Here is a 55,135-nt window from a genome sequence, read left to right as displayed (position 1 = left end):
TCGGCGCGTGGTGGACTATCAGCGCCTGGTCGAGCTGGCGCGCGCCGTCGTCGCGACCGGACATGTCCTGCTGGTGGAGACCCTTGCCGAGCGCATCGCCGCCGCCGCGTTGCAGGATGCACGGGTAGAACGCGCACGCGTGACGGTTGAGAAGCCGGAGGCTTTCTCGGATGTCTCCGCGGTCGGGGTGGTGGTGGAAAGGCGCAGACAAGAGAACGACTTGGCGGGGGGGAGCGCGAATTTTCCACCGTGATGACGCGGCCGTGAGATTTGCCGGCCCCGTAGCCTCTTGCCAGGCGCGAATCCCCATGCAGCAGGGGCTCTCTGAAGTTTCTGGCCAAAGATCAATACGTTAAGAAATATGCCCAAAAATAATGCAGCACGGACTGTGCGGCGGATGACAGCCACTTCGTGGGGTTTGCAACCCTGTCGCCCACAGACTTGTCCACAGTTTCGGTGGACAACGCCTGCTCGACTGCGCCTGCCGGCCGACGCGCAGCGCCACCATATCCTGCACGCATGACTTGCGAGACTGACCCGCCGGGGCAAGCCGCCCCGGTCATGCGCGGCCTCGCCGCACTCGAGGCGGCGCTGCCCACCCTGCCGCTGACGCCGGGCGTCTACCGCATGCTCGATGCGAAGGGCGATGCGCTCTATGTCGGCAAGGCGCGCAGCCTGCGCCGCCGCGTCGCCGCCTATACCCGGGTCGGGCAGTTGCCGGAGCGGCTGCGCCGCATGGTGTATGAGACCCGCAGCCTGGAGGTCGTCACCACCGCCAGCGAGGCCGAGGCGCTGCTGCTGGAAGCCAACCTGATCAAGCGCCTGCGGCCGCGCTTCAACATCGTCCTGCGCGACGACAAATCCTATCCGTGGCTGGTCCTGCATGAGGACCACCCCTATCCGCAGATCGCCAAGCATCGCGGCGAGCGACGCAAGGGGTCGAGCTACTGGGGCCCCTTCGCCTCGGCCTGGGCGGTCAACCAGACCCTGACGGCGCTGCAGCGCGTGTTCCTGCTGCGATCCTGCCGCGACACGGTGTTCGACAGCCGGACCCGACCCTGCCTGCTGTTCCAGATCAAGCGCTGCTCCGCCCCCTGCGTGAAGCGGATCAGCGAGGCCGACTATGCCGGGCTGGTGAAGGAGGCGAAGGAGTTCCTGAACGGCGGCACGCCGAGCATCCAGAAGCGCCTCGCGGCCGAGATGGAGGCGGCGGCGGAGAAGCTGGAATTCGAGCGCGCCGCGTCCCTGCGCGACCGCATCCGCGGCCTGACGCATGTGCAGGGCCGCGACCGCGTGAACCTCGACGGCGTCGGCGATGCCGACGTGGTCGCGCTGCACCAGATGGCCGGCCAGTCCTGCGTGCAGGTCTTCTTCTTCCGGGGCGGCCGGAACAACGGCAACCGGCCGTATTTCCTGACGCATGCGAAGACCGAGCAGGCGCCGGAGGAGATCCTCGGCGCCTTCCTGGCCCAGCTCTATGACGACCTGCCGCCGCCGCCTCTGGTCCTGGTCAGCCACGACCCCAAGGACGCCGCGATCCTGGCCGATGCGCTGGCGATCAAGGCGGGGCGCAAGGTGGAGATCCACCGCCCGCAGCGCGGCGACAAGCGCGCCGCCGTGGAGCACGCCGCGACCAATGCCCGGGAGGCGATCGAGCGCCGCATGGCCGAGGGCGCGGCGCAGTCCGAGCTGCTGACCGGCGTGGCGCGGCTGTTCGACCTGCCCGACACGCCCGAGCGCATCGAGGTGTATGACAACAGCCACATCATGGGCACCAACGCCTATGGCGTGATGGTGGTGGCCGGGCCCGCGGGCTTCCTGAAGCAGCACTACCGCAAATACGGCATCCGGGAGGCGAAGCCGGGGGACGACTTCGCCATGATGCGGGAGGTCTTCGACCGCCGCTTTGGCCGCGCGCTCAAGGAAGACCCGGGGCGGGAGAGCGGCACCTGGCCCGACCTCGTGCTGATTGACGGCGGCGCCGGCCAGCTTTCCGCCGCGCGCGAGATCCTGAACGAGATGGGGCTGCACGACATCCCGCTGGTCGCCATCGCCAAGGGCCCGGACCGCGATGCCGGCCGCGAATGGTTCCACCAGACCGGCAAGCCGCCCTTCCAGCTGCCGCCGCGGGATGCCGTGCTCTACTACCTGCAACGCCTGCGGGACGAGGCGCATCGCTTCGCCATCGCCTCCCACCGGGCCGGCCGGAGCAAGGCGATCACCCGCAGCGAGCTGGACGAGATCCCGGGCGTGGGAAGCGCGCTGAAACGTAAGCTTCTCAATCATTTCGGCTCGGCGCGCGGGGTGCGGAACGCGGCGCTCCAGGACCTGGAGAAGGCGCCGGGCATCGGGCCGGCGGTGGCGCGGAAGATCCATGGGCACTTCCACCCCACGGAGGGGTGACGGGCCGAACCCCATCCCTCCCCCGCCAGCGCACCGTCCGCCTCGCTCCGGGCCTTGCCTTCTGCTAAACCCCGCTCGGCATGCCGACGGACCTTCCAAACCTGCTGACGCTTTCGCGCATCGCGGCGATCCCGGTGCTCGTCGTGCTCGTGGCGCTGCGTGACCCCTGGGGGGACTTCGCGGCCTGCGTGGTGTTCTCGGCCGCCGCGATCACCGACTATTTCGACGGCAAGCTGGCGCGGGAGCGGCAGCAGACCAGCGCCTTCGGCCGCATGCTGGACCCGATCGCCGACAAGCTGCTGGTCGGCGCGGCGCTGATGCTGCTGGCGGGCATGGACCGCCTCACCACGATCGGGCTGCTGCCGGCGATCGTGATCCTGCTGCGGGAGATCCTGGTCTCGGGCCTGCGGGAATACCTGGCGGGCCTCTCGGTCGGGCTGCCGGTGACACGGCTGGCGAAGTGGAAGACCGGATTCCAGATGGGTGCGCTCGGCACGCTGCTGGCCGGCGACACGGCGGCGAGCGTGCTGCACCTCTCCTTCCTGCCGGTCAGCCTGATCGGCGAGCTGATGCTCTGGACGGCGGCGGTGCTGACCCTCGTCACCGGCTGGGACTACCTGCAGGCCGGGCTGCGCCATGCCGGCGCCGCCGAGCCGGCACGCGCCGCGCAGCCGAGCGAACCGGCGCGCTCTTGAGGCTTCGACCCTCCGGCCGCATCTTGTTGTGAACCAAGCATCGGGATCCCCCATGCCATTTGCGATCCGCCGCAGCCGTGAGGCGCCCAAGACCTTCCGCCCCCGCGGGGCGGTCCCGGCGATCGGGCTGGTGCTGCTGCTCGGCGCCTGCGCGCGACCGGAGGTCGGCTTCGTGGAAAGCGCGTGGTCGCCCTTCACCGGCGGGCGCAACGTCGTCACGGTGGACAGCGTGACCGTGCAGCGCGTGCGCGGCGAGACGGTCGAGTTCACGCCGCTCCAGGCGGAGCCCGGCAATGTCTGGCCGGAGCAGGAGGCGCCGCGGCCGACGCTGATGAGCGGCCCGGAGGAAGCCTTCCGCAACATTCCCGACTACCGCCCGCAGTTGATCGAGCCGGTGCCACCCGCCCGCTCGCCGGTGCCGACGCCGAATGCGCGCGGCACCTCCGGCAGCGTCACGCCCCTGCCGCCGCCGCGGGAGGCGTCCCGTATTCCCGCCGCGTCGCCGCCCACGGCCGCCGCCCCGCCACCGCCGCCGAGCGCGGTCGGCCGCGCGACGATCGATCCCGCCGGCCGCCCGGCGACCGTCACGAACGAGGCCGGCCGTCTCCAGAGCACGACCCAGCCCGGCGTCGGCACCAGCGCCGTGGTGCGCGACGGCAATGTCGAGACCTGGATCGGGCCGGACGGCCAGGCCCGCACCCGCGTCGTGCCGCGCTAGAGCATGCTGCGTTCACATGCGTTCACGCATCATGCTCGAGCCTTTCTTTGGCGAGCATCTTCACGCGTTCAGATGATTCCATCTGAACGCGATCTGCTCTAGAGGGACGCGGCTTGAAGGTCCTCTATTTCGCCTGGGTGCGGCAGAAGGTCGGCGTCGCGGAGGAAGAGGTTGCGCCGCCTGCCGAAGTGCGCGACGTCGCCGGCCTGATCGCCTGGCTCGCCGGGCGCAGCGCGGGGCACGCCGCGGCCTTCGCCGACCCGCGCCAAGTCCGCGCCGCGGTGAACCAGGACTTCGCCCCGCCGGCGCATCCCGTGAAGCCGGGCGACGAGGTGGCCTTCTTCCCGCCGGTCACCGGGGGCTGAGCGCCATGCCGGCCGTCCCGCGCGTGCTGGTGCAGGCAGGGCCCTTCGACATCGGGGCGGAGGCGGCGCGGCTGCAGGCCGGGCGCACCGATGTGGGCGGACTCGCGAGCTTCCTCGGCATCTGTCGCGGCGATGGCGGCCTGGTCGCCATGGAGCTCGAGCACTATCCCGGCATGACCGAGAAGGCGCTGACGCGCATCGCCGAGGAAGCCTGCGCACGTTGGCCGCTGACCGGCTGCACCGTGATCCACCGCCATGGCAGGCTGGTGCCGGGCGATCCCATCGTGCTGGTGCTGACCGCCAGCGCGCACCGCGTCGCGGCGCTCGAAAGCTGCGCCTTCCTGATCGACTGGCTGAAGACCAAGGCCCCCTTCTGGAAGCGCGAGGAATTCGCCGGCGGCGCCGGGCGATGGGTGGAAGCGAAGGCGGAGGACGACGCGGCGGCGGATCGCTGGGCGCGCTGACTCCGTGCGCCTGCTCGCCATCCTGGCCGGGGCGCTGCTGCTCGTCTGGCCAGCCTTCCTCAACGGCTACCCGCTGCTGTTCAGCGACACCGGCGCATTCCTGCACCAGACCGCGCCGCCGCCCTCCGGCCCGCTGGTGATCTGGGACAAGCCGCATGTCTATGGCCCGCTGCTGCATGCCCTCCATTGGCGCGTGACACTGTGGGGGCCGCTGCTGGCCCAGGGAGCGATGCTGTCCTGGCTGCTGTGGCTCACGCAGCGCGCGCTGCGTGGCGCGGCGGCGCCCGGGCTGCACCTTGCCGTTTGCGCGGGTGCCGGCCTGCTCACCACGGCGCCCTTCACGATCGCGCTGCTGATGCCCGATGTCTTCGCGCCGGCGGTGCTGCTGGCGCTGCTGCTGCTGGGCTTCGCGCGCGACGCGCTGACCCGCGCGGAGGCCTGGGCGCTGACGCTGCTCGGCGTGTTCGGCATCGCGGCACATCTGTCGCACCTGCCGCTCGCGGCCGCGGTGGTGGCCATCACGCTGCTGCTCACGCGGCGTCTCCGCCCGGTGTTGCGCACGGCGCTGCCGATCCTCGGCGCCGTCCTCATCCTGCTCGGCACGAATCTGTGGGGGCATGGGCGCGCGGTGCTCTCGCCGCATGGCGCGACCTTCGCGCTGGCGCGGCTGCAGGCGGACGGGCCGGCGGCGGCGGTGATCCGGGAACGCTGCCCGGCCTCCGGCTGGTATCTCTGCGCCTTCGCCGACCGCCTGCCGATGGACAGCGACGTCTTCCTCTGGTCGCGCGAAAGCCCGGTGAACCGCGCGCCGGACGGCACGCCGCGCTTCCTTGGCGGCGCGCTGCTCTCGGCCGAAGCCGGCGCCATCGTCGGCGAGACGCTGCGCAGCCGCCCGCTGGAGGTCGCAGAGGCGATGCTGCGCAACACCCTGGCCCAGCTTGTCACCGCGACGGCCGGCGACACGCTGGTGCCGGACTATCTCGACCTTGCCGTCCGCCCGCGCATCGCGGAAGCCTTCCCGGCGCGGGAACTCGCCGCCTATGACGCGGCCCGGCAGCGGCAGGGCGCGCTGCCCGGCCTGGTCGCGCCCTTCCTGTGGCCGCATGCGCCGGTGCTGCTGCTCGGCGCCGTGCTCGCGGGCTTCGCCTGGTGGCGCGCGGCGCGGCGGCACGATCTGCGCCGGCTCGGACTTGTGGTCGGCGTGCTGGTCGGCGTCACGGCGAATGCCTTCGCCACCGGCGCGCTCTCCAAGCCGCATCTGCGCTACGAGGCGCGCATCCTGTGGCTGATGCCGGTCGTCGCCGCGCTGGCGCTGCTGCCGCGCCGGCCGCCACCGGCGCATGGCGGTCAGTAGAAGAAGCGCTCCTCGACGATCTTGCCGTCCCGCACGGTGTAGAGGCCCACCTCGCGCATCTGCACGCGCTGGCCGGTCTCCTTCGCGGTGACGTCCATGTCGAAGATCACCGCGAAGCGGTCGCCGTTGACGAAGGGGCCCTCCGCGCCGCCGCCATGCCATTCGTGGTTGGCGTACCACCAGTCGCTCTTGCCCTTGACGGCGGCCTTGCCTTCCAGCCGCGCCATCGGGCCTTCCATCGCCTCGTGGCTGACGATGTCCTCGGCGTTGAACTCGGCCGCCGCCTCCTCGTGCCGGCCGGCCTTCAGCAAGGCGCAGAAGGCCTCGGCGATCTCACGCGTGGTCATCGGGATCCTCCATCCGTGCGCGGCGGAGATCCTACCGGAGAAACGGGGCGCGACTCACCGCGGCAGACCGGCTGCCGCGATCAGCTTGCCGATATCCGGCCAGTCGCAGCGCCGCTCGATCACCGCCTGGCCGAAGCTCGCGCCGGCCTCCGGCGGACCGATCCGCGCGCCGAGGCCGCGGTAGAAGCGCAGCGCCGCGGCATTACCGACGAAGACGCGCAGATCGGCCCCGGCGCAGCCGCGCGACTGCAGCCGGGTCGCGGCCTCGGCGATCAGGGCGCGGCCGATCCCGGCACCACGCAGTCCCGGCCGCACATGCAGGTTGTCCACATGCGCCGTGGCGCCGTGCTTCCAGGCGGCGCAGAAGCCGACCGCCTCATGGCCGAGCTTCGCCAGCAGCACCACGCCCGGCAGGGGCCGCCGCGCCATCACCGCCTGCCAATGCGCCGCCATGGCGCCAGGCGCCTCCGCATCGAGGAAGGCGTCGTCCAGCATCCCGCGATAGGCGTCCCGCCAGGAGGCGAGATGCAGGGCGGCGATCGTCCCCGCATCCGCCGCACGGGCGGCCCGCAGCCGCAGCGACACGGCCGGTCCCGTCCCGCCCGGCGCCGCGGCTCAGGCGGCGAGCCGGGCCGCCACCTCTTCCGGCGGCAGGCGGACCAGGGCCTCGTAGTCCTTCAGCAGCGTCTCGGTGATCTGCGCCGGCGTGAAGGCGAGGTCGCCCACCTGGCGCACCGGCGTCACTTCCGCCGCGGTGCCGGCGAGGAAGACCTCGCTCGCCCGCGCCAGGTCGGATTGCGGGATGGTGCGCTCCACCACCTGGATCTGCCGCTTCTTCGCCAGCGCGATCACCGTGCGCCGCGTGATGCCGTCGAGGAAGTTGATCGGCGTCGGCGTGTGCAGCGCGCCGTCGATCGCGAGGAACACGTTCGCGCCCGTCGCCTCGCTGATGTCGCCCTTCCAGTCCAGCATCAGCGCGTCGTCGAAGCCCTCCGCCTCCGCGGCGTGCTTGGAGATCGTGCCGATCATGTAGAGCCCGGCGGCCTTCGACGCGGTCGGCGCCGTCTCGGGATGCGGGCGCTTCCACTTCGCCCAGGTCAGGCGCACGCCCTTCATACGGCTGTCGCCGAACAGGTTCGGCCAGGGCCATGTGGCGATGGCGAGGTGGATCTTCGTCTGCTGCGCGGAGACGGAGAGCTGCTCCGACCCGCGCCAGGCGATGGGGCGGACATAGGCGTCCGTCTGCCCGTTCTTCGCCAGCGTCGCCTGGCAGGCCGCGTCGATCTGCTCGGCGGTCCAGGGGATCTCGAAGCCGAGGATGCGGCCCGAGGCGATCAGGCGCTCGGTGTGCTCGCGCAGCTTGAAGATGTGGCCGGAATAGGCGCGCTCGCCCTCGAAGACGCCGGAGGCGTAGTGCAGGCCATGCGTCAGGACATGCAGGCGCGCATCGCGCCAGGGGACGAAGTCGCCGTCCAGCCAGATCCAGCCGTCGCGGTCGTCGAAGGGCACAAGGGCCATCGGGCATTCCTCCAGCTTCGCCAGCACCGGCGCCTTGACGAGCCTTCGCCCGGCCGCGCGCCAATCGCTACGCATCGGCACGCCCTTGCTCTATATCCGCAGCCGGGACGCCATGCGATGGGCGGAGTGTGGCGCGATGGGGAAAATGCGTCAATAATGCTGACCAAAATCTGGCCTGACAGGAGCACATGACCGGCATGCCGAAGGCCGCGCAGCAGGTGCTGGCCGCCGAGGCCGAAGGGGCCGCGCGCAGCGCACCGGCGCCGGCCGGCCGCGGCCTGCTGTTCCTGCGGGAGGAGGAGCTGCGGCTGGCGCAGGACCTGCTCTTCTTCGGCTATCGCGACTTCACCGCCGGCGCCGATGCCATGCTCGCCGATCTCGGCATGGGCCGGGCGCATCACCGCGTGCTGCATTTCGTCGGGCGCAGTCCGGGCATCACGGTGGGCGAGTTGCTCGGCATCCTCGCGATCACCAAGCAGTCGCTCGGGCGTGTGCTGACCCCGCTGGTCGAGGAGGGCTACGTCACCCAGGCGCCGGGCCGCACGGACCGGCGGCAGCGGCTGCTGTCGCTCACGGAGAAGGGCGCGGCGCTGGAGCGTCGCCTGTTCGAGCGGCAGCGGGAGACCATCATGCAGGCCTATCGCGAGGCCGGGCCGCAGGCCGTGGAAGGCTTCCGCCGCGTGATGCGCGGCCTGACGGGCCCCGATGCGCGCGCCGCGCTCGACCGGCTGGAGGCGCCAGGAACGCGGGAGGGCGGCGGATGAGCCAGCCTGCCATCGCCGACTCCCAGTCCGAGGCGCCGCACCTGCTGGTGGTGGATGACGATGCGCGGCTGCGCACCCTGCTGCAGCGCTTCCTGGCCGAGCAGGGCTTCCGCGTCACCGGCGCCGCCGATGCCGCCGCGGCGCGGCACGCGCTCGCCAACATGTTCTTCGACCTGGTCGTGCTGGACGTGATGATGCCCGGCGAGACCGGCATCGAGCTGGTCGAGAGCCTGCGGCGCAAGGGACAGGACGTGCCGATCCTGATGCTGACCGCGCGCGGCTCCCCGGATGACCGCATCGCCGGGCTCGAGGCCGGCGTGGACGACTACCTCGCCAAGCCCTTCGACCCGCGCGAGCTGGCGCTGCGCATCCGCACCATCCTGCGCCGCGCCGCGCCGCCGCCGGTCGAGACGGTGGCGGGGCCGGTGCAGCTGGGCAGCCGCTGGTTCGACCCGCAGCGCGCGGAGCTGCGCGGGCCGGAGGGCGTGGTGCGCCTGACGGGCGGCGAGCAGGCGCTGCTGGCCGCGCTGGCCGCCCGCCCGAACGAGATCCTGAGCCGCGAGGAGATCGCCGAGGCGCTCGGCACGCCCGAGGCCGGGGAGCGCGCGATCGACGTGCAGGTCACGCGGCTGCGCCGCAAGATCGAGCCCGACCCGCGGGAGCCGCGCTTCGTGCAGACCGTGCGCCACCGCGGCTACGTGCTGCGGCCGGGGCTTTAGCAGTGGCCGGCCCGAGGCGCGGGCGCACGGCCATCCGGATGGAGCGGCTGCTCCGCCTGATGATGCCGCGCGGCCTGCTCGGGCGCAGCCTGCTGATCATCCTGCTGCCGCTGCTGATCCTGCAGGGGGTGGCTTTGCAGGTCTTCTACGGCGCGCATCTCGACGTGATCTCGCGCCGGCTCGCGGGCGCCGTGGCGGGCGAGCTGAGCTTCGTGGTCGAGCTGCTGCAGCGCGACCCCTCGCCCGAGAACCGCGCCTGGGTGTTCCGCGAGGTCGCCTGGCGCTTCGACATGGCGCTGGCCTTCGAGCCCGGCGCGACCCTCGGCCCGACGCCGGATCGGCCGACCTCCCTGCCGCTGCTGCCGCTGGAGGATGATCTGGCGCGTGCCATGGCCGAACGCGTCGGCCGCCCCTTCGACGCCGACTGGGTCTCGGACGCGCGCAGCGTGATCATCCGCGTCCAGTTGCCGGGCGGCGTGCTGCATGCCGAGGCGCCGCGCAAGCGGCTGTTCAGCGGCACGCTCTACTACTTCACGATCTGGCTGCTCGGCACGGCGGCGCTGCTGTTCCTCGTCGCCGCGCTGTTCATGAAGAACCAGGTGCGCGCGATCCGCCGCCTGGCGAGCGCCGCGGAGGCCTTCGGCCTCGGCCGCGACGTCGGGCCGATGAAGCCGGAGGGTGCGACGGAGGTCCGCCAGGCGGCGCAGGCCTTCAACCACATGCAGGAGCGCATCCGCCGCTTCGTCGCGCAGCGCACCGAGATGCTCGCCGGGATCAGCCACGACCTCCGCACGCCGCTGACGCGCATGCGCCTCGGCCTCGCGATGCTGCCGCGCACCGAGGAGGAGGAGGAAGAGGTCGCGGCGCTGACGCAGGACGTGGAGGAGATGGAGCGGATGGTCGCCGCCTACCTCGCCTTCGCGCGCGGCGAGGGCGTGGAGCAGTCGCAGCCCGCCGACCTCGCGGAGATCGTGCGAGACGTCGCGCGGAAGGCGCGGCGCGACGGCGCGGAGGTGGCGGTGGAAGCGCCGGGCTCGCTGGTGCTGCCGCTGCGCCAGGATGCGCTGCGGCGGTGCCTGGCGAACCTGCTGGACAATGCGCGCAAGCATGCGCGCCGCGTCGCCGTCGCGGTGCGCGAGATCCCGCGCGAGCCGCCGGCGGGCAGCGAGCGGGCGCAAGGCGGCTGGGCGCAGGTGACGGTGGACGATGACGGGCCGGGCATCCCGGAGGCGCAGCGCGAGGAGGCCTTCCGGCCCTTCGCCACGCTCTCGGCCGGCGGCACGGGGCTCGGCCTTGCCATTGCGCGCGACATCGCCCGCGCGCATGGCGGCGACATCGTGCTGGAGGACAGCCCGCTGGGCGGGCTACGCGCGCGGGTCAGGCTGCCCGTCTAAAGGGGCCAGCCTGCAGGAACGCCAAGCCGCGACGTGACGTGGCCAGCGGCGACCGGAGGGCGCCGAGGCCGCGAATGCGGCCCGCCACCGGTGTGGCGCAGCCAAGCGGCGGAGCCGCGCCGGCGACTGAGGGCGACGTGCGTCAGCACGTCGCACACAAAAAGGCCGGGCGGGGCGTCAGCACGTCGCACACAAAAAGGCCGGGCGGGGCGTCAGCCCTGCCCGGCCTTGGCCGCCATCTGCTTGATCTCGTCCATCGCCTCGGCGAAGCGCTTGTTCAGCAGGGCCAGCGCCTCGCTGTTGGACTTCTGGATGAGGTCGGCGACCTCCTTCATGTTGCCGACGGCCCGCTCATAGCCGGCCTTGAGCAGTTCCGCCTGGCGCGCGGCGCGCTCCTGCGGGTTCTCGGTGCCGCCCATGCTGCGCATGGCCTCGGTCATCTCGCCCATGGCGGACTGCACGATCTCCATGTGGCGGCGCGCGACGGCCTGGGCGCCCTCCAGCGCCACCTTGTTGGCGGCCGACAGGGCCTCGAGGTTGCGGCGCTGCGCCTGCGCCAGGCTCTCGAGGTCGGCGAAATGCGGCAGCCGGAACTCGGCGAACATCTTCATCACGTCTTCGGGCTTGACCGGAAAGCGGTCGGACATTGCGGCAACTCCCCTTGCTTCGCGATGATCCTACCCGGCCGCGCGCTCCGGCAGAAGCGCGGCGTGGATCAGGCGGGCGTGTCCATGGCCGGTGGGGCAAGGTCGCCGCCGGCGAGGCCAAAGCTGCGCGCCGCCTGCTCCGCCCGTTCCAGCGCACGGTCGAGGGTGGCCATGGTGGGGCCGAGCTCCTCCGTCTCGTCCTTGGACCAGGCATTGACCACGCGGATCCAGACCAGCGTCAGGCCGGCCGCGCGCAGCCGCCCCTTGAGGCCGCCGCTCTCGATCTCGGCGGCGTCCAGCATGCGCTCCATGCTGCGCTGGAACAGCGGCGCGATGGCGCCGTAGAGCACGGCGTCCGTGTACATCTCCCGCATCAGCCGCGTGAGCCCTGCCCGGTAGGGCGCCAGCGCATCGAGGCCGCGCATCAGCACGTCGAACAGCCGGTCGCGCGGCGTGCCGCCCTGGCCGGGGACGGTGCCCTGCTCCACCTGCTCCATCACCACATCGGCCCAGAGCCGCAGCAGGCCGAGGCGGGACGGAAAGCGCCGCACCAGCGCCCCACCCGAAAGCCCCGATTCGGCGGAAAGCCGGCCGGGCGTCACCCCGCGCCAGCCATGCGCGGCGATCACCCGGAACAGGGCTTCAGCCAGTGCGGTGTCGGCGGGGGCGGCGGTGTCCATGGCGGAATGGTGGGGATGCGCCGGCTAGCCGGCAAGCTCGCGCGAGCGCGCCGTGGCGGCGGCGATGGCGCGGGAGATGGTGTCCGGCCAGGCCGCCGGGTCCATCATCACGGCGAGCGCCCGTTCCGTGGTGCCCTTGGGGCTGGTCACGTTCTTCCGCAGCTGCGCCGCCTCCTCGGTGCTGGCGGCGAGCAGCGCGCCGGAACCCGCGACCGTCGCGCGCGCCATGCGGCGGGCGAGCTCGGCCGGGATGCCCTGCTCGATCGCCGCCTGCTCCAGCAATTCGGCCAGCAGGAAGACATAGGCCGGGCCGCCGCCGGAGACGGCGGTGACGGGGTCGAGCAGCCCTTCCTCCTCGACCCAGGCGATCTCGCCGCTGGCGCCGAGCAGCGTGTCGGCCAGCGTGCGCTGCGCCGCCGAGACGCCCGGCCCGGCGCAGGCGACGGTGAAGCCGCGGCCGACGGCGGCCGGGGTGTTGGGCATGGCCCGCACCACCGCCGCCCCGCCGCCGAGCAGGCCGCGCATGCCCGCGATGGTCTTGCCCGCCATGACGGAGGCGAAGACGGCGCCACCGGCGAAGCGGGCATAGAGCGGCAGGGTCGCGGCCGCCTCCTGCGGCTTGATCGCGAGCACGACGGCGGCCGGGGCGAAGCCGGCGGGGATCGCGGCAGCGTCCTTCACCAGCGTCGCGCCCTGCGGCGCCTCCGCCAGGAAGGGGTCCACCACCACGGCCTGGGACAGTCCGCGCTCGCGCCAGCCGGCGAGCATGGCGCCGCCCATCTTGCCGCAGCCGACGAGGAGAAGGGGGGGAAGCGTGTCCGTCATGGCGGCAAACCTCGCCGCCCTGTCGGCGGGAGGCAAGACTCCGCCATGACGGCGCGTGGCAAGCCGTCAGGCCTCGCCGACGCAGTCCAGCATCGCGGCCTGCAGCGCCTCGGCCGGGGACTTGCCGCCCCAGAGGACGAACTGGAAGGCCGGGAAGAAGCGCTCGCACTCGGTCAGCGCGATGTCCACCATGTCTTCCAGGCTCTCGGCGGAAGCGCCCGGGGCGCCGCGCAGCAGTACGGAGTGGCGGAACACCGGCACGCCGTCGTCGCTGTCGATGCCGAAATGGCCGATCCAGAGCTTCTCGTTGGCCATGGCCAGCAGCTCGAACAGCTTCTCCCGCTTCTCAGGCGGCACCTTCAGGTCGAAGGCGCAGGAGAAGTGCATGGCGCTGATCTCATGCGACCACGAGAAGTAGAGGCCGTAGTCGCACCATTTGCCCGGCGCCTCGGCGGCCATCTCGGCGTCGTTCCGACGCTCGAAGGCCCATTCGTTGGAGGCGATGATCTGCTCGATGATGTCGAGCGGGTTGCCGGCGCGCTCATGGGTCTCATGGGCAAGATAGGCAGACATGCGGCACCTCCTTCGCCCGGGCGGATCCGCGGCGGAGGACCCGCCGCGTCTCCCGAAAGGGTTCCCGATGCCCGGGTGGGCACCGAGGTGTTGGGGCTCCCCACCCCGAATCGCCACTACAGGTAGACTACGCACCCCCCAAACTGCGCTGCAAGAGTCGGTTTTGTGTTAACAACCAGATGCTTGTGGACAACCCTTCACGGCATGTCGTCAGGAACCGACGCATCCTCTCGCGGCGCTTCCAGCGCGGCGACCCGTGCCTCCAGCTCGGAGACTCGATGGGCCAGCGCCTCCGCCTGCTCGCGGGCGCGGCGGGCGACTTCCAGCGCGGCGTCCAGATCCTCCCGCCGGACCAGGTCGAGCCGCTGCACCATGGCCTCGGTCTGGGCCTTGGCCATCGCCTCGACCTCGGTGCGCATCGCCGCCATCACCGAAAAGGCGCCGCCCGCCATGCCGGCCAGGTCGTCGAAAAGGCCGCGCTTGCCGCCGCGGCCCTCGCTGCCTTCGCTGCCATTCGCCATCGAACCCTCTCCTTCCTGTGCCGGGCCTGTGCCGGGGCCGCTGCTTGTGCGCCCGCGATGCCCAGCCCTATACCCCGCCGTGTCGGCGCATGGCGGCCTGCTTAGCTCCCCTGCGCCGCGAACGCAGCCTGCACAGGGAACGGATCGCCTGCCGATGTATCTCGTGACCGGCGGCGCCGGTTTCATCGGGTCAAATCTTGTTGCCGCCCTCGCCGCCCGGGGGGCCGAGGTGATGGTGGTGGACCGGCTGCGCGAAGGCGCGCCCGGGCGCGAGAAATGGCGCAACCTGGCCAGGCACGGCATCGCCGGCATCCTGCCGCCCGAGGAGCTCGAGGATTTCATGCACGCCGCCGGCGACATCGAGGCGGTGCTGCACATGGGCGCGATCAGCGCCACCACGGCGACCGACGGCGACCTGGTGGCGGCGACCAACATCACCCTTCCCCTCTGGCTCTGGGCCGCCTGCGCGGAGCGGCAGGTGCCCTTCATCTACGCCTCCTCCGCCGCGACCTATGGCGACGGCACGCTCGGCTTCGAGGACGACCTCTCCCCCGCCGCGCTGGCGGCGCTCAGGCCGCTCAACCTCTACGGCTGGTCGAAGCTCGCCTTCGACCGGCGCGTGGCGGACATGCTGGAGCGCGGCACGCCGAGCCCGCCGCAATGGGCGGGGCTGCGCTTCTTCAACGTCTATGGCCCGAACGAGTACCACAAGGGCCGCATGGCCTCGGTGGTGTTCCACAAGTTCAACGAGGTGCAGGGCGGCGCGCCGGCCCGGCTGTTCCGCTCCGACCGGCCGGGCATCGCCGATGGCGAGCAGATGCGCGACTTCGTGCATGTGGACGATTGCGTCGCGGTGATGCTCTGGCTGCTGGAGAACCCGGACGTCAGCGGCCTGTTCAATGTCGGCTCCGGCCGGGCGCGCAGCTTCCGCGACCTGGTGCGGGCGATGTTCGCGGCGATGGGGCGCAACGACGACATCGAGTATGTGGACATGCCCGCCGACCTGCGCGGCAAGTACCAGTATTTCACCGAGGCGCCGCTCGGCCGGCTGCGCGCCGCGGGCTATGACCGCGAGACCATCCCGCTGGAGGAAGGCGTCGGGCGCTATGTCCGCGACTTCCTGATGCAGCCCGATCCGCATCGCTGACGCGCCATGCTGCCGGTCATCGCCTTCCCCGCCATCGACCCGGTCGCGCTGGAGATCGGCCCCTTCCAGCTGCGCTGGTATGCGCTGGCCTATATCGGCGGCATCGTGCTGGGCTGGTGGCTGGCGCGGCGGCTCTGCGCGCTGCCGCCCGCGGCCGCCACGCGGGAGGAGGTGGACGACGCCGTCACCTGGATCACGCTCGGCATCATCCTCGGCGGGCGGCTGGGCTACGTGCTGTTCTACCGCCCCGGCTACTACATCACCGCGCCCTGGGAGGCGCTGTATGTCTGGCATGGCGGCATGTCCTTCCATGGCGGCATGCTGGGCGTGGTCATCGCATTGCTCTGGTTCACCCGGCGGCGCGGGTTGGACCCCTTCCTGCTGGCCGACCGGGTGGTGACGGTGGTGCCGATCGGGCTTTTCCTCGGGCGGCTGGCGAATTTCGCGAATGGCGAGCTGTGGGGGCGCGTCAGCGACGTGCCCTGGGCGATGGTCTTCCCGCATGGCGGGCCCGAGCCGCGGCATCCGAGCCAGCTCTACCAGGCCTTCCTCGAAGGCATCTGCCTGTTCACGCTGCTGATGGTGCTGGTGCGCATCCCGGCGATCCGCGCCCGGCCCGGCCTGCTCAGCGGTGTGTTCCTGGTGGGCTATGGCGTGGCGCGGCTGGTGGGCGAGATCTTCCGCCAGCCGGATGCGCATCTCGGCTTCCTCTTCGCCGGGATCACGATGGGGCAGTTGCTGTCGCTGCCGATGATCGCCGCCGGCGCCTGGCTGATCCTGCGGGCGAGGTCCCGGCCGGCACGGTCCGAAGCGGTTGGCTGAGGCAGAACGGCTCGACCGGTTCATGGCGCGGGCCGTCGCGGGGTATTACGCGCGGCAGGCACAGCCTTTCGGGCGCACGGGGGACTTCACCACCGCCCCGGAGATCTCCCAGGCCTTCGGCGAGGTGCTCGGCGCCTGGTGCGCCGTGCTGTGGGAGCGCATGGGCCGGCCCGACCCGGTGATCCTTGCCGAATGCGGCCCTGGGCGCGGGACATTGATGGGCGATGCGCTGCGCGCGGTGGGCCAGGCCGCGCCCGCCTTCCACGCCGCGGCGCAGGTGCATCTGGTGGAGCAGTCGCCGTCGCTGCGCGACGCGCAGGCGCGGCTGCTCGGCGGCGCCGTCGCCGCCTGGCATGACGACATCGCCACCCTGCCTCCCGGACCGCTGCTGCTGCTGGCCAACGAGTTCCTCGACGCCCTGCCGATCCGGCAATTCGTCCGTCGCGGCGGGGCGTGGATGGAGCGCTGGGTGCAGGACGGCGCATTCGTGGAGCGGCCGGCGGAGGCCGCCCCTGCCCTGCCGGCGGCGGCGCCCGAGGGTGCGATGAAGGAGGTCAGCGAACCCGCCTTCGCCTTCGTCGCGGCGCTTGCCGGCCGGCTGGCCGCGCAGGGCGGCGCGGCGCTGCTGGTGGATTACGGCCCGGCCGCCCCGGCGTTCGGCGACACGCTGCAGGCGATGCAGGCGCACCGCACCGGCCTCGATCCGCTGGCCGAGCCGGGCGCGCGCGACCTGACGGCGCATGTGGATTTCCCCGCCCTGGCCGAGGCCGCGCGCGCGGCGGGTGCGGCCGCCTTGGGACCTCTGCCCCAAGGGCTGTTCCTCCAGCGGCTCGGCCTGATGACGCGCGCGGCCATGCTGGCGCAGGCGCGGCCGCGGCTGGCCGGCGAGATCCTCTCGGGCGCCGAGCGCCTGGTGGCACCGGAAGCCATGGGGCGGCTGTTCAAGGTGCTTGCGCTCTGCGATTCCCGTCTCGCGCCGCCGCCCGGATTCGAGGAATCGTGATGCCGCCCTTCCTGACCGCCGCGCTCCCCGTGCCGCACGGCTTCTTCACGCGCGAGGGCGGCGTCTCCGCCGGGCGCTTCGCCAGCCTCAACTGCTCCCTTTCCGGCCGCGACGACGCCGACGCGGTTCGGGAGAACCGCCGCCGCGCCGCCGATGCGCTCGGCCTCGGGCCCGATCGCCTGGTGGGGCTGACGCAGGTGCATGGCGTCGCGGTGGCGACGCTGCGCGAGGCCTGGCCGGAGACCGACCGGCCGCCGGCCGATGCGATGGTGACGGACCGGCCGGGAATGCTGCTCGGCATCGTCACCGGCGATTGCGCGCCGATCCTCTTCGCAGATGCCGATGCCGGCGTGGTCGGCGCCGCCCATGCCGGCTGGCGGGGCGCCGTGGCCGGCGTGGTCGAGGCCACCATCGAGGCCATGGAGGCGCTCGGCGCAGCCCGCACGCGCATCGCCGCCGCGGTCGGACCCTGCATCGCGCAGGAGAGCTACGAGGTCGGGCCCGACCTGCGCGATGCGCTGCTCGCCGCCTCGCCCAAAGGCGAGGCCTTCCTCGCCCCCGGCCGGCGCGAGGCGCGCTGGCAGTTCGACCTGCCCGGCTATTGCCTGATGCGCCTGCGCGAAGCCGGCGTGGCGAGCGCGAACTGGGTGGGGGACGATACGCTCGCGAACGAAGGAAAATACTTCAGCCATCGGCGGGCGACGCTTGCCGGGGCGGGCCCGATCGGCCACCAACTCTCCGCCATCGCGCTGCCCGAGAGGTGAGCCGTTGCCCTACGTCATCATGTTCACGATCATGATCTTCCTCACGCTCCTGGTCTCCTGTGTCCTGGTCTAGGCGACGCTTCGCCGCGGCGCTCGGCGGCCTGGCGGCGCTCGCCGGCTGCGGCGACCTGCCGCAGCCCTTCCGCGGCCAGCCGGGCGCCCTCGGCGCGCGCCTTGCGCGGCCCCCGGCCTATCGCCTGGCGGTGCCGGCGCCGGAGGGGGCGATGCTGACCAATGCCGACGCCGAGGCCTATTCGCGGCTGCTGGCCGAGGCGCTGCTTGCGCAGGAAGTGCCCGCGATCGAGGGCACGCCCTGGCCGCTGGACTGGCAGCTCGTCATCACCGCCGCCCGCGACGGCGAGCGCATCGTGCCGCGCTACGCGCTGCGCGACGCCGACGGGCGCGCGCTCGGCGAGCATGCCGGCCGCGCGGTGTCGTTCCGCGATTGGGCCGAGGGCGGCGAGGATGTGCTGCGCGGCGCCGCGACCGAAGCCGCCCCGGCGATCGCCGCGATGGTCGGGCGGGCGGATTCCTTGCGCCGCACCGGCGACGAGCAGGCCGTCGGCGCCGGTCCGCCCGTGGTGTTGCTGCAGCCGGTGCGCGGCGCGCCGGGTGACGGCAACCGCAGCCTGACGGCGCGCATGGCGGAGCGCCTCGCCATGCTCGGCATGCAGGTGCAGGACACGGCCGAGGGCGCTGCCTTCGCCGTGCAGGGCGTGGTGACGGTGACGCCGCCGGAGCGCGGGTTGCAGCGCGTGGAGATCGTCTGGACCGTCTCCCGCCGCGACGGCTACGACCTCGGCCGCGTGCTGCAACTGAACGAGGTGCCGGCCGGGAGCCTGAACGGGCTCTGGGCCGATGTCGCCTTCGTGGTTGCGGAGGAGGCTTCGGGCGGGGTGCGCGACGTGATCGCCAATGCCGGCGGGATCGTCCGGACGGGGCCGGCCGCGCAGCAGGCCGCGGCGCCGGCACAGGCGAACCCGCCAGCGCCGCCGCGTTGAGATCGTCGGGTCCGCCATGCGCCCGGCTCACGCCGCCGCGATGGACACCCGGATGCCACATTGCTATCGGATCGCGCGACCGCACGGCCCTCCGTGCGGCGGCTCGACACCTCCCCGGGGCCTCGCTGCATGAAGATCATCGCCTGCAACAGCAACCGTCCTCTTGCCGAGGCGGTGGCCGCGGCGCTCGGCATGCCGCTGACGCAAGCCTCCGTGCGGCGCTTCGCCGACATGGAGATCTTCGTCGAGATCCACGAGAACGTCCGCGGCGAGGACGTCTTCGTCGTCCAGTCCACCAGCTACCCGGCGAACGACAACCTGATGGAGCTGCTGATCATGCTGGACGCGCTGCGGCGCGCCAGCGCGCGGCGCATCACGGCGGTGATCCCCTATTTCGGCTATGCGCGGCAGGATCGTAAGTCCGGCAGCCGCACGCCGATCAGCGCCAAGCTGGTGGCGAACCTGATCGTGGAAGCGGGCGCGCACCGCGTGCTGACGATGGACCTGCATGCCGGGCAGATCCAGGGCTTCTTCGACATCCCGGTGGACAACCTCTTCGCGGCACCACTCTTCGCGCGCGACATCCAGGAGCGCTTCGCCGGCCGCGAGACCATCGTGGTCAGCCCCGATGTCGGCGGCGTGGTGCGCGCGCGCGCGATCGCGGCACGCATCGGCGCCGACCTCGCCATCATCGACAAGCGCCGCCCGCGCGCCGGCGTCTCCGAGGTGATGAACGTGATCGGCGAGGTCGAGGGCCGGCACTGCATCCTGGTGGACGACATCGTCGATTCCGGCGGCACGCTCTGCAACGCCGCGGAGGCGCTGCTGAAGCAGGGTGCGAAGAGCGCCAGCGTCTATGTCACGCATGGCGTCTTCTCGGGCGGCGCGGTGGCGCGCGTCGGCGCCGCGCCGATCGAGACCATGGTGGTGACGGACAGCATCCTGGCCACCGAGGCGGTGCGCGTCAGCCGCAACATCAAGCAGCTGACCATCGCGCCACTGATCGCAGAGGCGATGAAGCGGATCAGCGAAGAGAGCAGCGTCAGCGATCTGTTTAGTTGATGCCCTCCAGCGCCGGGCGGCCGCTCCGCGGCCTTGGCTTGCGGCGGGCGCCCGTAGGCGCCTCGGCCCGCTGCGCGGGCCGCGACGCTTCAAGTTGGCTCAGCTCCGCGCGCGCGTGGAGGCGCCATCGCGGCGGTTGATGTGGCCGCCGCCGCCGGCATCCATGACCGAGCCGGTGATGAAGGCCGCCTCGTCGGAACACAGGAACATCACCGCGGCGCAGAAATCCTCCGGCCGGTTCGGATGCGGCAGGAGCGCGCGGGCGCGGATGGCGGTGGCATAGCCCTCGGGCATCCGCACTTCCGCGCTGCCCTCCGCGAAGCCGGGACGCGCGGAGTTCACCCGGACGCCGTTGGGCCCGAGTTCGATGGCGAAGGCGCGGGTCAGGTATTCCAGCGCGCATTTCGAGGCGCCGTAGGGCACGCCGTTGCCGCGGATGACATCCGCCGCCGAGGAGGTGACGTTGACGATGGAGCCGCGTCCCGCGGCGGCCATGGCGCGGCCGATCCCCTGCATCAGACGAAACGGCGCGCGGAGGTTCACGTCCATGATCCGGTCGTATTCCTCCGGCGTCGCATCCATCAGCGGGATGAAGGGATAGAGGCCCGCATTGTTGACCAGCACGTGCGGCGCCTCGCCCTGGTTGGCCGCGGCGACGAGCAGGTCGAGCGCCGCGTCGTCACGCAGATCGGTGGCGTGCAGCGTCACGCGCGCGGCGGGAAGCGAAGCCGAGGCGGCAGCCAGCGCGGCGGGATCGCGATCGGTCAGCACCAGCGTCGCGCCCTCGGCCGCGAAGGCCGCGGCGAGCGCACGGCCATACACGCCGGCCGCCCCGGTGATGACCACCTTGCGGGATTCGAATCGCATCGCGCGCTGTCCTTCGGCTTGTGCGGAGCCGCAGCATGGCGCAGCGCGGTGCCGGCCGGAATAGCACCACGACCACGACGATGCCCGGCAGCGCCGGCCGGGCGCTTGACGCCGCTTCCGACGAGTGTCCAGCATGTGCAGGAGGACAGGAACGCAGGAGGCGGACCAGATGCGCGAGGAATCCGGAAGGGCGACCGCCGGGCTGCGGCGGCGCGATGTGCTGCGCGCCGGCGCCGCGGGTGCCGCCATCGGCACGGCGGGGCTGCCCGGCCTGGCGCAGGCGCAGGCGCAGGCGCAGGCGCAGGGACGCGGCCGCATCGCCTTCGCCAATGGCAGCGCCTTCGACACGATGGACCCGCACGCCACCTTCGACGTCGGCCGCGTGGCCTATCGGCTGAACCTCTATGACGGGCTGATGCGCTGGCTGGACAATCCGCCGAAGATCGAGCCCTGGCTGGCGGAGAGCTACACCGTCTCGGAGGACGGCAAGCGCTATGTCTTCAAGCTGCGCCAGGGCGTGAAATTCCACGACGGCAGCGACCTGACCGCGGACGACGTCGTGTACTCGATGGAGCGCATCCTCTCCATCGGCAAGCCGGTGACCGCGCTGTTCACCCCGCTGATGGATCGCGGCTCCACCAAGGCACTGGACCGCTACACGGTGGAGTTCAACCTGAAGTCGGCCTCGGCGATCTTCATCGCCACGCTGCACGACCTGTATGTGGTCAACAGCGCGCTGGTAAAGCGCAACGAGCGCAACGGCGACTGGGGCCAGGAATGGCTCTCCCGCAACGATGCGGGGTCCGGCTCCTACGTGCTGCAGCGCTTCGATCCGGCCCGCGGCTTCCTGGCGCGGCGCTACAACCAGCATTTCCTCGGGCCTGCCGGGCTCGAGGAGATCGACTTCCGCTACGTCGCGGAGGTGAACAGCCGCGTGCTCGGCCTGATCCGCGGCGACTTTCAGGGCACCGACCCCTACATGCCGCAGGACCAGATCGCGCGGCTGCAGGCCGATCCGAACATGAACGTGATGGAGGCGGAATCCACCCGCCTGTTCTACGCGACCTTCCATCACCAGCGCCCGCCCTTCACCGACCTCAACTTCCGCAAGGCGGTCAGCCACTGCTTCGACTACGATGGCTGGATCAACAACATCCTCGGCGGCTCCGTCGTCCGGAACACGCAGGTGATCCCGAACCCGATGTGGGGCGCGCCGAAGGACGTGGCGGGCTACACCTACGACATCGACAAGGCGAAGTGGTACCTGCAGCGCGTGCAGGTGCCGCTGCGCGAGATCACCGTGGCCGGCATGATCGGCTACGAGCAGTCGATGCAGGCCGCGGCGCTGCTGCAGAATGGCCTGGCGCGCGCAGGCGTGCAGAGCAAGCTGCTGAACGAGCCCTTCCCCGTCGTGTCGAACAAGTTCCGCGATCCCGCGCAGATGTACGACATGCTGTTCCTGTGGCGCAGCACGTACTACGCCGATCCGCACAACTGGGCCGGCGAGATGCTGCATTCCAACCGCCGCGGCAACGGCAACAACGGCTACTATTCGAACCCGGAGGTGGACCGCCTGCTCGACCAGGCGCTGGCCACGCCGGACCAGGCCCGGCGCGCGCCGCTGTACGAACAGGTGGCCCGCATCGCGGCGGAGGATGCGGCCGCGCTCTGCGTGCACAATGGCAAGTGGTACGGGCCGTTCCGCAAGAATGTCCAGGGCGTGCGGTTCTGCCCGATCGGCGACGGGCAGGAGATGCGCTGGCTTCGCATCACGTGAGGATGGCTGACGCTACGGACGGGGCGGCTGGGAAGGCCGCCCCGTGAAGACGCTTGTCCTGGTCCTCGGGCGCCTTGCCTGGTTCGTGCCGACCATCATCGGCCTGCTGGCGATCGTCTTCTTCATCTCCCACGTGATCCCGGCTGACCCGGCGGCCTTCGTCGCCGGCGAGAACGCGACGCCGGAGACCATCGCCGCGATCCGCGAGAAGCTCGGGCTGGACAAGCCGCTGCACATCCAGTTCTGGCACTATCTCGTCTCCATCGCGCAGGGCGACATGGGGCGCAGCATCTACACCGGCCGTCCGGTGGCCGAGGACCTGCTGAGCCGGCTGCCGGCGACGCTCGAACTCGCCATCGCCGCGATCATCGTTGCGAGCCTGATCGGCATCCCCCTCGGCGTCGTCAGCGCGCTGCGGCGCAACACCTGGCTGGACCACGGCCTCAGGGTGGTGACGATCGCGGGGCTGGCCATCGCCAGCTTCTGGTTCGCGATCCTGCTGCAGCTGTTCTTCTCCATGCGCCTCGGCGTGACGCCGCTGCATGGCCGGGTGGAGGGCTGGGGGCCGGAGCCGATCACCGGCTTCTACACCATCGACGCCATCATCTGGCAGGACCCGGAGATCCTGCTGGACGCGCTGCGCCACATGATCCTGCCGGTGACAACGCTGGCGCTGCCGGCCACCGCCACCATCGTGCGCTTCACCCGCGCGGGCGTGCTGAACGCGCTGCAGTCCAACTACGTGCTCTACGAGACGGCGATGGGCTATCCGCGCCGGCTGGTCGTGTGGAAATACGTGCTGCGCAACGCGCTGATCGGCACGGTGACGCAGATCGGCCTGATCTTCGGCCTGCTGCTGGCCGGCGCCGTGGTGGTGGAGGCGGTGTTCGACTGGCCGGGGCTCGGCCTCTTCGCCGTCAACTCGATCCTGAGCTCGGACTACAACGCGGTGATGGGATTCACGCTGATCGCGGGGGCGATGTTCATCGTGGTGAACCTGCTGGTGGACATCCTGCAGGGCATGATCGATCCGCGGGAGACGCGCTGATGCTGCGGATCCTGCGCAAGCTGGCCGAGGACCGGGCCGCGCTGGTCGGGCTGATCCTGATCCTGGCGCTGATCGCCGCCGCGATCCTGGCGCCCCTGCTGTCCACCCATCCCGGCGACGTGACGGAATTCCACACCGCGCGGCGCCTCTCCCCGCCGGGGCCGGAGAACTGGCTCGGCACGGACCGCATGGGCAGCGACATCTATTCGCGGCTGCTCTTCGGCGCGCGCATCACGCTGACCATCGCGGTGACGGCCATCGCGGTGGCGGTGCTGATCGGCGTGCCGATGGGGCTGATCGCCGGCTACTACGAGGGCTTCGGCAGCAACCTGCTGATGCGCGTCTCCGACATCTTCCTCGCCGTGCCGCAGATCGTGCTGGCGATTGCCATCGCGCAGACGCTCGGGCCCTCCATCGAGAACGTCATCCTCGCGCTGTCGGCCACCTATTGGCCGTTCTGGGCGCGGCTGGTCTATGCCGAGACGCGCTCCATCAAGAACGAGCCCTTCGTGGAGGCGGCGATCGCGCTGGGCTGCTCGCCCTTCCGCGTGATGGTGCTGCACATCCTGCCTTCCATCTCATCCTCCATCATCGTGCGCACGACCATCGGCATGGGCGGCACGATCCTGACGGCGGCGACGCTCGGCTTCCTCGGCCTCGGCCCGCCGCCGCCGACGCCGGAATGGGGGCGCACCATCGCGGAATCGCGGGAGTTCCTGCCGATGGCCTGGTGGTATGCGGCCTTCCCGGGGCTCGCGATCTTCCTGGTGGTGATGGGCTTCAACCTGCTCGGCGACGGGCTGCGCGACGTGCTCGATCCCAGGCTCCGACGGGCGGCGCGGCATGGAAAGTGAGCTGATCGCGGTCCGCAACCTGCGCGTCTCCTTCGCGTCGGATGCCGGGCTCGCGCGCGTGCTGGACGGCGTGGACCTCACCATCGGCCGCGGCGAGATCATGGGCCTCGTCGGCGAATCCGGCTGCGGCAAGACCACGCTCGCCCGCGCCATCCTCGGCATCCTGCCCGGCAACAGCGCGCGCATCGAGGCCGGCAGCATCCGCTTCGACGGGCGCGACCTGCTGGCGATGGACCAGGACCGCCTGGCGCGCGAGGTGCGCGGGAAGGAGATCGCCTACATCCCGCAGGATCCCTTCACCGCCTTCAACCCGGTCTTCACGATCGGCACCCAGATCGACGACCTGATGCGCTACAAGTCGCCGCTGCTGCGCAGCGCGCCGCAGATGTCCCGGCGGGAGCGCAGCCGTGCCGACCGCGCGCGCGTGCTGGACCTGCTGCGCCTGGTGCAGTTGCCCGATCCCGAAGGGGTGCTGCGCAAATACCCGCATGAGGTCTCGGGCGGCCAGCGGCAGCGGCTGATGATCGCCATGGCGCTGCTGCCCGAGCCGAAGCTGGTGATCGCGGACGAGCCGACCACCGCGCTGGATGTCACGGTGCAGGCGCAGATCCTGAAGATCCTGAAGCAGCTGGCGCGAGAGCGCGGCGTGGCGGTGCTGTTCACCACGCATGACCTCGGCACGGCCTATGAGATCTGCGACCGCATCACCGTGATGTATGCCGGCCAGGAGGTGGAGGAGGCGCCGGTGGCGAGCTTCTTCGCGCAGCCATCCCACCCCTATACCCGCAAGCTGCTGGACAGCCTGCCCTCCTCGGAGAACGGCATCCGCGGCATCGCGGGCGAGATCCCGCGCCTCATCGACCCGCCCTCGGGCTGCCGCTTCCACCCGCGCTGCGAGCGCGCGAGCGAGGCCTGCCGCGGCACGCGCCCGCCGCGCGATGCGCTCGGCCCCGCGCACACGGTGCGCTGCCACCATCCGCTGATCGCCGCGGAGCAGGCGGCATGAGCGCCGAGCCGATCCTGCGCGTCGAGGGCCTCAGCAAGCACTTCCCGGTCCGCAATGTGTGGAAGCGGCGCATCGGCTGGCTGAGGGCGGTGGACGACGTCTCGCTGGAGGTGTCGCGCGGCGAGATCCTCGGCATCGTCGGCGAATCCGGCTGCGGCAAGTCCACCCTCGGCAAGACGCTGATGGGCATCCACACAGCGACGAGCGGGCATGTTGTCTTCGAGGGCCACGACATCGCGGGCCTCAAGCCGCATCAGAGCCGGAAATACCGCGAGCACCTGCAATACTGCTACCAGGACCCGGGCGCCTCGCTCGATCCGCGCTGGACCATCCGCAGTTCCCTGCACGAGCCGCTGATCGTGCACACGGCGCTGAAGGAGGAGCAGCGCGAGCAGCGCGTGCGGGAGATCCTGCGCGCGGTCGGCCTGCCGGAGACGCATCTGGATCTCTATCCGCACGAGATCAGCGGCGGGCAGCAGCGCCGCGTCGGCCTCGCACGCATCCTGACGCTGAAGCCTTCGGTGGTGATCCTGGACGAGCCGACCTCGGGGCTCGACGTCTCGGTGCAGGCGACGATCCTGAACCTGTTCCTGGACCTGCAGCGCGCCTTCGGCCTGACCTATCTGTTCATCTCGCACGACCTGTCGGTGGTGCGGCTGATCTGCGACCGCGTGGCGGTGATGTATCTCGGCCGCATCGTGGAGATCGGCGCGACGCAGGCGGTGTTCGAGACGCCGCGCCACCCCTACACTCAGTCGCTGCTGGCGGCGATCCCGAAGATCGGCGGGCCGCGCGTGACCGACAGCTTCGCGCTGGAGGGAGAGCCGCCGAGCCCCACCAACCTGCCCTCCGGCTGCCGGTTCCGCACGCGTTGCCCGATGGCCCAGCCACTCTGCGCGGAGCAGGAACCCGCGCTGCGCGCGGACTGGCCGGCGCAGCGCGCCGCGTGTCACTTCGCGGAGTAGGTCAGCGCTTCGGCGTCTGGTCGGCCCAACCGAAGACCGTGCGGCGCTCGATCTCCGCCACATCGGCGGGGCGCGGGAATGGCTCGGGCGCCGGCTGACCCGCTTCGCGCGGCCGACCAATGGCAGCAAAGAAATCTTCCAGGCCACCGGGTGCGAGGAACCACACGAAGGTCATCGGCTCCGTCCCCCCGTTCACGAAGCCATGCTTGCGGTTGCGCGGCAGGAAGACGGTGGCGCCGGGCGCGATCGGGATGTCCTCGCCATCGATGCGCGCGAAGCCGTGGCCGGCGGTGAGGTGGATCACCTCCTCATGCCGGTCATGCGTATGCTCGCGCACCATGCAGCCCGGCGCGACCGTCTGCGTGCCCATGGAAAACCCGGTGCCGAGCTCCTTGCCGCTGAGGATGCAGCGGACGAAGCCGTTGGCCGGCACGGGCTGCCAGTAGCTCGGCGCATCCTCCGGCCCGATAACGCGCACGCCGTCCCGGATCTGCATCATGCCACCTCCTTCGCATCGCGGCGCCGGTAGAGAAGCAGCATCAGCGGCGCGCCGCGCCGCGCGATGCCGTGGAAGGGAATGGGCGTGGGTTCGGTGAAGGGCAGGCCGAGCTCGTCATCCGGCACGCCGCTCACCGCGCGGGCGAATTCGCGCCCCAGCGCGGTGGAGAGCGCGACGGCGCGGCCATTGCAGCCGGCCCAGGCATAGCCGTCCGGCCCGATGCGATGCAGATGCGGGAAGAAGTCGGTGGTCATGCCGACATAGCCGCTCCAGACATGCTCGAAGGTCACCTCGCCGATCTGCGGCCAGAGGCGCTGCAGGCGTGCGGCGAGATAGGGACGCAGGCGCCGCGCCTGGTCCACCGGGATCGCCACGTTGCCGCCGGTGATCAGCCGCCCGCGCGCATCCCAGCGGGTGAAATACAGCTCCCCATGCGTGTCCGACATGGCCTGCCGGCCCGGGATGATCGTGGCGGCGACGTTGTGCGACATGGGCTGCGTCGCAAGCTGCCAGGACAGCAGCGGCACGACCTCCTTCGCGACATCGGGCTGCAGCCGGGAGGAGAACTCGCCGGTATAGGCGTTGGTCGCCAGCACCAGCGCGCGCGCGCGCAGCGTGCCGCGTGCCGTCGTCACCAGCCAGCGCCCGTCCTTGTGCTCCACAGTCTCGACTGGCGAGCGCGCGAAGATGGTCGCGCCCGCCGCGAGCGCGGCCCGCGCCATGCCGCGCGCGAGCATCAGCGGGTTCACATGCCCGCCGGTGCGGTTCCACCAGCCGCCGAACCAGGCGGATGAGCCGAGCATCCGCTCCATCGCCGCGCTGTCGAGCAGTTCCACCGGCGCGCCGAAGCGCGCCCAGTCCTTTACGCGGCGCTCGGCGACCTTCATCCGGCCGGGTGAGTGCGCGGGCTGCACCCAGCCTTCCTGCTCGGCCTCCGCCTCGATGCCGTGCCGGCGCACCAGGTCGAACAGGATGCTCGCGCTGTCGCGCAGCACATGCACGAAGCGCTCGCCGGCCGCCCCATGGCGCGCGACGATCGCCGCGGGGTCATGGCGCGAGAGCGTCGGGATCACCTGCCCGTTGTTGCGGCCGGAGGCGCCCCAGCCGGGCTCGGCCGCCTCCACCACCGTCACGGGGATGCCCATCTCGCGAAGGTGGAGCGCGGTGGAGAGGCCGGTGAAGCCGGCGCCGATCACGGCGACCTCGGCCTCCTGCGCGCCATCCAGCGCGAGCAGGTCGGGGCCGGGCGGGGAGACATGCGCCCAGAGGGAGGGCGGCCAGGTGACGTCCATGCCGGCATCAAAGCCGCAGCGAGCCCGCGCCTCAAGGCCCGTTGCCGCGCGCGTCGCGATGGGCTGCAATCGCGGTCCCGCGAGAGGAGAGTGTGATGGCGCTGCGCAACGTGATCGGGCTGGACCATGTGGTCATCGCCGTGCGCGACCTGGACGCGGCGGCGAAAAGCTGGGAGGCGCTGGGCTTCACCATGTCACCGCGCGGCACGCACAGCGCGCATATGGGCTCCGGCAACTACACGATGATGCTCGGCGACGACTACATGGAGCTGCTGGGCGTCCTGGTGCCGACCGACCACAATGCCGGGCTGCGCGCCTTCCTCGAGGGCCGGGAGGGCCTGGACCGCGCCGCCTTCACCGCAACGGACGCCGCGGCCGGGGCCGAGGAGGTGCGCGCGCGCGGCCTGGCCGCGACCGGGCCCGTCGCCTTCGGCCGCCCCGTGCCGCTGCCCGGCGGCGGCGAAGCGGAAGCGCGCTTCAACGTGTTCCAATGGCCACGCGACCAGCGGCCCGCGGGCCTCGGCATCTTCGCCTGCCAGCATCTCACGCGAGAGAATGTCTGGATCCCGGAACTGCAGTCGCACGCCAATGGCGCCACGCGGATCGTGCGGATCGAGGTGCTGGCGAAGGACCCGGAAGCGGCGGCGGCACACCTGGCGAAACTGATCGACCGCGCGGCGGAGCGGGAAGCGGATGGCGCCTTCCGCGTGCCCTCCGGCAGCACGCGCGGCGACTTCGTCTTCCTGGACCGCGCCACGCTCGCCGCAAGGCATCCTGGCGTGGCGCTGGACGGCCTGCCGGAGGAAGGCGGCGCGGCGCTGGTGCTCGGCACGAAGGACATGGCGGCCGCGGCGAAGGCGCTCGGCACGGCGAAGGGCGCCACGGTCGCGGCGGCGCCCTCGCGCGCCACCGGGGTGCTGCTGCGCTTCGTTCCGGCGTGACGGGAGGTTGACGCGGCCCCATGGCCGCGAGGATGCTGCACCGCACCAGCCGGGCCCGAGAGGAGACACAGATGAACCTCAGCCGCCGCGCGATGCTTTCCACCTCCGCCGCGCTCGCTTCGAGCGTGGCCTTTCCGGAACTGAGCTTCGCGCAGGAGCAGCCTCGCCGCGGCGGGGTGATGACGGTGCACTTCGCCACCGAGCAGCGCATCCTCAACCCGTCGCTGCAGGCCTCGACCGGCGTCTACATCGTCGGCGGCAAGATCCAGGAGCCGCTGGTGGACCTCGACGCCGCCGGCAATCCGGCGCCTTGCCTGGCCGAAAGCTGGGAAAGCTCTGCCGACGGCAAGACGATCACCTTCAAGCTCCGCCAAGGCGTCACCTGGCATGACGGCAAGCCCTTCACCTCCGCGGACGTGCAGTTCACGGCGATGGAGATGTGGAAGAAGATCCTCAACTATGGCACCGCGCTGCAGCTGTTCCTCGAGGCGGTGGACACGCCCGACCCGCACACGGCGGTGTTCCGCTACGCGCGGCCGATGCCGATGAACCTGATCCTGCGGGCGATGCCGGATCTCGGCTATGTCTCGGCGAGGCACATCTACGAAGGCAGCGACATCCGGCAGAACCCGGCGAACACCGCGCCGATGGGCACGGGACCGTTCAGGTTCGTGCAGTATGAGCGCGGCCAGTTCATCATCGCGGAGCGCAACCCGAACTACTGGCGGAACAACCTGCCCTATCTCGACCGCGTCGTCTGGCGCGTGGTGGGAGACCGCTCGGCCGCCGCGGCGCAGATGGAGGCTGGGCAGATCCTGTTCAGCCCCTACTCGGCACTTGCCATCGCCGACTTCCAGCGCCTCGGCCGCGATCCGCGCTTCGACGTGACCACGAAGGGCAACGAGGGCAACGCACGCACCAACACGCTGGAGTTCAACTTCCGCAACCCGGTGCTGGCGGATATCCGCGTGCGCCGCGCCATCGCGCATGCGCTCGACGTGCCCTTCTTCATCGAGAATTTCCTGGGGGATTTCGCCAAGAAGGGAACGGGGCCGATCCCGTCCGTCTCCACGGACTACTATCCGGGGCCGGACACGCCGCAATATGCCTTCGACCGCCGCCGGGCCAATGCGCTTCTGGACGAGGCGGGGCACCGTCGCGGCGCCGGCGGCGTACGATTCACCCTGCGGCTGCATCCCGCGCCCTGGGGCGAGGACATCGCGCTGTGGTCCACCTTCATCCAGCAATCGCTGCAGGAAGTGGGCATCCGCGTGGAGGTCGTTCGGCTGGACGCCGCGGGCTTCCTGCGCACCGTCTACAATGACTGGAACTTCGACCTGGCGACGGGTTGGCACCAGTATCGCAACGATCCAGCGGTCTCCACCACCGTCTGGTACCGCTCCGGCCAGCCCAAGGGCGCGCCCTGGACGAACCAGTGGGGCTGGACCGATGCGCAGACCGACCAGATCATCGACGCCGCGCAGACCGAGCTCGATCCGGCCAAGCGCAAGGCGCTCTACGGCGACTTCGTGAGGCGCGTGAACGACCAGATCCCGCTGTGGATGCCGATCGAGCAGATCTTCGTCTCGGTCTTCAACAGGCGCCTGCGCAACTACGCGAACAACCCGCGCTGGGCATCCTCCTCCTGGCACGATCTGTGGCTCGCTTCCTGATCTGATGCGGGTCTTCGCGCTGGCAGGGCGGCGGCTCGCCGCCTCCCTGCCCACGCTGCTGATCATCCTGGTCGGCGTCTTCCTGCTGCTGCAGCTTGCCCCCGGCGACACGGTGGATGCGCTGATGGCGCAGATGGGCGGCGGCGGCGATGCGCAGGTGGCGGCCGATCTGCGTGCCTTCTACGGCCTGGATCTCTCCGTGCCGGCGCAGCTCGGCAATTACCTGTGGCGGCTGGTGCGGCTCGATCTCGGCTTCTCCTCGATCTACGGCAAGCCGGTGGCGACCGTGATCCTGGAACGCCTGCCGGCGACGCTGCTGTTGATGGCCTCCGCCCTCTCCTTCGCCTTCTTCTTCGGCCTGGTGCTGGGCGTGCTGGCGGCGCGGCGCGTCAATGGCTGGCCGGACACGCTGATCTCGACGCTCGGCCTGGTATTCTACGCGACGCCCTCCTTCTGGTTCGGGCTGATGGCGATCGTGCTCTTCGCCGTGCATCTGGAATGGCTGCCGGCCGGCGGCTTCGAGGAGATCGGCGCGGGCTACACGGGCCTGCGCCGCGTGCTGGACATCGCGACGCATCTGGTGCTGCCGACGCTGACGCTCGGGCTGATCTTCCTCGCGATCTACCTGCGCATCATGCGTGCCTCCATGCTGGAGGTGTTGAACCTCGATTTCGTCCGCACCGCGCGAGCCAAGGGCCTGGACGAGACGCGCGTGGTGGTGAAGCACGTGCTGCGGAACGCCATGCTGCCGATGGTGACCCTGGTCGGGCTGCAGGCCGGCACGATGCTGGGCGGCTCGGTGGTGGTGGAGAGCGTCTTCTCCCTGCCCGGCCTCGGACGGCTGGCCTATGAATCGGTGGTGCAGCGGGATCTCAACACGCTGCTCGGCATCGTGTTCGTGTCCGCCCTGCTGGTCATCACGGTGAACTTCATCGTGGACCTGCTCTATGCGCGGCTCGATCCACGGATCGGGGCGGGCGGCTGATGCGTTTCCTCGTGGCCTATCTGCGCAGCCCGCCGGCGATGATCGGGCTGGTGCTGCTGCTGGTCGTGATCGGCATGGCGCTGAGCGCCGACTGGTTCTATCCGCGCGATCCGCTCTCCCTCGCCGGGCGGCCGCTGATCTGGCCCGGCGCCAATCCGCGCTTCCTGCTCGGCACGGACAATTCCGGGCGCGACATCGCGGCGCAGATCTTCCACGGCGCGCGGGTCTCGCTGCTGATCGGCGTGGTCGCCACCTCCATCGCCATCGCGCTCGGCATCGTCATCGGCGCGCTGGCCGGCTATCACGGCGGCTGGGTGGACGATGTGCTGATGCGCGTGACCGAAGCCTTCCAGACGCTGCCGAACTTCCTGCTGCTGCTGGTCTTCGTCGCGGTGTTCGGCTCGGACATCGTCACCGTCACGATCGCCATCGGCGCCGTCTCCTGGCCGGCGCCGGCGCGCCTCACGCGGGCCGAGTTCCTGACGCTGCGCAACCGCGAATTCGTCCAGGCCTGCCGCACCATCGGCATGGGCGATGGCCGCATCATCTTCCGCGAGATCCTGCCCAACGCGCTGCCGCCGGTGATCGTCTATGCCTCCGTCATCATGGCGGTCGCGATCCTGCTGGAAAGCGCCCTGGCCTTCCTGCGGCTGTCCGATCCCAACGTCGCCTCCTGGGGCAACCTGATCGGGCTGGGGCGGGACGTGCTGCGGGTGCAGTGGTACGTCTCCGCCATCCCGGGCGTCGCGATCCTCGTCACCGTGCTGGCGGTCTCGCTGGTCGGGCAGGGGCTGAACGACGCGCTCAATCCCCGGCTGCGCAAGCGATGAGCGCCGTCCTGTCGCTGCAGGGGCTGACGGTCGCGCTGCCGAAGGGTGCTGACCGGGCGCATGCGCTCGAGAATGTCTCGCTCGATCTCAACGCCAACGAGATCCTCTGCGTCGTCGGCGAGTCCGGCTCCGGCAAGTCCATGACGGCCAGCGCCATCATGCGCCTGCTGCCGCCGGGCGTGCGGATCTCGGGCGGGGCGGTGCGGTTCGAGGGCAAGGACCTCGCCACCGCCGACGAACGCACCATGCGCGCGATCCGCGGCGCCGGCATCGCGATGGTCTTCCAGGAGCCGATGACGGCGCTGAACCCGCTGCGTACGGTGGGCGACCAGATCGGCGAGATGTTCCGCATCCACGCCGGCCTGCCGGCGAAGCAGATCGCCGCGCGCACGCTTGCCCTGCTGGAGGAGGTGCGCATCCCCCATCCCGCCCAGGCCGCGCGCGCCTACCCGCACGAGCTTTCGGGCGGCCAACGGCAGCGCGCGATGATCGCGATGGCGCTGGCGCTCGATCCCAAGGTGCTGATCGCGGATGAGCCGACCACGGCGCTGGACGTGACCACCCAGGCGCAGATCCTGCACCTGATCCGTGACCTGCAGCGGCGCAAAGGCACGGCGGTGCTGTTCATTACGCATGATTTCGGCGTGGTGGCGGAGATCGCGGACCGCGTCGCGGTGATGCAGCACGGTGTGGTGGTGGAGCAGGGCGCGGCTTCGCAGGTGCTGCACGCACCGCAGCACCCCTACACCAAGGCGCTGGTCGCCGCCGTGCCGCCGCTGCATGCGCCGCCGCCGCGCCCGCTGTCGGACGACACCATCCTGCGCATCGAATCGGTGCAGAAGACGTATCGGACCGGCGGCTTCCTTGGCCGCGGCGCCCGCGTCACGCACGCCGTGCGCGGCGTCACGCTGGACCTGCCGCGCGGGGCGACGCTGGGCGTCGTCGGCGAGTCCGGCTCGGGGAAGTCCACCCTCGCCCGCTGCATCGTGCGGCTGATCGAGCCAGATGGCGGCGCCATCCGGCTGGAGGGCACCAACCTGCTCGCGCTTCGCAGGCGGGAGATGCGCCAGGCGGCGCGGCGCGTTCAGATGGTCTTCCAGGACCCCTTCGGCTCTCTCAATCCGCGCCGCCGCGCCGGCGAGCTCGTCGCACAGGGCCCGATCGTGCACGGCGCCAGCCCCGCCGCGGCAATGGCGCGGGCCAAGGAGCTCTTCGCGCTGGTCGGCCTCGATCCCGCGGCGACCGAGCGCTACCCGCATGAATTCAGCGGCGGACAGCGCCAGCGCATCGGCCTCGCACGCGCACTCGCGCTGGAGCCGGAGGTGCTGGTCGCGGACGAGCCGGTCTCGGCGCTGGATGTCTCGGTGCAGGCGCAGGTGCTGCGGCTGCTGGCGGAACTGCGGGAGCGGCTGAACCTCTCCATCGTCTTCATCACCCATGACCTGCGCGTCGCCGCGCAAGTCTGCGACATCGTGGCCGTGATGAAGGAGGGCGAGGTGGTGGAGCACGGGCCGATCGGCCGCGTCTTCACCGATCCGCAGCACGCCTATACCCAGGCGCTGCTCGCTTCCGTCCCCGGCCGGGACTTCGCCCCGGCGGCCTGACCGCCCGTTCGGCGCGGCGCCGGCGATGCCGGCCGGGCGTGGCGCCTGCGGCGTGCCGGGCACCGACACCAGCGGTTGGGTGCGGCCCGTGCAGCTCGCCGAGGTTGCCGGTCACCGCCCGTGCGCATCCGACGCCGCGCTCATGCGCTTGGGTCGCAGAACCCTTGCCGAGGAGCACCGCATGTCGGACAGCGCGCTTCCTGCGATCTCGATCGCGATCACGCCGATGCACCGGACCGAGGAGGGCATCTGGGAAAGCGGCGGGCGCGAAGGCGCCGCCTTCTTCCTCGTCGAACTGGTGCAGAACGACGGGACGGATGCCGAGGTGCTGGTGGAATGCCGGGACGAGCGGAGCGCCGCCCTGGCCGCGCGGGTCGCGGCCGCAACCACGGCGGTGCTTGGCCTGGCGGAAGGCGACGGCCCCGAGACGATTGCGGCCTTCGACGCCGAGACCGCCGCGATCCTCTCCGAGAATCCGACGCCCGAGATCGCCCTTCCGGTCGGCTAATGGCGGGCGGAGGAGGACGAGGAAGACGAGTCGGAAGCCGCCGGCAAGGCGCCGCCCCGCCCCTCCTGAACCGCGGGCCGGCGGGCGCGGCCCGGCTACCAGACCAGCGGTAGCAGCAGCCCGAGCGCGGCCCACAACAGCGCGGAGATGACCAGCGCGCCGAAGATCCCGCGCGCCGGACCCACCGGGTCACAGCCCGGCGGGGCGCGTCGGGCATGCCAAGCCGCCGGCAGATCCGACGCGGGGTCGTGGTGCAGGAGAATCCGTCCCATGAGCGAATCATGGCAGAACTGGGGCGGAAACACTCGCAAATTCATCAGGCAGGTCAGTAAAATCCTGGGCTTCCTGGCCGGGACCCACGCGCCACATTCCGGCCGCAAGCGCGTCGCAAACCCGCCGACGGGCACCGATACCTCTCCATGCGAAGGGAAAGCGCGGATGATCCCCCTTCGGCCGGACGCCCCCCGATCCGGCCGAGACCAGGATCCCCCCGGGCAGCACCCGACGTGCAGAGAGCGGGCAGCCCCCGCCCGAGAGGATTGCGATGCCCGGCCTGGACGCTTTCCAGACGCTCGCCGCCGAGACCGAGAGCAAGCGCTCCGTGCTGCAGCCGGCGCTTGCCGGCGGCGCGGTCGTCCCCGCGCAGGGGCCGGCGCGAAGCGAGGCAACCGAGCGGCTCGTCGCGGCCGTCCGGCCCGCGCTCAAGCGCGCGATGGATATCGCGGGTGCGGGCCTGCTGCTGCTGCTCGCCCTGCCGGCCTTCCTGGTGATCGCCGCGCTGGTCCGCCGGGACGGCGGCAGCGCCTTCTACGCGCATCAGCGCGTCGGCCGGGACGGGCAGATGTTCGGCTGCCTGAAGTTCCGCTCGATGGTGATGGACGCCGACCGCCGCCTGGCCGCCCTGCTGGAGAACGACGCGGAGGCGCGCGCGGAGTGGGAAGCCACCCGCAAGCTGAAGAACGATCCGCGGGTCACCGCCGTCGGCCGCTTCCTCCGCGCCACCTCGCTGGACGAACTTCCGCAGCTGATCAACGTGCTGAAGGGCGAGATGAGCCTGGTCGGGCCCCGCCCGGTGCAGGCCGGCGAACTCGCCGCCTTCTACGGCGCCGCCGCGCAGCACTACCTGACCGTCCGCCCGGGCATCACCGGCCCGTGGCAGGTCAGCGGCCGCAACGACACCAGCTATGCCGAGCGCGTGGCGCTGGACGTGGCCTATGCCACCCGCCCGTCGCTGCTGAACGACGTGAAGATCCTGCTGCGCACGCCGATCGCCGTGCTGGCGCGGCGCGGCGCCTATTGATCCAGGGCCGCTGAGGCTTTACGGCCCGCGGCGGTCGCCGCGGGCTGCATGAGGATGGCGCAGGTCATGGCCGAGACGGCCGAGCAACGCGCCTCCGGTGGACGGCTTCTCTCCGGGACGCTGTGGAATGCCGCGGGGCGCGGGCTGCCGCTGCTCCTCGCCCTGGCGCTCACCCCGGTGCTGGTCCACCAGATGGGCATCGAGCGCTGGGGGCTGTTCACCCTGGCGCTGGCGCTGGTCGGCGTCTTCGGCGTCTTCGACCTCGGCGTGGGCGCGGCGCTGACGCGGGCCCTGGCGGCGCGGATCGGCGCGGGCGAGCGCGAGGGCGCGGCGGACCTGGCGGGTGCCGCGATCACGGCCCTCGCGCTGCTGAGCGCCGCCGTTGCCATGGCCGCCTTCGCCTTCGTCCCCTTCCTCGTGGAGCGCCTGCTGAACACGCCGCCCGCCCTGCAGCAGGAGGCGGTGGCGGCCTTCCGGCTGCTCTGCCTGGCGGCGCCGCTAGTGGTGGTGAATGCAGCGCTGTGGGGGGCTCTGGCAGCGCATCAGCGCTTCCGGGAGGCGAACCTCGTCACCATTCCGGTCGCGATCTTCTACTATGTCGGGCCCGCGCTGGTGCTGCTGGTCTGGCAGAGCCTGGTGGGCGTGATCCTGGCGCTGCTGGCCTGCCGGCTGGCGAACACCGTCAGCTATCTCTGGCTGGCGCGGCGCGACCTGCCGGGGCTCGGCGTGCGGCGGCCGCGCTGGACGGTGCTGGCGCCGCTGCTGCGCATGGGCGGGTGGATGAGTGCCTCCGGTATCCTGACGCAGGCGCTGCTCTATGCGGACCGCTTCCTGATCGGCGCGCTGCTGACACTCTCGGCCGTGGCCTTCTACGCGACGCCGCTCGACCTGGTGATGCGCATGTGGATCCTGCCGGTCGCGGTGGCGCAGGCGCTGCTGCCGGCGATGGCATCGGCCTATGCGACGCATGCGAGCGCAACGGCGGGGCTGCTGCGGCGCGGGGCGCTGCTGACGTTGGCCGCCGTGCTGCCAGCCTGCCTGGTGCTGGTGGCGACGGGGCCGTGGCTGCTGAAGATCTGGCTCGGCCCGGCCTTCGCGGAGGGCGGCGGGCGCGTGCTGCAGATCCTCGCGGTCGGCATCTTCTTTTCCTGCGCGGCCTTCGCGCCGGGGGCACTGCTGGATGCGATCGGGCGGCCGGACGTGAACGCGAAGTGGCAGTTGCTGCAGGCGGCGGTGTTCCTGCCGCTGTCGGTGCTGCTGCTGATGCGCTTCGGGATCGAGGGCGCGGCGGCGGCTTGGGCGGCGCGCTGCGCCACCGATGCGGCGGGGCGGCTTTTCTTCTGTGCACGGCTCTATCCCGCCGCGGCGGAGGCGGCGCGCGCGCTGGCGTTGCCACTGGCGGTGGGCGGGGTCGCCCTGGTCACGCTGCTCGCCCTGGACGGCACCACCGCCCTTGCGGTTGCCGGCGCGCTGGCGCTGGCCGTCTTCGCGGTGGCCGGCGTGATGGCGCTGACGGCGGAAGAACGCCGCGACGCGCGCGGCCTGCTGCGCCGGCCCTGGCGAATCCGCGCGGTGCTGAGGGGCGAGCCGGCGTGACGGAGTTCGCGATCAACGGCCGCTTCCTGACCCAGCGCACCACCGGCGTGCAGCGTTTCGCCGCGGAGGTGACGCAGGCCCTGGCGCGCAACGGCCTGCGCTTCCGGCTGCTGGCGCCGCCCGGCGCGCCGGACCGGCTGGGCGACGTGCCGGTGGAGCATGTCGGCACACGCACGGGCCAGAGCTGGGAACAGCTCGACCTGCCGGCCGCGTCCAATCCCGCGACGCTGATCAGCCTCGGCAACACGGCGCCGCTGCGCTGCGGCGGGAAGCGGATCGTGGTGATCCACGACGCGGGCGTCTTCGACACGCCCGAGAGCTATTCCCTCGCCTTCCGCGCCTGGTATCGCACGCTGCATCTCTCGCTGCCGCGGCTGGGTGCACAGCTGATCACCGTCTCGGAGTTTTCTCGCACGCGGCTGGCGGCGCGGCTGCGGCTGGACCCCGGCCGCATCGCGGTGATGCCGGAAGGCGGCGAGCATGTGCTACGCGAGCCGGCCGACGCCGCGGTGCTGGCGAAGCACGGGCTGGAACCGGGCCGCTACGCGCTGGCGGTCGGCACGCGCGCCGCGCACAAGAATCTCGGCGCCTTGCAGGAAGCCGCCGCGCTGCTCGCCGCGCGCGGGATGGTGCTCGCGGTCGCCGGCGCGGTGGAGGGCGGCGTGTTCAGCGGCGCGGCGGATGCGGCGGGCACGCGGCTGCTCGGCCGCGTGACGGATGGCGAGCTGCGCGCGCTGTACGAGAATGCGCTCTGCCTGGTCTTTCCGTCCCGCTACGAAGGCTTCGGCATCCCGCCGCTGGAGGCGATGTGGTGCGGCTGCCCGGTGCTGGCGGCGCGTGCCGGCGCGGTGCCGGAGGTCTGCGGCGATGCAGCGCTGTGGTTCGACGCCGAAGGTCCGGCAACGCCGGCGGCCGCGCTCACGCGCCTGCTCGACGAGCCCGGTCTTGCGGACTCGCTTCGGGCGGCCGGACGGGAACGCGCTGCGCTCTACTCCTGGGATACGGCGGCCCGCCGCCTGATGGACTTGCTATGAGAATCGCGATTGTCCACGAATGGATGGACACCTATGCCGGGTCGGAGCGCGTGCTGGAGCAGATGCTCGCGCTGTTCCCCGATGCCGACCTGTTCACGATCTGCGACTTCCTGCCGGATGACGAGCGCGCCTTCCTGCGCGGCAAGGTGCCGACCATCTCCTTCATCCAGCGCCTGCCGCGCGCCCGAAAGTGGTTCCGCTACTATCTCGGGCTCATGCCGCTGGCGGTCGAGCAGTTCGACCTCTCGGGCTACGACCTCGTGATCTCGTCGAACCACGCCGTCGCCAAGGGCGCGCTGACCGGGCCGGCCACGCTGCATGTCAGCTACGTGCACAGCCCGATGCGCTATGCCTGGGATTTGCAGCACCAGTATCTGCGCCAGTCGGGCCTGGACCGCGGCATCAAGGGCGCGCTGACGCGGCTTCTGCTGGCGCGGCTCAGGCTGTGGGACCACGCTTCCTCCGCGCGGCCCGACGTGATCCTGGCCAATTCCGCCTGGATCGCCGAGCGCATCCGCAAGGCCTGGCGGCGGGAGAGCACCGTGGTGCATCCGCCGGTGGACGTTGAGGGCTTTCCCTACCGGCCGAGCAAGGGCGAGGCCTATGTGATCGCCTCCCGCCTCGTCGCCTACAAGCGCGTGGACCTGGTGGCGGAAGCCTTCCGCGCCATGCCCGACCGCAAGCTGATCATCGCCGGCGACGGCGCGGAGATGCCCAAGGTCCGCGCCGCCGCGGGCGATGCGCCGAACATCACCATCCTCGGCCGCGTGCCCCAGGCGGAACTCGTCGCGCTGCTGCAATCCGCGCGCGCCTTCCTCTACCCGGCCGAGGAGGATTTCGGCATCGGCATGGTGGAGGCGCAGGCCTGCGGCACGCCCCTGATCGCCTTCCGCCGCGGCGGCGCTGCCGACATCGTGCGCGACGGCGAGACGGGCGTGCTGTTCCCAGAGCAGAGCGCTGCTTCCATTGCCGATGCGGTGCGCCGGTTCGAGACGCTGTCCATCGCCCCCGAAGCCTGCCGCGCCAATGCCGAGCGCTTCTCGAACGACGTTTTCCGTGACCGCCTGCTGCACGCGATCCGCACCGCCTGTGCGGCGCGCGGGATGCCGGGGCCATGATACGCTTCAGCCTGGTGATGGCCACGCGGGGCCGCACCACGGAGATCGGCGAATTCCTCGACAGCGTGCTGGCGCAGGGCCGGGACGATGCCGAGGTCATCGTGGTGGACCAGAACGGCGATGACCGCCTGGTCTCGGTGCTGGCGCCCTATCTCACGCGCCTGCCGCTCACGCATCTGCGGTCCTCCGTGGCCAACGCCAATCACGCGCGCAACCTCGGCCTGCGCGCGGCGCGCGGCGAGATCGTGGGCTTCCCGGACGATGACTGCCTCTATCCGCGCGGCGTGCTGGATCGCGTCGCGGCCGCCTTCGCGGCGGAGCCCGCGCTGATGGTGCTGACCGGCCCGGCCGAGAGCCCGGAGGGCGGCCTCGGTTCCGGCCGCTGGCGCGCGGAAGCCGGGCCGATCACGGCGCAGAACGCCTGGACCAGCGTGATCGAGTTCAATCTCTGGCTCCGCCGCAAGCTGGCGCTCGCGCTGGGCGGCTTCGACGAGGAGATGGGGCCGGGCACGCCGATCGGATCGGCGGAAGGCAACGACCTGGTGCTGCGCGCCGTCAATGCGGGCCACTACGCCGCCTATGACCCGGCGCTGCGGGTCATCCACCCGGACAAGCGGCTGACCGATGTGGCGACGGCGCGCGCGCGGCTGTACGGGCGCGGCCTCGGCTTCGCGCTGCGGCGGCATGGCGTGCCGGCCGCGGTCTGGCTGCCCTTCGCCATCCGTCCCTTGGGCGGCGTGGCGGTGAGCCTGCTGAAGTTGCGTCCACGCGATGCGGCCTACTACGCGATGACGCTGCTCGGCCGCTTGGAGGGCTTCGTGCAGCGCAGCGCCTCCGCGGGCCGCGTGCGGCCGGCCATCCAGGGGCAGCCCTGATGCGCATCGCCATCGGCATCGCCACGCGCGGCCGCGCGCCGATCCTGGCGGAGGTGCTGGCGGAGCTTGCGCGCCAGACCCGCGCGCCGGACCGGCTGCTGGTCTGCCATGTGGACGCGAACGACATCACTGGCCTGCCCGCACGATTTCCTGCCGTAGAGTTCATCACGGCGCCCGCCGGCCTGCCGCGGCAGCGCAACGCGATCCTGGACGCGATCGGCGATTGCGATGCGGTGCTGTTCCTGGACGACGACTTCCTCGCCGCGCCCGACCATCTCGCCGTGACGGAGCGTGTGCTCGCCGCGCATCCCGATTGCGTCGTCACCACCGGCACGGTCATCGCCGATGGCGCGAAGGGGCCGGGCATCACGGTGGAGGAAGGCCGCGCGATCCTCGGCGACGATCGCTACTCGGGCGATCCGCTGGCCGTCGCGCCGCACTTCAACGGCTATGGCTGCAACATGGCGCTGCGCCTCGCCCCGATGCGCGCGCACGCGCTGCGCTTCGACGAGGCGCTGCCCCTGTATGGCTGGTACGAGGACCTGGACCTCACCCGCCGCCTCGGCGCGCACGGAACAATCCTGCGGCTGGCCGGAGCGCGCGGCGTGCATCTCGGCACCAAGTCGGGGCGCGTGCCGGGCACCAAGCTCGGCTACAGCCAGGTGGCCAATTCCCTCTACCTCGCGCGCAAGGGCAGCTATCCCTGGAACCGCGCGCTACGATCCGTCGCGCGGCACCTGGCAATGAACGCCGCGCGCGCCCCCTTCCCCGAGCCGCATGTGGACCGCCTGGGCCGGCTGCGAGGCAACCTGATCGCGCTGGGCGACCTGCTGCGCGGCCGGATGCATCCCATGCGGGTGCTCGAACTCTGATGGACGATTTTCTTTTCGTTGCCTCCAAGCTGTTCTGGTCGGTCGTGCGTCCCAACACGCTGGCCCTGGTCCTCGCCGTGCTCGGCGCGGCGCTGCTCTGGCACGGGCGACGCTTCGGGCGCTGGCCGCTGGCGCTCGGCCTCGGCTGGTATGTCGCGGTCTTCGTCCTGCCCGTCTCCGCGCTGCTGACCCTGCCGCTGGAAGACCGCTTCGCCCGTGCCGCGCCGCCGCCGGAACAGGTGGCCGGCGTCGTCGTGCTCGGCGGCGCGGTGGAGCAGCAGCTGACCGAGGCGCGCGGCATACCCGCGCTGAACGGCGCGGCGGAACGCATGACGGAAGCCGTGGCGCTCGCACGCCGCTACCCGGAGGCGCGCATCGTCTTCACCGGGGGCTCCTCCGCGATCGTGCCCGGCGGCCCGACCGAGGCCGACACGGCGCGCCGCCTCTTCGCCGATCTCGGCCTGCCGCCGGAGCGCCTGGTGTTCGAGGATGAGAGCCGCAACACGTGGGAGAATGCGGTGCTGACGCGCCGCGCGGTGGAGCCGAAGCCGGGCGAGACCTGGCTGCTGGTCACCTCCGCCAGCCACATGCCGCGTTCCATGGGCTGCTTCCGCCAGGCGGGCTGGCAGGTGCTGCCCTGGCCGGTGAACTACACCACCGCGCGCGATCCGGCGCTCTGGTGGCAATGGCCCTTTCCCACCCGGCTGAACCAGGCCGAATGGGCACTGCGCGAATGGGTCGGCCTCGTCGCCTATCGGCTCATGGGGCGGACGGACGCGCTGTTCCCGGCGCCGTAGAGGCCGGCGCGGCGGGCGCGTCGCGCAGGCGCCAGATCTCCACCGGCCCGCGTCGCTCCTGCACCTCCGCAAACAGGTCGTAATCCGCGTCGATCGCAGCCTGCACCTGGGCCGCGGCCGCCGGGCGGATGTTCTTCATCCAGCCCCGGTCGACCACGATGACGCGCGGGCGCCCTGCGAGCACGCGCGCCAGTTCGGCCTCCGTGCTGGTGTCGGACAGGTCCTCGAAATTGCCGGTCAGATGCGGCGGAAACGGGAAGCGCGTCGCGATGCGCACGCCCGCCAGCACATAGACGCTCGGGTGGTAATTCGCGAGGAAGGCGTCGCCGTCGGGCCCCGCCGCCTCGGCCACGCGGGCCGCAACCAGGCGCACCGGATCGGGGTCCGGGTGGATCCAGCTCGGGCCGCGATCCACGCGCACATAGAGCTCCGACATCCAGGCATCCACGGCGACCACGCCGACGAGCCCGGCGAAGGCCGGCCGCGCCAGTCCCGGCCGCGCCACCGCATGCCCCAGACGCCAGGCGCCCATCGCGGCCAGCAGCGACAGCGGGGGGAGCCACAGCAGGAAGTAGTGGGTGAAGTAGAAGCCCGGCGCGGCGATGGCGAGCGAGGCGACGATGAACCAGAGGAAGGCCGCCGAGGTCAGCAGCCCGAGCGGCTCCGTCACCTGCCGCGGCCGCCAGAACAGCAGCGCGACAAGCCCGAGCGCCAGGGCGAAGGGCAGTTGCAGCAGCGCGGAGTAGATCCGCCGCCAGGCTTCCTGCGCCGGCGCGCGCTCCATGGAATACCGAAAGGGCGCCATCAGCGAGCCGTCGATGTAGTCGGCAAGCCACCCCTGCACCCAATAGGCCAGCCCCATCAGCACGAACGGCGCGGCGCAGAGCACCGCATAGAGCGCCGCGTAGGCAAGGAAGCGCCGCCAGGGCAGCGCACCGCGCAGCAGCGCGGGGAAGGTCAGCAGCGCGAAGACCAGGCAACCCTCCGGCACCACCACCTGCTTCACCAGCAGCGCGCAGCCGACCAGCAGCCCCGCCGCCACGATCGCGCCGGTGCCGGGGGCCTCCGCGAGGGTGCGCAGCCCGCGGGAGAAGCCGGCCAGCCCGATCGCCATCGCGCTGGTGATGAAGGGCGCGATCAGCAGTTCGGTGTTGACCGACAGCCCCGACAGAAGCACCGATTGCGCGGCGTAGAGCAGCGCCGCAGCCACCCCCACCGGGCGCGGCGCGCCCGCCACGCGGGCCGTGGCGAACAGCGCACAGCCGGTGGCGGCGACGCAGATCACCCCGAGCAGGCGGGCCGACTCCACCGAGACGCCGAAGGCGAGGAAGGCGAGCGCGAAGAGCGCGGGCGCGCCCACGGGGTGCATGTCCCAGGCGGCGACGAGCGGCCAGCCGCCGCGGAGCCATTCACGCGCCTGGACCATGTACAGGCCCTCGTCGGTGTCCACGACGGCGGGCACGAAGGAGGTGCTGCGGAACAGCAGCACCCCCGCGATGATGAGCAGGATCGCCGCGAGGTCGCGGGGCCAGGCGAGGGCGGTGCGATCCGCGGCGGGGGCCATGGGCGCTTCAGGCATGGGCGCTACCCTGGCCACGCCCGGCGCCGGCATGCAAGCCGGCCTCAGCCCTCTGGGCGGAACCCGCTTTCGCGCACCACCACGCCCCACAGGTCGCGCTCGCGCCGGATCCGGTCGGCGAAGGCCTGCGGGCTGTCCGAGGTGGTCGGCAGGAATTCCAGCCGGCCGAGCGCCTCCACCAGGTCGGGCTGCGCGGCCGCGCTGCGGATCGCCGCGTGCAGGCCCTGCACGACCGGCGCCGGCGTGCCCGCCGGCAGCAACGCGCCGAACCATTCCTCGGCGCTCTGCTCGGGGTAGCCGAGCTCGGCCAGGGTCGGCACGTCCGGCAGCTTGGAGAAGCGGCTGTCGGAGGTGACCGCGATGATGCGCAAGCCTGTCCCGTGCTGCGGCAGCACCTCGCTGAGCACGCCAATGAACAGCGGCAGCCTGCCGCCGATCACGTCCTGCACGGCCGGCGCGCCGCCGCGATAGGGCACGTGCTCCAGGCGGAGGCCGAGCCGGCGGCCGAGCATGATGCCGATGAAGTGCGGCACCGAGCCCGCGGCGGGCGAGGCCCAGGGCGTCTCGCCCGACTGGGCACGCGACCAGGCCGCCCATTCGGCCAGCGTCCGCGCCGGGTGGTTCATCGGCACGCTGAGCGCGAAGGGGAAGGTGCAGACGGTGCTGACCGGGATCAGGTCCGTCAGCGCGTCGTAGCGGACCTCGCGCGGGAAGACATGCGGCTGGACGGTCAGCATCGAGGCCGGGGTCTGCAGGAAGACGGTGCCGTCCTTCTCCGCGTCACGGACATGCTCGACCGCGATGCGCCCCGCCGCGCCGGGCCGGCCGTCCACCACGATGCTCGGCGCATAGGTGCCGCGCAGCTTCTCGGCATAGAGGCGGGCGACCACGTCGGAGGACCCGCCGGGCGGGAAGCCGATGACGAGGCGCGCGTTCCGGCGCACGGTCTGCGCCTGCACGAGGCCCGGCAGGGTCAGCGCGGCGGCGCCGAGCGCGAAGGCCGCACGGCGGCCGATGGCGGGTGTCATGCTCCGGTTCCTCCCTGTCGGCGCGGCCGTCTGCTGCGCGGCCGCCTGCCCGACACCGGAACCTTATACGGCATAACAATCCGCCGGGGGAACCGCCGGCTTGCCCGGCGCCCCCTCAGGTCTCCAGCATGCGGCGCAGCAGCTCGACATCCTCGGCGAAGGCGCTGTCCTGCTGCATCAGCTCCGCCACGCGGCTGACGGCGTGCATCACCGTGGTGTGGTCGCGCCCGCCGAAACGCCGGCCGATCTCCGGCAGGCTGCGGGTGGTGAGCTGCTTCGCCAGATACATCGCCACCTGGCGAGGCCGCGCCACGTTGCGGGCGCGGCGCGGCGAGGACATGTCGGAGAGGCGGATGTTGTAGTGCTCCGCGACGCGCTTCTGGATCTCCTCGATCGTGACGCGCCGGTCATGGGCGCGCAGCACGTCGTGCAGCACCTCCTGCGCGCCCTCCATCGTCACCGGGCGACCGAACAGGTTGGCATGGGCGATCAGGCGGTTCAGCGCGCCTTCCAGCTCCCGCACGTTGGAGGTGATCTTGTGCGACAGGAACTCCAGCACCTTGTCGGGCACGGGCACGCCGGCCTGCTGCACCTTGGCCTGCAGGATGGAAATGCGGAGCTCGTAGGTGGTGGCGTGCAGGTCCGCGACCATGCCCTGGCCGAGCCGCGTGCGCAGGCGATCCTCGATACCCGCGAGGTCGGCCGGCGGCTTGTCGGAGGAGACGATGATCTGCTTGCCGGCATCCACCAGCGCATTGAAGGTGTGGAAGAACTCCTCCTGCGTGTTGTCCTTGCCGATCAGGAACTGCAGGTCGTCGATCAGCAGCACGTCCACGCTGCGCAGCGATTCCTTGAACTCCATGGTGGACTGGCTGCGCAGAGCGGCGATGAAGCGGTACATGAACTTCTCGGCGCTCATGTAGGCGACGGTCAGGCTGCCGCGGCCATCCTGCGCGCCGCGCTCGCGGATCGCCCAGGCGATTGCGTGCATCAGATGCGTCTTGCCGAGGCCGACGCCGCCATAGAGGAAAAGCGGGTTGAAGCCCGGGCTCGCGGGCCGCTCCGCCACGCGGCGGGCGCAGGCATGGGCGAATTCGTTGGGCTTGCCGACCACGAAGGTGTCGAAGGTGAAGCGCGGATCGAGCGGCGCCGACCAGTCGGCGCGGCCATCCACGCGCCCATCGGCACGCGGCTCGTGGCGCTGCTCCGCGGCGCGCGGGCCGACGGAACCGGCGCGCCCCTCGGCATGGCCGTTCGGCTGCGGCCGCGCTTCCGGCTCGTCCGGATCGGCCGGCGCGTCGCGCCGCCCCGCCTCCGGCACCACGCGCAGCTCGATGCGGCGGACGGAGGGGTATTCGGCACGCCACAGTGCCTGCAGGCGGTCACCGTAGTGGCTGCGCACCCAGTCGCGCAGGAAGCGAGTGGGCAGCACGATGACCACCTCCTCGCCCTGCAGCGAGGACAGCGTCATCTGCCGCAGCCAGGTACGGTACTCGACCTCGCCGAATTCCTCGCGCAGACGGCCGCGGATCCGCGCCCAGACCTCGGCGAGTTGCGCCGAGGCCGGAGGAGACGACGGGCCGACCGCTTTCTCCATGAGACGCACCTGCCACCCTCACCGGCCCCCCTGCGAAGCCGGCCCCTCTGAGACGCCACGGCGGGAAAGCCCGTCGCGGAAAAGCGATGCGCCCACCTGACCGCACCGCTCTCCAAACAAGCTACCGCGTCACCGACCGCACCCGCAAATCATAACTTTCAGTGAGCCCCGAAAAGAATGCGCACACGAAAGTAGAGCACAGCAAAAAGCTGCGCTCGATTGAATGCAATCGCGAGTTTGGAAAAGTAATGATGCGCAGCCGAAGGCTGCAGCGCACGCCGCAGCCTAGCGCGACGCATCGCGCACCCACAACGGGACCGGAGCGCGAACGCGCCCCTGGTCCCTGCCGGCCGTCAGGCCTGGCCGGGGGCCGCGAGGGCCTTGATACGAGCAGAAAGGCGCGAGAGCTTCCGCGCCACCGTGTTGTCGTGCAGCACGCCCTTGGTCGCCGCGCGATGCAGTTCCGGCTGCGCGGCGCGGAACGCGTCCTGCGCGGCGCCCTGGTCGCCCGTCGCAATCGCCTGCTCGACCTTACGCAGGAAGGTGCGCACCCGCGACTTGCGCGCGCGGTTGCGCGCCGTCCGCTTCTCGATCTGCCGGATGCGCTTGCGCGCGGAGTCCGTGTTCGCCATGTGCCGCGTGTCTGACCAATGGATGGAATGATGGGGAGCCGGCGGGAGTCCTCCCGCCGGCGAAGGCGCGGGTTCTAATCCGCAGCCGTCACGCGAGTCAATGCGTCGCCTGCGGCGTCAGCGATGGCGGAACTGCGCAGGCCGCTTTTCCGCGAAGGCCGCCATGCCTTCCTTCTGGTCCTCGGTGGAGAACAGGCTGAGGAACAGGCGGCGCTCGAAGCGCACGCCCTCCTTCAGCGTCATCTCGTAGGCGGCGTTGACCGCCTCCTTCGCCATCGCGACGGACGGCCCCGAGAGGGACGCGATCTTCTCGCCCATCTTCACCGCCTCCGTCACCAGATCGGCGACGGGCACGACGCGGCACGCCAGGTTCGAGCGCTCGGCCTCCGCCGCGTCCATCATGCGACCGGTCAGGATCATGTCCATCGCCTTGGACTTCCCGACCGCGCGCGTCAGCCGCTGCGTGCCGCCGGCGCCGGGCATGATACCCAGGTTGATTTCCGGCTGCCCGAATTTCGCGTTTTCGGCGGCGATGATCATGTCGCACATCATGGCAAGCTCGCAGCCGCCGCCGAGCGCGAAGCCCGCGACCGCCGCGATCACCGGCTTCTGCACAGTCAGCACCGTCTCCCAGCGCTTGCCGATGAAGTCGTCGAAATACACCGCCGGATAGGTGCGGTCCTTCATCTCCTTGATGTCGGCGCCGGCCGCGAAGGCCTTCTCGCTGCCGGTCAGCACGATGCAGCCGATCGCCGGGTCCGCGTCGAAGGCGCGCAGCGCCTGGCCAAGCTCCTCCATCAGCTGGTCGCAGAGCGCGTTCAGCGCCTTCGGGCGGTTCAACGTGATCAGCCCGACGCGCCCGCGCGTCTCCACCAGGATCATCTCATGGGCCATGGCGCGTCCTCGTCCCGCAGCTTGGGCGGGCACGGGTAGCGCGCTTCGCGGCCCGGCTCAACTTTGGGGCTCAACGCTGGGCGCGGACGCACAAGAATGTTGACCGGCCGGCCTGGACGATCCGTTGCACGCCCGCGCAGCCGCCCGCCGGCCCCGGGCAGGAGGGGCAGGGCTGGCCCTCCCGGTCATAGACGGCGAAGCGGTCCTGGAAGCGGCCGAGCTCGCCATCCGCGCGGACATAGTCGCGCAGCGAGGACCCACCGGCGCCGATCGCCTCGATCAGCACCGCCTTGATCGCCGGCACCAGCCGCGCGGCGCGGGCGCCCGGCACGGTATGCGCCGAGCGGCGGGGGGATATGCCGGCGCGGAACAGCGCCTCCGCCACATAGATGTTGCCGAGCCCCGCGACGACCTTCTGGTCGAGCAGCGCCGCCTTCATCGGCGTGTGCCGGTCCTCCAGCGCGGCCGACAGCACCGCGGGCGTGAAGGCGTCCTCCAGCGGCTCGGGCCCCAGGTCGCGCAGCAGCTTGTGCGCGCCCTCATCCGCCGTGGGCATCAGGTCCGCGCAGCCGAAGCGGCGCGGATCGACGAAGCCGATCCGCGTGCCGTCCTCGGTCTCCATCACCAGGTGCTCATGCGCTTCCGGCGGCCCGTTATGGCCACGCGCATCGGAGAAGCGGCCGGTCGGCCCCATCCAGGGCACGCGCGGGCCCTCCTTCGGGCGCGCCACCAGCCGCCCGGACATGCCGAGATGGATCAGCAGGCTCTCCGCGGTGTCGAGCCGGACGAGGATGTATTTCCCGCGACGCCCGAGCCCGGTGACTCGCGCGCCTGTCAGCCGCTCCGCAAGGCGCGGCGGGAAGGGCCAGCGCATATCGGGCCTCGTCGTGGCGGCATGGACGATGCGCCGCCCGTCCAGCACGGCGCTCAGGCCGCGCATCACCGTCTCGACCTCCGGCAGTTCGGGCATGCGATCCCCCTCCCCGCTTCCTTGCCCGGCCGCGCGGCTTCCGCCAAGTTGCCGCCGATGAACGAGACCACCGATTTCGGCTTCCGCGAGGTGCCGCGCGGCCAGAAGGCCTCCCTGGTGCGCCAGGTCTTCGACAGCGTGGCGCCGCGCTACGACCTGATGAACGACCTGATGTCGCTCGGCATCCACCGGATCTGGAAGCGCATCTTCGTCAATGCGATCGCCGCCTCCCCGCGGGAGACGCTGCTCGACCTGGCGGGCGGCACGGGCGACATCGCCTTCGGCGCGCTGGAGCGCGGCGCAGGCCATGTGATCCTGACCGACGTGAATGCCGAGATGCTGGAGGTCGGTCGCCGACGGGCGCTGGACCGCGGCATCGTGGACCGCATCAGCTTCGCCGTGGTGGACGCCGAGCGCATCCCGCTGCCCGACCGCAGCGTGGAGAAGGCCTCGATCGCCTTCGGACTGCGCAACTGCACCGACAAGGATGCGGTGCTGCGGGAGGCGCGGCGCGTGCTGCGCCCCGGCGGGCGCTTTCACTGCCTGGAATTCTCGAAGCTCGAGGTCGCGGCGCTGGAGAAGATTTACGAGACCTGGAACTTCCGGGTACTGCCGGAGATCGGCGCCCGCGTGGCGAAGGACCGGGCGAGCTACGAATACCTCGCCGAGAGCATCGCGAAGTTCCCGGACCAGGTGACGCTGGCGGGGATGATGGAGCGCGCGGGGCTGGAGCGCGTGGCGTATCGCAACCTGTCGGGCGGCATCGTCGCGATCCACACGGGCTGGCGGCTTTAGGCGCGCCGAGGATCAGGAGGGCGGGGCGTCGCGCCCGGCCTCGGTCGCGGCGGGCTGCGCGGTGGCGCTCACCAGCGCGTCGCCGATGGTGCGGCCGAAGGCGTTGCAGATCGCCAGGGCGCTGGTTCCCGCGGGCACGCGGATGATCGGCAGCACGAAGGGCACGGCGATGGCGACGTCGCCGCCGCCACCTCCGGCGATGCCGGCCGCGATGCCGCCGCCACCCCGTGCCGCATACCAGGCGGTCGCCCGGCCGAGCCGGCGTCGTTCGCGGAGGTCCAGGATCGTCGCCTCCAGCGACAGCGCATAGTCCACGCGCTCGCCGACATAGCCGCCGATCACGCCGCCCCCGCCGCCGCCATACCCGTCGAGACCGCTTTCCGGCGTCGCGACGCGCGTGCTGCCGTCACGGACGACGACGGCCCACTCCACCCCGAAGCGGGCCAGTTCCTCGGGCAGGGCGGCGGTCAGGTCGGCCGGGACCGCGGCGGAGAGCCGCGCCGCGCCCGCCGGGTCCAGCGCGACCACCGTTGGTCCGGACGCGGGCAGGCGTGCGCGCATGCCGTCGGCGATGCAGCGATGCAGGCGGTCAGGGTCGAGTTGCGTCTCCCGGATCACCAGCACGATCCGCTCGCCCTCCGCCAGCGTGCGGCCGGCGGCGGTCACCTGTGCATTCGTGCTCGGCCCCCGGGCGGCGAGGCGAACCGGATCGGTCGGGATGACGCAGCCGGCGAGCGGCAGGGCCAGAAGCAGGCGAAACAGGTGTCGGCGCATCGGGGCATGTTCCTCGCCGCGCAGCCTGCTGGCGCTGACGCGCCCTCGCCTTGATCCGAATCATGCAGACCGCCTTATGAATGCCTCCCCTCGCCGCCCTGGCGCCGAGCGGCTAGGGTCGCGCGCCGATGACCCTGCAAGGCTGCAAGCTCCTCCTCGTCGTCTCGGGCAGCGTCGCCGCTTACAAGGCGCTCGAGCTGATCCGGCTCGCCCGCAAGGCGGGGGCCGAGGTCTGGCCGATCCTGACCGCCGGCGGCGCCCGCTTCGTCACGAAGGAGGCGCTGGCCGCCATCGCCGGGGCGCGGGTGCATGACGACCTCTGGGCTGCCGAGGCCGAGATCGGCCATATCCGGCTCGCCCGCTGGCCCGACCTGGTGGTCCTGGCGCCGGCCAGCGCCAACCTGCTGGCGCGGATGGCGGGCGGCATCGCGGACGACCTGGCCACCACCGTGCTGCTCGCCACGCGCGCGCCGATCCTCGCGGCGCCGGCGATGAACCCCGCCATGTGGGCGCATGCGGCGACGGTGGCGAATGTCGCGGCGCTGGCCGCGCGCGGGGTCGGCTTCGTGGGGCCCGAGGAAGGACCGATGGCGGAGCCGGAAAGCGGGGTCGGGCGGCTGGCGGAGCCCGCCACGATCCTCGACGCCGTCGCCCGGCACCTCGCCGCCGGGCCTCTGGCGGGCAAGCATGTGATCGTCACCGCCGGACCCACCCATGAACCCATCGACCCGGTGCGCTACATCGCCAACCGTTCCTCCGGCCGGCAGGGCTACGCCATCGCGGCGGCGCTGGCCGCACTCGGCGCGCGGGTGACGCTGGTCAGCGGGCCGGTCGCCCTGCCCGCCCCCGCAGGGGTCGCGCTCCGCCGCATCGAGAGCGCACGCGACATGCTCGCCGCCGTGGAGGCCGCCCTGCCCGCCGACGCCGCCATCTTCAACGCCGCCGTCGCGGATTTCCGGCCCGAGGCGGCACCCACCCAGAAGATCAAGAAGGAGCCCGGCGCGGCACCGCCCGAGATCCGACTGGCGCTCAACCCGGACATCCTGGCGACCGTCGCCGCACACCCCGATCGGCGGCCCCGCCTGGTGGTCGGATTCGCCGCCGAGACCGAGAAGGTGGTGGCGCACGCGACGGCCAAGCGGCTGCGCAAGGGCTGCGACTGGATCGTGGCGAACGACGTCTCGGGCGACGTGATGGGCGGCGCGGAGAACGCCGTGCACCTGGTCACCGCCGCGGGCGTCGAGGACTGGCCTCGCCTGCCGAAGGACGAGGTCGCACGGCGCCTCGCGGCGCGAATCGCGGAGGCGCTTGCCTGATGCTGGAGATCCTGGTTACCCGCCTGCCGCATGCCGAAGGCCTGCCCCTGCCCTCCTATGCGACGGAGGGCGCGGCGGGGATGGACCTTGTCGCGGCCGTCACCGCGCCGCTGACCATCGGCCCGGGCGAGCGCGCCCTGGTGCCGACCGGCCTCTGCATCGCGCTGCCGGCGGGCCATGAGCTGCAGGTGCGGCCGCGATCCGGGCTGGCGCTGAAGCATGGCATCACCCTGCCCAACACCCCCGGCACGGTGGACGAGGATTACCGGGGCGAATTGCAGGTGATCGTGATGAATGCCGGGCGCGAGGCCTTCACGGTCGAACGCGGGATGCGGATCGCGCAGGCGGTGGTCGCCCCGGTGACGAGGGCCGGCTGGCGGGAGGTGGAAAGCCTGCCTTACACCCGCCGCGGCGAGGGCGGCTTCGGAAGCACCGGAACGGGCTGAGGCCGTAACGGCCCGCGCAGCAACGAGTCCCGCGGCGCAACATCGTCTCGGCGGCCCGTCGCGCGCGCGTCCCCGAGGCTGTGCCGGGTCTCATTGGCCGCACGATCGCTTCGTTTAGGTCCGGAATCCGCAACCTCTAGTTGCAACACAACAGTGTTTCGGCGCTGATCTGTCGGAAAACTTGACAGGTCGGCGGTGCTGACGGGAACGGACGGCGAAAAGGCCTGCTGAATCAATCCCCTTTGCCGACGGCACAACCTTTGCTTTAGCCTTTGATCGGCGTTCCGGTTTCGTGAGGCCGTTGGAATTTCGCTGCACGGTTGTGGGGGACCCGAAATGGTTGTGCGTCGTATCCTCGGGTTGGTGGTCGCGGTCTTCGTCGCGTGCGGTGCGCTGCCTGCGCCCTCTGCGCAGGCGGCAACCATCATTACGGTCGTTGCGACCGGAGCCGTGACAACGAGCAGCGACCCAAGCCTTCTCGGCGTCTCCATGTCGATCGAGCAGCGCTTCACGCTGGATCCGGCGCAGGTCTTTCCGGGCACGACGAGTTCCATCGCGACCTTCTCGACCCTGCAGGTGTCGGTCACGCTGGGTTCCTCGGTCTACGTCTACAGCAGCACGGGGGCGACCTCGGCCTTCGGTCTCTACGCCATCCAGATGCTCGACGGGGTCACTCCGTCGTCGGTGGACGCCCAGAGCACCATCGAGGCCGGTGGCGACCTGCTGCTGGCGAATGCCCTGATCCAGAGCAGCACCGACGATCTCACCGCCGACGCGGACCTGCTGCAGAACCTTGTCTTCCCGCCCGCCCCGGCCAGTGCCGCGCTGACCTTCGGCTTCTCGCTCGCGGATGCGGCGAGCGGCGACGTCTATTACTGGGCGTTCTCCGAGCGGGTGACCTCGCTGACCGTCACGGTCACCGAAGTCACCATCCCCGCGCCCGCCGCCTTCGGCCTCCTCGCCGTTGGCTTGGCCGGACTGATCGTCATCCGCAGGCACTCCCCGCAAGGCTGACCTGGCCCTGGGTTCCAGCGGGGTTTTCTGCGTTCTCTTATATTGCCAAATCGCACTGAAACGCTGAGGAAGCCATCATGCAGCCGACCATGAGCTTCTCCCTCGCGGGTGGCCCGGGCGTCCGGATCACCGTTGTTCAGACCGATGCCGGAAAGCTTCAGGTCACCGCGTCACTGAACCCTTCCGTCCTTGTCGGTGACCTGCGGGGCCTGTTCTTCCAGGTCGCGGATGAAAGCCTGCTCGGCGGGTTGAGCGTGACCGGCGCCACCAGCGCGGTCGGCACAGTGCAGCAGAGTGCGAACGCCGTGAGCAACCTCGGCGGCGGCGTCCACATGCTGGGCGCGGCGCCGGCCTTCGACATGGGCATCGTCTTCGGCACCGCCTCCGCGGCGGGCGCCGACGACATCCGCAGCGTGACCTTCACGCTCGAGCACGCCACCACCGATCTGACGCTCGACCTGTTCAGTAGCGCGCAGTTCGGCGCGGTGGTCGGCAGTGTCGGCGCCGGCAGCGGGCCACGCTTCGGGACCGTGAGGGCGACCGGCACGGCGCCTGTGGTGGAAAGCGACAACACCGCGCCGGAGGCCGGGAACGACAGCGTCACGGCGGCCGAGGACGGGACCACCACGCTTTCGACGCTGCTCGACAACGACAGCGACGCGGACACCGACAGCCTGACTATCACCGCCGTCACGCAGCCTGCGAAGGGCAGCGTGAGCCTGGTCGGCGGCCAGGTGGTGTTCGACGCAGGCAACGCCTTCAACGGTCTCGACGATGGCGAGTCCGAAGATGTGACCTTCACCTACACCGTTTCCGACGGGAAGGGCGGCACCGACACGGCGACGGTGACGGTCACGGTCGTCGGCGACAACGATGCGCCGGACGCGGTGGACGATACGTTCAGCGCGCGTCCGAACCAGCTGATCGGCGCCGATGCCCCGGGTCTGCTCGTGAACGACACCGATGCGGATGGCGACCCGCTGCAGGTGATCGGCTACGACTATGCCGGTTCCGGCACGCTGTCGGTGTTCGACGACGGCCGCTTCTCCTACACGCCCGCGCCCGGGTTCGTCGGCACCGACAGCTTCACCTACACCGTCAGCGACGGCGTCCAGCAGGACACCGCCACCGTCACCATCGAGGTCGTCAACGCTGCGCCGGACGCGGTGGACGATACGTTCAGCGCGCGTCCGAACCAGCTGATCGGCGCCGATGCCCCCGGCCTGCTCGTCAACGACACCGATGCGGATGGCGACCCGCTGCAGGTGATCGGCTACGACTATGCCGGTTCCGGCACGCTGTCGGTGTTCGACGACGGCAGCTTCTCCTACACGCCCGCACCCGGCTTCGTCGGCACCGACAGCTTCACCTATACCGTCAGCGACGGCGTCCAGCAGGACACCGCCACCGTCACCATCGAGGTCGTCAACGCTGCGCCGGACGCGGTGGACGATACGTTCAGCGCGCGTCCGAACCAGCTGATCGGCGCCGATGCCCCCGGCCTGCTCGTCAACGACACCGATGCGGATGGCGACCCGCTGCAGGTGATCGGCTACGACTATGCCGGTTCCGGCACGCTGTCGGTGTTCGACGACGGCAGCTTCTCCTACACGCCCGCACCCGGCTTCGTCGGCACCGACAGCTTCACCTACACCGTCAGCGACGGCGTCCAGCAGGACACCGCCACCGTCACCATCGAGGTCGTCAACGCTGCGCCGACGGTCTCGGACGACGTGCGGACGGTGGCCGAGGATGGCAGCCTGAACGGCTCGGTCGCCGGCCTCGCCGACGATGTGGACGGCGACGGGCTGACCTTCGCGCTGGTGGGCGGCGGTCTCGCTGGCCTGACCTTCAACGAAGACG

At 71.3% G+C, this 55,135-nt stretch carries 58 protein-coding genes (1 of these 58 cut by a window edge); 39 read left to right on the top strand and 19 right to left on the bottom strand.

The window, feature by feature from the left end:
• The 7 genes from folB to DFH01_RS08560 all read left to right on the top strand — a co-directional run.
• Positions 1-253 carry the 3' portion of a dihydroneopterin aldolase gene (folB, locus tag DFH01_RS08590; protein ID WP_233256033.1) on the top strand. It extends 176 nt beyond the left edge of the window, so 253 of the gene's 429 nt are visible here — the last part of the coding sequence; its start codon lies beyond the left edge, outside the window; it ends in the stop codon at positions 251-253.
• Positions 254-519: 266 nt separating this feature from the next.
• The gene (uvrC, locus tag DFH01_RS08585; RefSeq protein ID WP_109870047.1) at positions 520-2,403 is read left to right on the top strand and encodes an excinuclease ABC subunit UvrC; all 1,884 of its coding nucleotides are present in this window, start codon (positions 520-522) and stop codon (positions 2,401-2,403) included.
• Between the two features lie 80 nt (positions 2,404-2,483).
• The gene (gene pgsA / locus DFH01_RS08580; protein WP_109870046.1) at positions 2,484-3,098 is read left to right on the top strand and encodes a CDP-diacylglycerol--glycerol-3-phosphate 3-phosphatidyltransferase; all 615 of its coding nucleotides are present in this window, start codon (positions 2,484-2,486) and stop codon (positions 3,096-3,098) included.
• A 52-nt stretch (positions 3,099-3,150) separates the two neighbouring features.
• On the top strand, positions 3,151-3,816 hold the full coding sequence (locus DFH01_RS08575) for a hypothetical protein (protein ID WP_109870045.1): 666 nt from the start codon (positions 3,151-3,153) through the stop codon (positions 3,814-3,816).
• A gap of 113 nt (positions 3,817-3,929) precedes the next feature.
• Complete coding sequence (moaD, locus tag DFH01_RS08570; RefSeq protein ID WP_109870044.1) at positions 3,930-4,181, top strand: molybdopterin converting factor subunit 1; 252 nt, start codon at positions 3,930-3,932, stop codon at positions 4,179-4,181.
• Positions 4,182-4,186: 5 nt separating this feature from the next.
• Positions 4,187-4,645 (top strand): molybdenum cofactor biosynthesis protein MoaE, encoded by a 459-nt coding sequence (locus tag DFH01_RS08565; RefSeq protein ID WP_109870043.1) that lies wholly within the window; start codon positions 4,187-4,189, stop codon positions 4,643-4,645.
• Between the two features lie 4 nt (positions 4,646-4,649).
• Positions 4,650-5,999 carry a hypothetical protein gene (locus DFH01_RS08560; protein WP_109870042.1) on the top strand — a complete coding sequence of 450 codons (1,350 nt, stop codon included), beginning with the start codon at positions 4,650-4,652 and terminating at the stop codon, positions 5,997-5,999.
• Here the strand turns inward: DFH01_RS08560 and DFH01_RS08555 are convergent.
• The 3 genes from DFH01_RS08555 to DFH01_RS08545 are packed head-to-tail and all read right to left on the bottom strand — an operon-like array spanning position 5,993 to position 7,939.
• Complete coding sequence (locus DFH01_RS08555) at positions 5,993-6,346, bottom strand: nuclear transport factor 2 family protein (RefSeq protein ID WP_109870041.1); 354 nt, start codon at positions 6,344-6,346, stop codon at positions 5,993-5,995. The two genes, DFH01_RS08560 and DFH01_RS08555, sit on opposite strands and share 7 nt — an antisense overlap.
• Before the next feature lie 54 nt (positions 6,347-6,400).
• Entirely contained in the window at positions 6,401-6,931 is a 531-nt protein-coding gene (locus DFH01_RS08550) for a GNAT family N-acetyltransferase (RefSeq protein ID WP_109870040.1), read from the bottom strand.
• Between the two features lie 30 nt (positions 6,932-6,961).
• Positions 6,962-7,939 carry a branched-chain amino acid aminotransferase gene (locus DFH01_RS08545; protein WP_442899692.1) on the bottom strand — a complete coding sequence of 326 codons (978 nt, stop codon included), beginning with the start codon at positions 7,937-7,939 and terminating at the stop codon, positions 6,962-6,964.
• A 122-nt stretch (positions 7,940-8,061) separates the two neighbouring features.
• Between DFH01_RS08545 and DFH01_RS08540 the strand changes: the two genes are divergently transcribed.
• The 3 genes from DFH01_RS08540 to DFH01_RS08530 are packed head-to-tail and all read left to right on the top strand — an operon-like array spanning position 8,062 to position 10,741.
• Positions 8,062-8,628 carry a MarR family winged helix-turn-helix transcriptional regulator gene (locus DFH01_RS08540; RefSeq protein WP_109870776.1) on the top strand — a complete coding sequence of 189 codons (567 nt, stop codon included), beginning with the start codon at positions 8,062-8,064 and terminating at the stop codon, positions 8,626-8,628.
• Positions 8,625-9,347: a response regulator gene (locus DFH01_RS08535; RefSeq protein WP_109870039.1), complete on the top strand. Its 723-nt coding sequence runs from the start codon at positions 8,625-8,627 to the stop codon at positions 9,345-9,347. Before DFH01_RS08540 ends, DFH01_RS08535 begins: the two co-directional genes overlap by 4 nt.
• Before the next feature lie 38 nt (positions 9,348-9,385).
• Positions 9,386-10,741: an ATP-binding protein gene (locus tag DFH01_RS08530; RefSeq protein ID WP_109870038.1), complete on the top strand. Its 1,356-nt coding sequence runs from the start codon at positions 9,386-9,388 to the stop codon at positions 10,739-10,741.
• A gap of 212 nt (positions 10,742-10,953) precedes the next feature.
• On the opposite strand, the gene DFH01_RS08525 is transcribed toward DFH01_RS08530, so the two are convergent.
• The 5 genes from DFH01_RS08525 to DFH01_RS08505 form a co-directional block, all read right to left on the bottom strand.
• Entirely contained in the window at positions 10,954-11,388 is a 435-nt protein-coding gene (locus tag DFH01_RS08525) for a phasin family protein (RefSeq protein WP_233256032.1), read from the bottom strand.
• 68 nt (positions 11,389-11,456) lie between these two features.
• A complete protein-coding gene (locus DFH01_RS08520) occupies positions 11,457-12,068 on the bottom strand; it encodes a TetR family transcriptional regulator (RefSeq protein WP_109870037.1) in 612 nt (203 codons plus the stop codon).
• 24 nt (positions 12,069-12,092) lie between these two features.
• Positions 12,093-12,893 (bottom strand): pyrroline-5-carboxylate reductase, encoded by an 801-nt coding sequence (proC, locus tag DFH01_RS08515; protein ID WP_109870036.1) that lies wholly within the window; start codon positions 12,891-12,893, stop codon positions 12,093-12,095.
• Between the two features lie 66 nt (positions 12,894-12,959).
• Positions 12,960-13,466, bottom strand: a complete 507-nt coding sequence (locus tag DFH01_RS08510) for a type III secretion system chaperone family protein (RefSeq protein WP_109870035.1) — start codon at positions 13,464-13,466, stop codon at positions 12,960-12,962.
• A gap of 197 nt (positions 13,467-13,663) precedes the next feature.
• On the bottom strand, positions 13,664-13,987 hold the full coding sequence (locus DFH01_RS08505) for an accessory factor UbiK family protein (protein WP_109870034.1): 324 nt from the start codon (positions 13,985-13,987) through the stop codon (positions 13,664-13,666).
• Between the two features lie 154 nt (positions 13,988-14,141).
• Here DFH01_RS08505 and rfaD point away from each other — a divergent pair, with 154 nt between their 5' ends.
• The 6 genes from rfaD (at position 14,142) to DFH01_RS08475 (ending at position 19,786) form a co-directional block, all read left to right on the top strand.
• Positions 14,142-15,134, top strand: coding sequence for an ADP-glyceromanno-heptose 6-epimerase (gene rfaD / locus DFH01_RS08500; RefSeq protein WP_109870033.1), 993 nt, complete (start codon positions 14,142-14,144; stop codon positions 15,132-15,134).
• 6 nt (positions 15,135-15,140) lie between these two features.
• Entirely contained in the window at positions 15,141-15,956 is an 816-nt protein-coding gene (lgt, locus tag DFH01_RS08495; protein WP_109870032.1) for a prolipoprotein diacylglyceryl transferase, read from the top strand.
• Between the two features lie 22 nt (positions 15,957-15,978).
• A complete protein-coding gene (locus DFH01_RS08490) occupies positions 15,979-16,959 on the top strand; it encodes a class I SAM-dependent methyltransferase (protein ID WP_109870031.1) in 981 nt (326 codons plus the stop codon).
• Positions 16,959-17,723, top strand: coding sequence for a peptidoglycan editing factor PgeF (gene pgeF / locus DFH01_RS08485; RefSeq protein ID WP_109870030.1), 765 nt, complete (start codon positions 16,959-16,961; stop codon positions 17,721-17,723). The genes DFH01_RS08490 and pgeF overlap by 1 nt, the downstream gene beginning before the upstream one ends.
• A gap of 59 nt (positions 17,724-17,782) precedes the next feature.
• Positions 17,783-18,724 carry a hypothetical protein gene (locus tag DFH01_RS08480; protein WP_109870029.1) on the top strand — a complete coding sequence of 314 codons (942 nt, stop codon included), beginning with the start codon at positions 17,783-17,785 and terminating at the stop codon, positions 18,722-18,724.
• A 129-nt stretch (positions 18,725-18,853) separates the two neighbouring features.
• On the top strand, positions 18,854-19,786 hold the full coding sequence (locus DFH01_RS08475; protein WP_109870028.1) for a ribose-phosphate pyrophosphokinase: 933 nt from the start codon (positions 18,854-18,856) through the stop codon (positions 19,784-19,786).
• Positions 19,787-19,885: 99 nt separating this feature from the next.
• Here DFH01_RS08475 and DFH01_RS08470 read toward each other — a convergent pair whose 3' ends face one another.
• Entirely contained in the window at positions 19,886-20,653 is a 768-nt protein-coding gene (locus tag DFH01_RS08470) for an SDR family NAD(P)-dependent oxidoreductase (protein ID WP_158287674.1), read from the bottom strand.
• 169 nt (positions 20,654-20,822) lie between these two features.
• Here DFH01_RS08470 and DFH01_RS08465 point away from each other — a divergent pair, with 169 nt between their 5' ends.
• From DFH01_RS08465 to DFH01_RS08445, 5 genes are read left to right on the top strand one after another with little or no spacing between them, the layout of a single operon-like run.
• Complete coding sequence (locus tag DFH01_RS08465) at positions 20,823-22,430, top strand: ABC transporter substrate-binding protein (RefSeq protein WP_109870027.1); 1,608 nt, start codon at positions 20,823-20,825, stop codon at positions 22,428-22,430.
• 43 nt (positions 22,431-22,473) lie between these two features.
• Complete coding sequence (locus DFH01_RS08460) at positions 22,474-23,478, top strand: ABC transporter permease (RefSeq protein WP_109870026.1); 1,005 nt, start codon at positions 22,474-22,476, stop codon at positions 23,476-23,478.
• On the top strand, positions 23,478-24,332 hold the full coding sequence (locus DFH01_RS08455; RefSeq protein ID WP_109870025.1) for an ABC transporter permease: 855 nt from the start codon (positions 23,478-23,480) through the stop codon (positions 24,330-24,332). Before DFH01_RS08460 ends, DFH01_RS08455 begins: the two co-directional genes overlap by 1 nt.
• Complete coding sequence (locus DFH01_RS08450; RefSeq protein WP_109870024.1) at positions 24,322-25,338, top strand: ABC transporter ATP-binding protein; 1,017 nt, start codon at positions 24,322-24,324, stop codon at positions 25,336-25,338. Before DFH01_RS08455 ends, DFH01_RS08450 begins: the two co-directional genes overlap by 11 nt.
• On the top strand, positions 25,335-26,303 hold the full coding sequence (locus DFH01_RS08445; protein ID WP_109870023.1) for an ABC transporter ATP-binding protein: 969 nt from the start codon (positions 25,335-25,337) through the stop codon (positions 26,301-26,303). Before DFH01_RS08450 ends, DFH01_RS08445 begins: the two co-directional genes overlap by 4 nt.
• Position 26,304: 1 nt before the next feature.
• Here the strand turns inward: DFH01_RS08445 and DFH01_RS08440 are convergent, their stop codons facing one another.
• Both DFH01_RS08440 and DFH01_RS08435 read right to left on the bottom strand, forming a co-directional pair.
• Positions 26,305-26,802, bottom strand: coding sequence for a cupin domain-containing protein (locus DFH01_RS08440; protein WP_233256031.1), 498 nt, complete (start codon positions 26,800-26,802; stop codon positions 26,305-26,307).
• Entirely contained in the window at positions 26,799-28,094 is a 1,296-nt protein-coding gene (locus DFH01_RS08435) for an NAD(P)/FAD-dependent oxidoreductase (protein ID WP_109870021.1), read from the bottom strand. Before DFH01_RS08435 ends, DFH01_RS08440 begins: the two co-directional genes overlap by 4 nt.
• 95 nt (positions 28,095-28,189) lie before the next feature.
• On the opposite strand from DFH01_RS08435, the gene DFH01_RS08430 reads away from it, so the two are divergent.
• The 6 genes from DFH01_RS08430 (at position 28,190) to DFH01_RS08405 (ending at position 34,635) form a co-directional block, all read left to right on the top strand.
• Positions 28,190-29,035: a VOC family protein gene (locus tag DFH01_RS08430; RefSeq protein WP_109870020.1), complete on the top strand. Its 846-nt coding sequence runs from the start codon at positions 28,190-28,192 to the stop codon at positions 29,033-29,035.
• Between the two features lie 71 nt (positions 29,036-29,106).
• Positions 29,107-30,708 (top strand): ABC transporter substrate-binding protein, encoded by a 1,602-nt coding sequence (locus tag DFH01_RS08425; protein ID WP_109870019.1) that lies wholly within the window; start codon positions 29,107-29,109, stop codon positions 30,706-30,708.
• A 4-nt stretch (positions 30,709-30,712) separates the two neighbouring features.
• Positions 30,713-31,693 carry an ABC transporter permease gene (locus DFH01_RS08420; RefSeq protein WP_109870018.1) on the top strand — a complete coding sequence of 327 codons (981 nt, stop codon included), beginning with the start codon at positions 30,713-30,715 and terminating at the stop codon, positions 31,691-31,693.
• Positions 31,693-32,523: an ABC transporter permease gene (locus DFH01_RS08415; RefSeq protein ID WP_109870017.1), complete on the top strand. Its 831-nt coding sequence runs from the start codon at positions 31,693-31,695 to the stop codon at positions 32,521-32,523. The genes DFH01_RS08420 and DFH01_RS08415 overlap by 1 nt, the downstream gene beginning before the upstream one ends.
• Positions 32,520-34,127: an ABC transporter ATP-binding protein gene (locus DFH01_RS08410; RefSeq protein ID WP_109870016.1), complete on the top strand. Its 1,608-nt coding sequence runs from the start codon at positions 32,520-32,522 to the stop codon at positions 34,125-34,127. The genes DFH01_RS08415 and DFH01_RS08410 overlap by 4 nt, the downstream gene beginning before the upstream one ends.
• A gap of 52 nt (positions 34,128-34,179) precedes the next feature.
• Positions 34,180-34,635 carry a hypothetical protein gene (locus DFH01_RS08405; protein WP_158287673.1) on the top strand — a complete coding sequence of 152 codons (456 nt, stop codon included), beginning with the start codon at positions 34,180-34,182 and terminating at the stop codon, positions 34,633-34,635.
• Between the two features lie 95 nt (positions 34,636-34,730).
• Here DFH01_RS08405 and DFH01_RS28115 read toward each other — a convergent pair whose 3' ends face one another.
• A complete protein-coding gene (locus tag DFH01_RS28115; protein WP_158287672.1) occupies positions 34,731-34,907 on the bottom strand; it encodes a hypothetical protein in 177 nt (58 codons plus the stop codon).
• A gap of 272 nt (positions 34,908-35,179) precedes the next feature.
• Here DFH01_RS28115 and DFH01_RS08400 point away from each other — a divergent pair, with 272 nt between their 5' ends.
• From DFH01_RS08400 to DFH01_RS08370, 7 genes are all read left to right on the top strand, one after another.
• Positions 35,180-35,935, top strand: a complete 756-nt coding sequence (locus tag DFH01_RS08400) for a sugar transferase (protein WP_109870014.1) — start codon at positions 35,180-35,182, stop codon at positions 35,933-35,935.
• A 66-nt stretch (positions 35,936-36,001) separates the two neighbouring features.
• Positions 36,002-37,531, top strand: a complete 1,530-nt coding sequence (locus DFH01_RS08395) for a flippase (RefSeq protein WP_158287671.1) — start codon at positions 36,002-36,004, stop codon at positions 37,529-37,531.
• Positions 37,528-38,565, top strand: a complete 1,038-nt coding sequence (locus DFH01_RS08390) for a glycosyltransferase family 4 protein (protein WP_233256030.1) — start codon at positions 37,528-37,530, stop codon at positions 38,563-38,565. The genes DFH01_RS08395 and DFH01_RS08390 overlap by 4 nt, the downstream gene beginning before the upstream one ends.
• Complete coding sequence (locus DFH01_RS08385; protein WP_109870012.1) at positions 38,562-39,683, top strand: glycosyltransferase; 1,122 nt, start codon at positions 38,562-38,564, stop codon at positions 39,681-39,683. The genes DFH01_RS08390 and DFH01_RS08385 overlap by 4 nt, the downstream gene beginning before the upstream one ends.
• Positions 39,680-40,558 carry a glycosyltransferase family 2 protein gene (locus DFH01_RS08380; protein WP_109870011.1) on the top strand — a complete coding sequence of 293 codons (879 nt, stop codon included), beginning with the start codon at positions 39,680-39,682 and terminating at the stop codon, positions 40,556-40,558. Before DFH01_RS08385 ends, DFH01_RS08380 begins: the two co-directional genes overlap by 4 nt.
• Positions 40,558-41,430, top strand: a complete 873-nt coding sequence (locus DFH01_RS08375) for a glycosyltransferase family 2 protein (protein WP_109870010.1) — start codon at positions 40,558-40,560, stop codon at positions 41,428-41,430. Before DFH01_RS08380 ends, DFH01_RS08375 begins: the two co-directional genes overlap by 1 nt.
• Complete coding sequence (locus tag DFH01_RS08370) at positions 41,430-42,227, top strand: YdcF family protein (RefSeq protein ID WP_109870009.1); 798 nt, start codon at positions 41,430-41,432, stop codon at positions 42,225-42,227. Before DFH01_RS08375 ends, DFH01_RS08370 begins: the two co-directional genes overlap by 1 nt.
• Here the strand turns inward: DFH01_RS08370 and DFH01_RS08365 are convergent.
• From DFH01_RS08365 to mutM, 6 genes are all read right to left on the bottom strand, one after another.
• Positions 42,190-43,806 (bottom strand): glycosyltransferase family protein, encoded by a 1,617-nt coding sequence (locus DFH01_RS08365; RefSeq protein ID WP_146217018.1) that lies wholly within the window; start codon positions 43,804-43,806, stop codon positions 42,190-42,192. The genes DFH01_RS08370 and DFH01_RS08365 overlap by 38 nt on opposite strands.
• Before the next feature lie 44 nt (positions 43,807-43,850).
• The gene (locus DFH01_RS08360) at positions 43,851-44,834 is read right to left on the bottom strand and encodes a tripartite tricarboxylate transporter substrate-binding protein (protein ID WP_109870007.1); all 984 of its coding nucleotides are present in this window, start codon (positions 44,832-44,834) and stop codon (positions 43,851-43,853) included.
• 115 nt (positions 44,835-44,949) lie between these two features.
• Positions 44,950-46,431, bottom strand: coding sequence for a chromosomal replication initiator protein DnaA (gene dnaA / locus DFH01_RS08355; RefSeq protein ID WP_109870006.1), 1,482 nt, complete (start codon positions 46,429-46,431; stop codon positions 44,950-44,952).
• A 353-nt stretch (positions 46,432-46,784) separates the two neighbouring features.
• Entirely contained in the window at positions 46,785-47,063 is a 279-nt protein-coding gene (gene rpsT / locus DFH01_RS08350) for a 30S ribosomal protein S20 (RefSeq protein WP_109870005.1), read from the bottom strand.
• A gap of 117 nt (positions 47,064-47,180) precedes the next feature.
• Entirely contained in the window at positions 47,181-47,957 is a 777-nt protein-coding gene (locus DFH01_RS08345) for an enoyl-CoA hydratase (RefSeq protein ID WP_109870004.1), read from the bottom strand.
• Between the two features lie 70 nt (positions 47,958-48,027).
• Positions 48,028-48,927, bottom strand: a complete 900-nt coding sequence (mutM, locus tag DFH01_RS08340; RefSeq protein ID WP_109870003.1) for a bifunctional DNA-formamidopyrimidine glycosylase/DNA-(apurinic or apyrimidinic site) lyase — start codon at positions 48,925-48,927, stop codon at positions 48,028-48,030.
• Positions 48,928-48,984: 57 nt separating this feature from the next.
• Here mutM and DFH01_RS08335 point away from each other — a divergent pair, with 57 nt between their 5' ends.
• Positions 48,985-49,722: a class I SAM-dependent methyltransferase gene (locus DFH01_RS08335; RefSeq protein WP_109870002.1), complete on the top strand. Its 738-nt coding sequence runs from the start codon at positions 48,985-48,987 to the stop codon at positions 49,720-49,722.
• 12 nt (positions 49,723-49,734) lie between these two features.
• Here DFH01_RS08335 and DFH01_RS08330 read toward each other — a convergent pair whose 3' ends face one another.
• A complete protein-coding gene (locus DFH01_RS08330) occupies positions 49,735-50,496 on the bottom strand; it encodes a hypothetical protein (RefSeq protein WP_109870001.1) in 762 nt (253 codons plus the stop codon).
• A 128-nt stretch (positions 50,497-50,624) separates the two neighbouring features.
• Between DFH01_RS08330 and coaBC the strand changes: the two genes are divergently transcribed.
• From coaBC to DFH01_RS08310, 4 genes are all read left to right on the top strand, one after another.
• Positions 50,625-51,812 carry a bifunctional phosphopantothenoylcysteine decarboxylase/phosphopantothenate--cysteine ligase CoaBC gene (coaBC, locus tag DFH01_RS08325; RefSeq protein ID WP_109870000.1) on the top strand — a complete coding sequence of 396 codons (1,188 nt, stop codon included), beginning with the start codon at positions 50,625-50,627 and terminating at the stop codon, positions 51,810-51,812.
• Entirely contained in the window at positions 51,812-52,258 is a 447-nt protein-coding gene (dut, locus tag DFH01_RS08320; RefSeq protein WP_109869999.1) for a dUTP diphosphatase, read from the top strand. Before coaBC ends, dut begins: the two co-directional genes overlap by 1 nt.
• Positions 52,259-52,621: 363 nt before the next feature.
• Positions 52,622-53,272: a hypothetical protein gene (locus DFH01_RS08315; RefSeq protein WP_158287670.1), complete on the top strand. Its 651-nt coding sequence runs from the start codon at positions 52,622-52,624 to the stop codon at positions 53,270-53,272.
• A 77-nt stretch (positions 53,273-53,349) separates the two neighbouring features.
• Positions 53,350-55,135, top strand: a 1,786-nt coding sequence (locus tag DFH01_RS08310; protein WP_146217016.1) for a cadherin-like domain-containing protein, incomplete at its 3' end; no start/stop codon positions are given.

This window comes from Falsiroseomonas bella (genome assembly GCF_003173615.1).
GTDB classification, from domain to species: Bacteria; Pseudomonadota; Alphaproteobacteria; order Acetobacterales; family Acetobacteraceae; genus Falsiroseomonas; species Falsiroseomonas bella.
The sequence above is the reverse complement of the archived record's forward strand: the minus strand, read 5'-3'. Positions and strand labels throughout refer to the sequence as shown.

Coding starts and splice junctions, on each gene's coding strand:
- uvrC (WP_109870047.1), top strand. CDS start 520: ATGACTTGCGAGACTGACCCGCCGGGGCAAGCCGCCCCGGTCATGCGC.
- pgsA (WP_109870046.1), top strand. CDS start 2,484: ATGCCGACGGACCTTCCAAACCTGCTGACGCTTTCGCGCATCGCGGCG.
- DFH01_RS08575 (WP_109870045.1), top strand. CDS start 3,151: ATGCCATTTGCGATCCGCCGCAGCCGTGAGGCGCCCAAGACCTTCCGC.
- DFH01_RS08565 (WP_109870043.1), top strand. CDS start 4,187: ATGCCGGCCGTCCCGCGCGTGCTGGTGCAGGCAGGGCCCTTCGACATC.
- DFH01_RS08555 (WP_109870041.1), bottom strand. CDS start 6,346: ATGACCACGCGTGAGATCGCCGAGGCCTTCTGCGCCTTGCTGAAGGCC.
- DFH01_RS08545 (WP_442899692.1), bottom strand. CDS start 7,939: ATGCGTAGCGATTGGCGCGCGGCCGGGCGAAGGCTCGTCAAGGCGCCG.
- DFH01_RS08540 (WP_109870776.1), top strand. CDS start 8,062: ATGCCGAAGGCCGCGCAGCAGGTGCTGGCCGCCGAGGCCGAAGGGGCC.
- DFH01_RS08535 (WP_109870039.1), top strand. CDS start 8,625: ATGAGCCAGCCTGCCATCGCCGACTCCCAGTCCGAGGCGCCGCACCTG.
- DFH01_RS08530 (WP_109870038.1), top strand. CDS start 9,386: ATGGAGCGGCTGCTCCGCCTGATGATGCCGCGCGGCCTGCTCGGGCGC.
- DFH01_RS08525 (WP_233256032.1), bottom strand. CDS start 11,388: ATGTCCGACCGCTTTCCGGTCAAGCCCGAAGACGTGATGAAGATGTTC.
- DFH01_RS08520 (WP_109870037.1), bottom strand. CDS start 12,068: ATGGACACCGCCGCCCCCGCCGACACCGCACTGGCTGAAGCCCTGTTC.
- proC (WP_109870036.1), bottom strand. CDS start 12,893: ATGACGGACACGCTTCCCCCCCTTCTCCTCGTCGGCTGCGGCAAGATG.
- DFH01_RS08510 (WP_109870035.1), bottom strand. CDS start 13,466: ATGTCTGCCTATCTTGCCCATGAGACCCATGAGCGCGCCGGCAACCCG.
- DFH01_RS08505 (WP_109870034.1), bottom strand. CDS start 13,987: ATGGCGAATGGCAGCGAAGGCAGCGAGGGCCGCGGCGGCAAGCGCGGC.
- rfaD (WP_109870033.1), top strand. CDS start 14,142: ATGTATCTCGTGACCGGCGGCGCCGGTTTCATCGGGTCAAATCTTGTT.
- lgt (WP_109870032.1), top strand. CDS start 15,141: ATGCTGCCGGTCATCGCCTTCCCCGCCATCGACCCGGTCGCGCTGGAG.
- DFH01_RS08490 (WP_109870031.1), top strand. CDS start 15,979: ATGGCGCGGGCCGTCGCGGGGTATTACGCGCGGCAGGCACAGCCTTTC.
- pgeF (WP_109870030.1), top strand. CDS start 16,959: ATGCCGCCCTTCCTGACCGCCGCGCTCCCCGTGCCGCACGGCTTCTTC.
- DFH01_RS08475 (WP_109870028.1), top strand. CDS start 18,854: ATGAAGATCATCGCCTGCAACAGCAACCGTCCTCTTGCCGAGGCGGTG.
- DFH01_RS08470 (WP_158287674.1), bottom strand. CDS start 20,653: ATGCGATTCGAATCCCGCAAGGTGGTCATCACCGGGGCGGCCGGCGTG.
- DFH01_RS08465 (WP_109870027.1), top strand. CDS start 20,823: ATGCGCGAGGAATCCGGAAGGGCGACCGCCGGGCTGCGGCGGCGCGAT.
- DFH01_RS08455 (WP_109870025.1), top strand. CDS start 23,478: ATGCTGCGGATCCTGCGCAAGCTGGCCGAGGACCGGGCCGCGCTGGTC.
- DFH01_RS08450 (WP_109870024.1), top strand. CDS start 24,322: ATGGAAAGTGAGCTGATCGCGGTCCGCAACCTGCGCGTCTCCTTCGCG.
- DFH01_RS08445 (WP_109870023.1), top strand. CDS start 25,335: ATGAGCGCCGAGCCGATCCTGCGCGTCGAGGGCCTCAGCAAGCACTTC.
- DFH01_RS08440 (WP_233256031.1), bottom strand. CDS start 26,802: ATGATGCAGATCCGGGACGGCGTGCGCGTTATCGGGCCGGAGGATGCG.
- DFH01_RS08435 (WP_109870021.1), bottom strand. CDS start 28,094: ATGGACGTCACCTGGCCGCCCTCCCTCTGGGCGCATGTCTCCCCGCCC.
- DFH01_RS08430 (WP_109870020.1), top strand. CDS start 28,190: ATGGCGCTGCGCAACGTGATCGGGCTGGACCATGTGGTCATCGCCGTG.
- DFH01_RS08425 (WP_109870019.1), top strand. CDS start 29,107: ATGAACCTCAGCCGCCGCGCGATGCTTTCCACCTCCGCCGCGCTCGCT.
- DFH01_RS08420 (WP_109870018.1), top strand. CDS start 30,713: ATGCGGGTCTTCGCGCTGGCAGGGCGGCGGCTCGCCGCCTCCCTGCCC.
- DFH01_RS08415 (WP_109870017.1), top strand. CDS start 31,693: ATGCGTTTCCTCGTGGCCTATCTGCGCAGCCCGCCGGCGATGATCGGG.
- DFH01_RS08410 (WP_109870016.1), top strand. CDS start 32,520: ATGAGCGCCGTCCTGTCGCTGCAGGGGCTGACGGTCGCGCTGCCGAAG.
- DFH01_RS28115 (WP_158287672.1), bottom strand. CDS start 34,907: ATGGGACGGATTCTCCTGCACCACGACCCCGCGTCGGATCTGCCGGCG.
- DFH01_RS08400 (WP_109870014.1), top strand. CDS start 35,180: ATGCCCGGCCTGGACGCTTTCCAGACGCTCGCCGCCGAGACCGAGAGC.
- DFH01_RS08395 (WP_158287671.1), top strand. CDS start 36,002: ATGGCCGAGACGGCCGAGCAACGCGCCTCCGGTGGACGGCTTCTCTCC.
- DFH01_RS08385 (WP_109870012.1), top strand. CDS start 38,562: ATGAGAATCGCGATTGTCCACGAATGGATGGACACCTATGCCGGGTCG.
- DFH01_RS08380 (WP_109870011.1), top strand. CDS start 39,680: ATGATACGCTTCAGCCTGGTGATGGCCACGCGGGGCCGCACCACGGAG.
- DFH01_RS08375 (WP_109870010.1), top strand. CDS start 40,558: ATGCGCATCGCCATCGGCATCGCCACGCGCGGCCGCGCGCCGATCCTG.
- DFH01_RS08370 (WP_109870009.1), top strand. CDS start 41,430: ATGGACGATTTTCTTTTCGTTGCCTCCAAGCTGTTCTGGTCGGTCGTG.
- DFH01_RS08365 (WP_146217018.1), bottom strand. CDS start 43,806: ATGCCTGAAGCGCCCATGGCCCCCGCCGCGGATCGCACCGCCCTCGCC.
- DFH01_RS08360 (WP_109870007.1), bottom strand. CDS start 44,834: ATGACACCCGCCATCGGCCGCCGTGCGGCCTTCGCGCTCGGCGCCGCC.
- dnaA (WP_109870006.1), bottom strand. CDS start 46,431: ATGGAGAAAGCGGTCGGCCCGTCGTCTCCTCCGGCCTCGGCGCAACTC.
- rpsT (WP_109870005.1), bottom strand. CDS start 47,063: ATGGCGAACACGGACTCCGCGCGCAAGCGCATCCGGCAGATCGAGAAG.
- DFH01_RS08345 (WP_109870004.1), bottom strand. CDS start 47,957: ATGGCCCATGAGATGATCCTGGTGGAGACGCGCGGGCGCGTCGGGCTG.
- mutM (WP_109870003.1), bottom strand. CDS start 48,927: ATGCCCGAACTGCCGGAGGTCGAGACGGTGATGCGCGGCCTGAGCGCC.
- DFH01_RS08335 (WP_109870002.1), top strand. CDS start 48,985: ATGAACGAGACCACCGATTTCGGCTTCCGCGAGGTGCCGCGCGGCCAG.
- DFH01_RS08330 (WP_109870001.1), bottom strand. CDS start 50,496: ATGCGCCGACACCTGTTTCGCCTGCTTCTGGCCCTGCCGCTCGCCGGC.
- coaBC (WP_109870000.1), top strand. CDS start 50,625: ATGACCCTGCAAGGCTGCAAGCTCCTCCTCGTCGTCTCGGGCAGCGTC.
- dut (WP_109869999.1), top strand. CDS start 51,812: ATGCTGGAGATCCTGGTTACCCGCCTGCCGCATGCCGAAGGCCTGCCC.